At 52.1% G+C, this 57671-nt stretch carries 59 protein-coding genes, 1 pseudogene and 1 riboswitch (1 of these 61 only partly in view); of the genes and pseudogenes, 57 read left to right on the forward strand and 3 right to left on the reverse strand.

All coding sequences use genetic code 11. The features are described 5' to 3' along the window. The first annotated feature begins 40 nt into the window (after window positions 1-40). The 57 genes and pseudogenes from IDM48_RS03015 to IDM48_RS03295 all read left to right on the forward strand — a co-directional run bounded on the left by IDM48_RS03015 (window position 41) and on the right by IDM48_RS03295 (window position 56027). Window positions 41-868 carry an ABC transporter permease gene (locus IDM48_RS03015; RefSeq protein ID WP_190617983.1) on the forward strand — a complete coding sequence of 276 codons (828 nt, stop codon included), beginning with the start codon at window positions 41-43 and terminating at the stop codon, window positions 866-868. 53 nt (window positions 869-921) lie between these two features. Then, window positions 922-2193 carry a molybdopterin molybdotransferase MoeA gene (locus IDM48_RS03020; RefSeq protein ID WP_190617985.1) on the forward strand — a complete coding sequence of 424 codons (1272 nt, stop codon included), beginning with the start codon at window positions 922-924 and terminating at the stop codon, window positions 2191-2193. 60 nt (window positions 2194-2253) lie between these two features. Then, entirely contained in the window at window positions 2254-2697 is a 444-nt protein-coding gene (moaC, locus tag IDM48_RS03025) for a cyclic pyranopterin monophosphate synthase MoaC (protein ID WP_145175220.1), read from the forward strand. Between the two features lie 47 nt (window positions 2698-2744). Further along, on the forward strand, window positions 2745-3251 hold the full coding sequence (locus tag IDM48_RS03030; protein WP_190617987.1) for a MogA/MoaB family molybdenum cofactor biosynthesis protein: 507 nt from the start codon (window positions 2745-2747) through the stop codon (window positions 3249-3251). Beyond that, on the forward strand, window positions 3241-3738 hold the full coding sequence (locus IDM48_RS03035; protein WP_068169638.1) for a molybdenum cofactor biosynthesis protein MoaE: 498 nt from the start codon (window positions 3241-3243) through the stop codon (window positions 3736-3738). The genes IDM48_RS03030 and IDM48_RS03035 overlap by 11 nt, the downstream gene beginning before the upstream one ends. Window positions 3739-3744: 6 nt before the next feature. Further along, window positions 3745-4923 (forward strand): ThiF family adenylyltransferase, encoded by a 1179-nt coding sequence (locus IDM48_RS03040; RefSeq protein WP_190617989.1) that lies wholly within the window; start codon window positions 3745-3747, stop codon window positions 4921-4923. A 95-nt stretch (window positions 4924-5018) separates the two neighbouring features. Beyond that, window positions 5019-8774: a nitrate reductase subunit alpha gene (locus tag IDM48_RS03045; protein ID WP_190617991.1), complete on the forward strand. Its 3756-nt coding sequence runs from the start codon at window positions 5019-5021 to the stop codon at window positions 8772-8774. Further along, window positions 8774-10411: a nitrate reductase subunit beta gene (gene narH / locus IDM48_RS03050; protein WP_190617993.1), complete on the forward strand. Its 1638-nt coding sequence runs from the start codon at window positions 8774-8776 to the stop codon at window positions 10409-10411. The genes IDM48_RS03045 and narH overlap by 1 nt, the downstream gene beginning before the upstream one ends. Further along, on the forward strand, window positions 10411-11154 hold the full coding sequence (gene narJ / locus IDM48_RS03055; RefSeq protein WP_190617995.1) for a nitrate reductase molybdenum cofactor assembly chaperone: 744 nt from the start codon (window positions 10411-10413) through the stop codon (window positions 11152-11154). Before narH ends, narJ begins: the two co-directional genes overlap by 1 nt. Beyond that, a complete protein-coding gene (gene narI, locus IDM48_RS03060) occupies window positions 11151-11903 on the forward strand; it encodes a respiratory nitrate reductase subunit gamma (protein WP_190617997.1) in 753 nt (250 codons plus the stop codon). Before narJ ends, narI begins: the two co-directional genes overlap by 4 nt. A gap of 67 nt (window positions 11904-11970) precedes the next feature. Further along, complete coding sequence (locus IDM48_RS03065) at window positions 11971-13188, forward strand: MFS transporter (protein WP_190617998.1); 1218 nt, start codon at window positions 11971-11973, stop codon at window positions 13186-13188. A 108-nt stretch (window positions 13189-13296) separates the two neighbouring features. Next, window positions 13297-13405: riboswitch (glycine riboswitch) on the forward strand. A gap of 155 nt (window positions 13406-13560) precedes the next feature. Then, window positions 13561-16407, forward strand: a complete 2847-nt coding sequence (gene gcvP / locus IDM48_RS03070) for an aminomethyl-transferring glycine dehydrogenase (protein WP_190618000.1) — start codon at window positions 13561-13563, stop codon at window positions 16405-16407. Window positions 16408-16508: 101 nt separating this feature from the next. Beyond that, a complete protein-coding gene (gene gcvT, locus IDM48_RS03075) occupies window positions 16509-17624 on the forward strand; it encodes a glycine cleavage system aminomethyltransferase GcvT (protein WP_190618003.1) in 1116 nt (371 codons plus the stop codon). A gap of 148 nt (window positions 17625-17772) precedes the next feature. Next, window positions 17773-19254 carry an L-serine ammonia-lyase gene (locus tag IDM48_RS03080; protein ID WP_190618005.1) on the forward strand — a complete coding sequence of 494 codons (1482 nt, stop codon included), beginning with the start codon at window positions 17773-17775 and terminating at the stop codon, window positions 19252-19254. A 314-nt stretch (window positions 19255-19568) separates the two neighbouring features. Continuing rightward, window positions 19569-23081: a DNA-directed RNA polymerase subunit beta gene (gene rpoB / locus IDM48_RS03085; protein ID WP_068169606.1), complete on the forward strand. Its 3513-nt coding sequence runs from the start codon at window positions 19569-19571 to the stop codon at window positions 23079-23081. Between the two features lie 76 nt (window positions 23082-23157). Then, window positions 23158-27051, forward strand: a complete 3894-nt coding sequence (locus IDM48_RS03090; protein ID WP_190618006.1) for a DNA-directed RNA polymerase subunit beta' — start codon at window positions 23158-23160, stop codon at window positions 27049-27051. 585 nt (window positions 27052-27636) lie between these two features. Beyond that, window positions 27637-28011 (forward strand): 30S ribosomal protein S12, encoded by a 375-nt coding sequence (rpsL, locus tag IDM48_RS03095; protein WP_068169596.1) that lies wholly within the window; start codon window positions 27637-27639, stop codon window positions 28009-28011. After that, window positions 28011-28481 (forward strand): 30S ribosomal protein S7, encoded by a 471-nt coding sequence (gene rpsG, locus IDM48_RS03100; protein WP_068169594.1) that lies wholly within the window; start codon window positions 28011-28013, stop codon window positions 28479-28481. Before rpsL ends, rpsG begins: the two co-directional genes overlap by 1 nt. Before the next feature lie 76 nt (window positions 28482-28557). Continuing rightward, window positions 28558-30672 carry an elongation factor G gene (gene fusA / locus IDM48_RS03105; RefSeq protein WP_068169592.1) on the forward strand — a complete coding sequence of 705 codons (2115 nt, stop codon included), beginning with the start codon at window positions 28558-28560 and terminating at the stop codon, window positions 30670-30672. A gap of 186 nt (window positions 30673-30858) precedes the next feature. Further along, window positions 30859-32049: an elongation factor Tu gene (tuf, locus tag IDM48_RS03110; RefSeq protein ID WP_068169718.1), complete on the forward strand. Its 1191-nt coding sequence runs from the start codon at window positions 30859-30861 to the stop codon at window positions 32047-32049. 478 nt (window positions 32050-32527) lie between these two features. Beyond that, window positions 32528-32836 (forward strand): 30S ribosomal protein S10, encoded by a 309-nt coding sequence (gene rpsJ, locus IDM48_RS03115; protein ID WP_068169589.1) that lies wholly within the window; start codon window positions 32528-32530, stop codon window positions 32834-32836. A gap of 14 nt (window positions 32837-32850) precedes the next feature. After that, a complete protein-coding gene (gene rplC, locus IDM48_RS03120) occupies window positions 32851-33507 on the forward strand; it encodes a 50S ribosomal protein L3 (protein WP_068169586.1) in 657 nt (218 codons plus the stop codon). Between the two features lie 5 nt (window positions 33508-33512). Then, window positions 33513-34136 (forward strand): 50S ribosomal protein L4, encoded by a 624-nt coding sequence (gene rplD / locus IDM48_RS03125; protein WP_068169581.1) that lies wholly within the window; start codon window positions 33513-33515, stop codon window positions 34134-34136. Then, window positions 34136-34441, forward strand: coding sequence for a 50S ribosomal protein L23 (gene rplW / locus IDM48_RS03130; protein WP_190618008.1), 306 nt, complete (start codon window positions 34136-34138; stop codon window positions 34439-34441). Before rplD ends, rplW begins: the two co-directional genes overlap by 1 nt. Before the next feature lie 39 nt (window positions 34442-34480). Next, window positions 34481-35317, forward strand: coding sequence for a 50S ribosomal protein L2 (gene rplB / locus IDM48_RS03135; protein WP_068169575.1), 837 nt, complete (start codon window positions 34481-34483; stop codon window positions 35315-35317). A gap of 12 nt (window positions 35318-35329) precedes the next feature. Then, window positions 35330-35611, forward strand: a complete 282-nt coding sequence (gene rpsS, locus IDM48_RS03140) for a 30S ribosomal protein S19 (protein WP_068169571.1) — start codon at window positions 35330-35332, stop codon at window positions 35609-35611. Between the two features lie 60 nt (window positions 35612-35671). Beyond that, complete coding sequence (rplV, locus tag IDM48_RS03145) at window positions 35672-36037, forward strand: 50S ribosomal protein L22 (RefSeq protein ID WP_068169567.1); 366 nt, start codon at window positions 35672-35674, stop codon at window positions 36035-36037. Continuing rightward, on the forward strand, window positions 36038-36844 hold the full coding sequence (gene rpsC / locus IDM48_RS03150; RefSeq protein WP_145175129.1) for a 30S ribosomal protein S3: 807 nt from the start codon (window positions 36038-36040) through the stop codon (window positions 36842-36844). After that, entirely contained in the window at window positions 36845-37261 is a 417-nt protein-coding gene (gene rplP / locus IDM48_RS03155; protein WP_068169561.1) for a 50S ribosomal protein L16, read from the forward strand. 5 nt (window positions 37262-37266) lie between these two features. Then, window positions 37267-37509 carry a 50S ribosomal protein L29 gene (rpmC, locus tag IDM48_RS03160; RefSeq protein ID WP_068169559.1) on the forward strand — a complete coding sequence of 81 codons (243 nt, stop codon included), beginning with the start codon at window positions 37267-37269 and terminating at the stop codon, window positions 37507-37509. Then, window positions 37506-37778 carry a 30S ribosomal protein S17 gene (gene rpsQ / locus IDM48_RS03165; RefSeq protein WP_068169555.1) on the forward strand — a complete coding sequence of 91 codons (273 nt, stop codon included), beginning with the start codon at window positions 37506-37508 and terminating at the stop codon, window positions 37776-37778. The genes rpmC and rpsQ overlap by 4 nt, the downstream gene beginning before the upstream one ends. A 408-nt stretch (window positions 37779-38186) precedes the next feature. Beyond that, entirely contained in the window at window positions 38187-38558 is a 372-nt protein-coding gene (gene rplN, locus IDM48_RS03170) for a 50S ribosomal protein L14 (protein ID WP_068169553.1), read from the forward strand. Window positions 38559-38561: 3 nt separating this feature from the next. After that, window positions 38562-38897, forward strand: a complete 336-nt coding sequence (gene rplX, locus IDM48_RS03175) for a 50S ribosomal protein L24 (protein ID WP_068169550.1) — start codon at window positions 38562-38564, stop codon at window positions 38895-38897. Then, the gene (gene rplE, locus IDM48_RS03180; protein WP_068169548.1) at window positions 38897-39457 is read left to right on the forward strand and encodes a 50S ribosomal protein L5; all 561 of its coding nucleotides are present in this window, start codon (window positions 38897-38899) and stop codon (window positions 39455-39457) included. The genes rplX and rplE overlap by 1 nt, the downstream gene beginning before the upstream one ends. 78 nt (window positions 39458-39535) lie before the next feature. Further along, window positions 39536-39934, forward strand: a complete 399-nt coding sequence (gene rpsH, locus IDM48_RS03185; protein ID WP_068169547.1) for a 30S ribosomal protein S8 — start codon at window positions 39536-39538, stop codon at window positions 39932-39934. 25 nt (window positions 39935-39959) lie between these two features. Continuing rightward, window positions 39960-40496: a 50S ribosomal protein L6 gene (rplF, locus tag IDM48_RS03190; protein WP_068169544.1), complete on the forward strand. Its 537-nt coding sequence runs from the start codon at window positions 39960-39962 to the stop codon at window positions 40494-40496. A gap of 2 nt (window positions 40497-40498) precedes the next feature. Continuing rightward, window positions 40499-40858, forward strand: a complete 360-nt coding sequence (rplR, locus tag IDM48_RS03195; RefSeq protein ID WP_068169541.1) for a 50S ribosomal protein L18 — start codon at window positions 40499-40501, stop codon at window positions 40856-40858. After that, window positions 40858-41550, forward strand: a complete 693-nt coding sequence (gene rpsE, locus IDM48_RS03200; RefSeq protein WP_068169539.1) for a 30S ribosomal protein S5 — start codon at window positions 40858-40860, stop codon at window positions 41548-41550. The genes rplR and rpsE overlap by 1 nt, the downstream gene beginning before the upstream one ends. Beyond that, window positions 41550-41759 (forward strand): 50S ribosomal protein L30, encoded by a 210-nt coding sequence (gene rpmD / locus IDM48_RS03205; protein WP_068169536.1) that lies wholly within the window; start codon window positions 41550-41552, stop codon window positions 41757-41759. Before rpsE ends, rpmD begins: the two co-directional genes overlap by 1 nt. Before the next feature lie 2 nt (window positions 41760-41761). Further along, on the forward strand, window positions 41762-42220 hold the full coding sequence (gene rplO / locus IDM48_RS03210; protein WP_068169533.1) for a 50S ribosomal protein L15: 459 nt from the start codon (window positions 41762-41764) through the stop codon (window positions 42218-42220). A 247-nt stretch (window positions 42221-42467) separates the two neighbouring features. After that, the gene (gene secY, locus IDM48_RS03215) at window positions 42468-43778 is read left to right on the forward strand and encodes a preprotein translocase subunit SecY (RefSeq protein WP_068169531.1); all 1311 of its coding nucleotides are present in this window, start codon (window positions 42468-42470) and stop codon (window positions 43776-43778) included. Continuing rightward, a complete protein-coding gene (locus tag IDM48_RS03220) occupies window positions 43775-44338 on the forward strand; it encodes an adenylate kinase (RefSeq protein WP_068169528.1) in 564 nt (187 codons plus the stop codon). Before secY ends, IDM48_RS03220 begins: the two co-directional genes overlap by 4 nt. A gap of 101 nt (window positions 44339-44439) precedes the next feature. Continuing rightward, window positions 44440-45276 carry a type I methionyl aminopeptidase gene (gene map, locus IDM48_RS03225; RefSeq protein WP_190618010.1) on the forward strand — a complete coding sequence of 279 codons (837 nt, stop codon included), beginning with the start codon at window positions 44440-44442 and terminating at the stop codon, window positions 45274-45276. Window positions 45277-45341: 65 nt separating this feature from the next. Then, window positions 45342-46526, forward strand: a complete 1185-nt coding sequence (rlmN, locus tag IDM48_RS03230) for a 23S rRNA (adenine(2503)-C(2))-methyltransferase RlmN (RefSeq protein WP_190618012.1) — start codon at window positions 45342-45344, stop codon at window positions 46524-46526. Between the two features lie 177 nt (window positions 46527-46703). After that, window positions 46704-46925 (forward strand): translation initiation factor IF-1, encoded by a 222-nt coding sequence (gene infA / locus IDM48_RS03235; protein WP_005505018.1) that lies wholly within the window; start codon window positions 46704-46706, stop codon window positions 46923-46925. A gap of 125 nt (window positions 46926-47050) precedes the next feature. Continuing rightward, a complete protein-coding gene (gene rpmJ, locus IDM48_RS03240; RefSeq protein ID WP_068169517.1) occupies window positions 47051-47164 on the forward strand; it encodes a 50S ribosomal protein L36 in 114 nt (37 codons plus the stop codon). A 158-nt stretch (window positions 47165-47322) separates the two neighbouring features. Then, window positions 47323-47691, forward strand: a complete 369-nt coding sequence (gene rpsM / locus IDM48_RS03245; protein ID WP_068169514.1) for a 30S ribosomal protein S13 — start codon at window positions 47323-47325, stop codon at window positions 47689-47691. A gap of 73 nt (window positions 47692-47764) precedes the next feature. Beyond that, entirely contained in the window at window positions 47765-48172 is a 408-nt protein-coding gene (gene rpsK / locus IDM48_RS03250) for a 30S ribosomal protein S11 (protein ID WP_068169512.1), read from the forward strand. A 145-nt stretch (window positions 48173-48317) separates the two neighbouring features. Continuing rightward, complete coding sequence (locus IDM48_RS03255) at window positions 48318-49310, forward strand: DNA-directed RNA polymerase subunit alpha (RefSeq protein ID WP_068169508.1); 993 nt, start codon at window positions 48318-48320, stop codon at window positions 49308-49310. Window positions 49311-49417: 107 nt separating this feature from the next. Continuing rightward, window positions 49418-50101 carry a 50S ribosomal protein L17, sunset domain variant gene (gene rplQ, locus IDM48_RS03260; protein WP_190618013.1) on the forward strand — a complete coding sequence of 228 codons (684 nt, stop codon included), beginning with the start codon at window positions 49418-49420 and terminating at the stop codon, window positions 50099-50101. A 106-nt stretch (window positions 50102-50207) separates the two neighbouring features. After that, on the forward strand, window positions 50208-51149 hold the full coding sequence (gene truA / locus IDM48_RS03265; RefSeq protein WP_190618015.1) for a tRNA pseudouridine(38-40) synthase TruA: 942 nt from the start codon (window positions 50208-50210) through the stop codon (window positions 51147-51149). A gap of 323 nt (window positions 51150-51472) precedes the next feature. Beyond that, window positions 51473-51916, forward strand: a complete 444-nt coding sequence (rplM, locus tag IDM48_RS03270) for a 50S ribosomal protein L13 (RefSeq protein ID WP_145175114.1) — start codon at window positions 51473-51475, stop codon at window positions 51914-51916. Window positions 51917-51948: 32 nt separating this feature from the next. Further along, on the forward strand, window positions 51949-52446 hold the full coding sequence (rpsI, locus tag IDM48_RS03275; RefSeq protein WP_068169503.1) for a 30S ribosomal protein S9: 498 nt from the start codon (window positions 51949-51951) through the stop codon (window positions 52444-52446). 198 nt (window positions 52447-52644) lie between these two features. Beyond that, entirely contained in the window at window positions 52645-53691 is a 1047-nt protein-coding gene (ppk2, locus tag IDM48_RS03280) for a polyphosphate kinase 2 (RefSeq protein WP_083147165.1), read from the forward strand. Between the two features lie 25 nt (window positions 53692-53716). Then, entirely contained in the window at window positions 53717-55075 is a 1359-nt protein-coding gene (gene glmM, locus IDM48_RS03285) for a phosphoglucosamine mutase (RefSeq protein ID WP_190618017.1), read from the forward strand. Between the two features lie 204 nt (window positions 55076-55279). Continuing rightward, window positions 55280-55753: pseudogene (locus IDM48_RS03290) on the forward strand (PTS transporter subunit EIIC); the annotation flags it as partial. Then, entirely contained in the window at window positions 55752-56027 is a 276-nt protein-coding gene (locus IDM48_RS03295; protein ID WP_190618019.1) for a mannitol-1-phosphate 5-dehydrogenase, read from the forward strand. The pseudogene IDM48_RS03290 and the gene IDM48_RS03295, both read left to right, overlap by 2 nt. A gap of 154 nt (window positions 56028-56181) precedes the next feature. Here IDM48_RS03295 and mscL read toward each other — a convergent pair whose 3' ends face one another. From mscL to coaA, 3 genes are all read right to left on the reverse strand, one after another. Continuing rightward, window positions 56182-56580 (reverse strand): large conductance mechanosensitive channel protein MscL, encoded by a 399-nt coding sequence (gene mscL, locus IDM48_RS03300; RefSeq protein ID WP_068169493.1) that lies wholly within the window; start codon window positions 56578-56580, stop codon window positions 56182-56184. Window positions 56581-56726: 146 nt separating this feature from the next. After that, the gene (locus IDM48_RS11805; RefSeq protein ID WP_190618604.1) at window positions 56727-56972 is read right to left on the reverse strand and encodes a D-alanyl-D-alanine carboxypeptidase family protein; all 246 of its coding nucleotides are present in this window, start codon (window positions 56970-56972) and stop codon (window positions 56727-56729) included. Between the two features lie 123 nt (window positions 56973-57095). Beyond that, window positions 57096-57671, reverse strand: the 3' portion of a protein-coding gene (coaA, locus tag IDM48_RS03310) for a type I pantothenate kinase (RefSeq protein ID WP_190618020.1). Its footprint extends 381 nt past the window's final position; only the last 576 of its 957 coding nucleotides appear in the window; the start codon falls outside the window, past its right edge; its stop codon occupies window positions 57096-57098.

Consider the following 57671-nt stretch of genomic DNA (forward strand, 5'->3'; position numbering starts at 1 on the left):
TTCTAGACTTCTGAAGATACTACGCAACCCACGGAGACCGATGAAAAAGCACACTGCCTTTCGTTCGGCCCCGTGGGTTTTTGCTCTTCCTGCCTCCATTGGCGTCTTTGTAATTCTTGGTCCTTTAGCTGGTCTGGCATTCCATATCCCCTGGAAAGATACTGCGCAACTACTGTCTCACCCCGATGCACTTGCAGCTACTCGACTCTCTGTACTCACGGCACTGATCTCTACGGCGGTTTGCGGTGTGCTCGGTCTGCCCCTTTCGCTAATTTTTACCCAGGTGCTGGATCGTACGCGGTGGAAAAAACTAAGTATGGTTCTCTACGCTTTTCTCTATACGCCGGTCATACTCTCACCAGTTGTCTCTGGTTTGGCGCTGACCTTTTTCTGGGGCCGCCGGGGGCTGATAGGGCAGTGGCTCAACGAGGTTGGGGTTTCAATTCCTTTCACTCCGTTCGCCGTCGTGCTGACTCAGATATTTGTGGGTTTGCCCTTTTTCGTTGCGACGGCGGTTACCACTTTGCGTACCATTCCACGGGAATTTGAAGAACTGGCGTATGTAGAAGGCGCTACTCCGTGGGAGATTACCCGCAAAGTGCTACTACCCCTGTCCTATCCCGGTCTTGCCACTGCATTTCTGTTGGCATTTGCCCGAGCTCTGGGGGAGTACGGTGCGACCGTCACCTTCGCAGGAAATATCGCTGAAAAGACCCGTACGATTCCCCTCAACATCGAGCTGATGCTCAGCTCAAACTTGATGCCCGAGGCGCTGGGATCTTCACTGATGCTCATTAGCCTGTATCTCATCATTCTCGGACTAGCTCTTTTACTCATTGCCCTACAACGTTTACGAGGTGCGCGTTGACCACAACCTTCTCGAAAGAACATTCACTCACGCCAAAGAACTACCAAACATTGGTGCGCGAGCGCTTTCAGCAGCTCCCTGACCCCGAACCTGAACGCGTTGCCCTGGCACAAGCAAACGGGCGGGTTTTAACCGAAGATATTCTTGCTCCCGAGAACGTCCCGGCATTTCCTAATTCCCAGATGGACGGTTATGCCCTCACCGCCCATGCTGCCGTGAGTACCTCACGCATCTTCACCGTGGGGGCAGATATTGCAGCGGGAGCAAGCCTCAAAAACTTTGTGCCCGAAGACGGCATCGCCTACCCGATTATGACCGGCGCAGAAGTGCCCGCTGGGTTGAGCGCCGTCGTCCCCGAAGAAAAATGTGAACCGCAAGGGGAAAAGGACGGAAGCTTCGCAGCTTTTCAGAGCGAGGTCTATATACCGACGACACAACCGGGGCAGTTTGTGCGTCAGCCGGGAGAGGACATCAAAGTCGGGGAGATTCTCGCTCGCGCCGGGGAGAAAATTTCTGCTGTACTTGTGGGCGCTCTAGCTGCTCAAGGTATCAAGGAAGTCACGGTTCAGGGCGCACGGCGTGTGCTAGTGGTAACCGGCGGCGATGAAGTAGCGGCTAACGATACCCCCGCACCTTCCCACATCCGCGACGCCAATGGGCCCATGCTCATACAGCTTCTTGCAGAAGACTCTGCCATCAGCAAGCATCTGCATATCCAAGATGATCCTCAGAAGCTCATTCATCATCTGGACCAAGCTATCCATGAATTCTCCCCGCATCTGATCATCTCCTCCGGCGGCATTAGCCACGGAAAATTCGAAGTCATCAAGAACGCGATTCACCTGCTCATGGAGAATCCCACCGAACTTACTGTCCAAAAATTATGGTTCGGCCACGTCAGCCAGCAACCGGGCGGCCCTCAAGGAATCATGGAACTAGCGCATCGAGGTAGCTCAGAGAACATCCTCTGGCTGGCATTTCCCGGCAACCCCGTCAGCACCCTCATCTCCTACCGCATGTTCCTCAGACCCCACCTCAATACCTCCTGGTACTATACCGGCACCCATCTGGGCAAACTACAAACCGCGGAACCCCTCGAAGGTTTAGCCGGCAAAACCCAATACCGCCGCGCCACCATCACCCGCGCGTCATCAGAATCCAACGCCACCGCAGAATGGCTGATTGAACCAGACCCACAAACCGGATCGCATCTTCTGCACCGCGCCGCCCAAGCAAATGCGCTAGTAGAGATAGAACCGAACAAGCACTACACCAACGGTGATATTCTGCGGTGGTACCCCCTTTCAACAATCGAAACGATGTAGGAGCAAACTTTGGCAGAATCAGACCACCTCACCCACGTGAGAGAAGACGGTTCAGCGCACATGGTTGATGTCACCGAAAAATCAGTGACCACCCGGATCGCGCTCGCCGAAGCTACGGTGCTCACCCGCCCCGACGTCGTCGAACAAATCTTTGATGCCGACCTTCCCAAGGGCGATGCTTTGCCCGTAGCCCGGGTAGCCGGAATCCTCGGTGCCAAACACACCCCAGATATCATTCCCCTGTGCCATCCCCTCCCACTGGGCAAAATCACCGTTGATTTTGAGCGACTAGAAAATGGGGTGCGCATCGAAGCATCCGTTAAGACGCGCGGAGTGACCGGGGTTGAGATGGAAGCACTCACTGCAGTATCCACAGCGGCACTCACCGTGTTCGACATGATTAAAGCAGTAGATAAATTCGCCGTGATTACCGATATTCGAGTACTGGAAAAATCCGGAGGCAAATCAGGGGACTGGTCCATACAGAACAAACCCCAGTCATAGAACCCGACCCGGCGAAACACCATCGACCCCTGAGAGGGGAGCTTTCAATGAAAGACGAATCGTACGACATGCCAGAAAATCGTAGCGGACTGGTCATCGTCTGCTCCACCCGAGCGTCCAAAGGAATCTACGAAGATAAATCAGGACCAATCGCGGTGGACTGGTTGCGCTCGCAAGGTTTTGAAACACCCGATGCGACCGTGATTGCAGATAGCCAAATCGTTGAACACTTTGCTGACTTGGTGGAACAGGGAAATCTGCCGACCCTCCTTCTGCTCTCAGGCGGAACGGGATTGAACACCGATGATCAAACGGTAGAAGCTGTCCGGCCGCACCTGGACAAAGAAATCCCGGGAATTATGCATGCCTTCTGGCAAAAGGGTATGGAAAGCACACCCGCCGCTGTACTGAGCAGGGGGGTTGCCGGCGTCATTGGCCGAACCTTTGTGATGACTCTGCCGGGTTCACAAGGGGGAGTGAAAGACGGCTGCGCGGTCTTGGACCCCATCATTGAACACATCTGCCGACAGCTTAAGGATTACCATGACCACTAACCTTCACTCCACCGATGCGCTGGAACCTTCTGAATCGCTGGTTCTGCACACCGATATCACCGAATCGCCCTTGGAACCCCTCCTCGCCTCTGCGAAAATGCACGTAATGACTGACCAAATGGGTGCGCTGGTCATTTTCGACGGCATAGTGCGCAATCACGACCACGGCGCAGCTGTTGCCGGGCTTTCCTACTCTGCCCACCCCCAAGCTCGCGAATTCATAGCACGCACAGTGCAAAGCGTCGCTGAGGAAATCGATGGCGTTCGGCTCTGGGCGGTACACCGCGTGGGGCCTATAAAGATTGGCGAATCTGCACTGACCGTCTTAGCAGCGGCGGCTCATCGCGGGCAAGCTTTTGCCGCGTGCCAGAACGCAGCAGATCGGATCAAAGCAGAAGTACCCATCTGGAAAGAACAAGAACTGGTGGACGGCTCCGTCGAATGGGTCGGTATCGACACCAACACGGCGTCTTCAACCCAAAACTAGGCAAATATGCACGAGAATTTTTCACCGAGCGAATATAAGCTCTACGGCCGTCAAATGATTCTGCCCGAACTCGGACTGGAAGGGCAGAAAAAGCTGAAAAATTCTCATGCAGTGGTAATTGGCGCGGGAGGATTGGGCGCGCCGGTCTTGCTCTATCTGGCAGGAGCCGGGGTAGGCACTATCACCATTATTGACGACGATGCAGTGGAAGTTTCCAACCTGCACCGGCAAGTGATACATACGTTCTCGCGGGTCGAAAACTCCAAAGCTCAGTCCGCAGCGGACTCTTTGCGCTCGCTGAACCCGTTTATCACGGTGCGAACAGTAGAGAAACGCCTGACGGAAGAGAACGTTGATGTACTGTTTGCTGGCGCATCGGTTGTGCTTGACGGCAGCGATAATTTTGAAACCCGCTATATCGCATCTCGCGCTTGCGCACGGGCAGGAATAGCGCACATCTGGGCGGCGATTTTAGGTTTTGACGCACAGATGAGCGTGTTTTGGCAGGGTCATGGGCCGGTCTATGAAGATCTCTATCCTGTTCAACCTGCTCCTGGAACTGTCCCCACGTGCTCGACGGCGGGCGTCATCGGTGCGCTGGCGGGTGTAGTGGGCACATCTATGGCGATGGAAGCCCTGAAGATTCTTGCCGAAATCGGAAACCCTCTGATAGGGCAGGTGGGCTACTATTCTGGGCTCGAAGGACGCTGGGAATATATACCTCTTCTAGCACAGAATGAGGAAGCGCAGGAGCCACATTCGGATAAGTCAGAACAGGGTAAGGGTAAAAAAGAGCCAAACTTAATAAACCGTCATAATTCGGTTTCTTCTCCCCAGAAGGCCGGTAACTTGCCCTTAGATGAGCTTTCATGGGAAGAATTTGAGCGCGAAAAAAATACTGAAAAGGCTTTCCTCATTGATGTTCGAGAACGTGCGGAGTATCTGGCATTGACAGTGCCGGGCTCTACTAATTTGCCTTTTGCACAGCTCCAGAAAATGGAGCAAGAGGGTACTCTCACGGCTTATATTTCTGCGCATTTTGGCGGAGAAACTGCGCTTTTTGGTTTTTTCTGTTCAGGTGGACCACGATCCTCTGCGGCGGCGGAAATCTTTCGAAATCACGGTGCAAAACGGGCATTTAATATTGCTGGTGGTCTTGCTCAATGGTTGAATCAGAAAATATAAATATCTAAAGCAAAGATTCTTTCCTAATGAAAGCCATAATTAGCGCAAATTTTTATTTGGTATTTTTCATACCTAAATCTTCGTACGATTGAGGTATGACTGAGACAACTAACACCAGGGGGCGCAGTACCCCCTCCGGGGCGAAAGTCGACGGCCCCTTTTCGGACCAACTCCTCAAATTCGGCAAATTCTTCTCCAAATGGGACGAATCTGACGACGGACGCGCAGTTTTTCGTGAAGGCGGGCGCCGCGGCGACGTTTTCTATCGTGACCGTTGGAGCTACGACAAAGTTGTGCGCTCCACCCACGGTGTGAACTGCACCGGTTCCTGCTCCTGGCAAGTCTTCGTCAAGGACGGTGTTATTACCTGGGAAGCTCAGGCAACCGATTACCCCACCGTCGGGCCTGATCGCCCAGAGTATGAACCCCGTGGTTGCCCCCGTGGTGCTTCTTTCTCCTGGTACACCTATTCACCTTCTCGTGTGAAGTACCCCTACATTCGCGGGCCTCTCTTGGAGATGTACCGCGAAGCTAAAGCCATCCATAACGGCGATCCTGTGTTGGCATGGAAATCTATCGTCACTGACCCCGCCAAACGCGAGCGCTACGTAAAAGCTCGCGGTAAGGGTGGTCTGGTGCGCGGAACTTGGACCGAAGCCCTCGAAATGGTGGCATCGGCACAGATTCATACCATTCAGGAATATGGTCCCGACCGCAACATCGGTTTCTCACCTATTCCTGCTAAATCTATGGCATCGCATGCCTCGGGCGCTCGTTATATCGAGTTGCTCGGCGGCGTCATGACTTCTTTCTATGACTGGTATGCTGACCTTCCGGTGGCATCCCCTCAGGTCTTTGGCGACCAGACTGACGTTCGTGAATCGGGTGACTGGTGGGATGCCACCTACCTGATGATGTGGGGTTCCAACATCCCCGTCACTCGTACTCCTGACGCTCACTGGGTTGCTGAAGTTCGTTATCGCGGAACCAAGGTTGTCTCTGTTTCCCCTGACTACGCTGATAACACTAAATTTGCCGATGAATGGCTACCTGCTCAGCCCGGTACTGATGCTGCTTTGGCGATGGCGATGGGTCATGTCATTCTCAAAGAGAACTTTGTAGACCAGCGGGTGGAATTCTTTGAGGATTACACCACTACCTTTACTGATTTCCCCTTCCTTATTCGACTGGAAACCCGTGAAGACGGCATCAAGGTGCCTCATAAGTTTGTGAAAGCTGCCGATTTGGCACAGGGTGCTTCGATGGCAGATTCTGATTTCAAGACGGCTCTTCTTGACCGCGCGACGGGCGAAGTAATCGTTCCTAACGGCACTTTGGGTCACCGCTATAACGCTGAAGACATGGGCAAATGGAATCTTGATCTTGACGGGATTAAGCCTGCTCTGTCAGTAGCTGATATTCCCGGGGGTGCAACGGGCGTAGCTGAAATCAAGATGCCTGCCTTTGATACCCCCAATGGTGCCGGACATGTGATTTCTCGTGGTGTTCCCACCATTTTGGTGGAGGGGATGGAAGTTTGCACCGTATTTGACCTGATTTTGGCTCAGTACGGTGTGGCTCGCCCGCAACTCCATTTGCCGGGGCAGTTTGCCCGTGATTTCGAGGATCTCGAAACTCAGTACACTCCTGCCTGGCAGGAGGAAATTACTTCTGTTCCTGCAGAAGCTGTCATTCGTGTGGCGCGTGAATTCGCTCAGAACTCGATTGATTCAGGCGGTCGCACCATGATTATCATGGGTGCAGGTATCTGCCAGTGGTACCACGGCGACGCTACCTACCGTGCGATTTTGGCACTGTTGCAGATGTGCGGTTGTGAAGGTCGCAATGGTGGCGGTTGGGCTCACTACGTGGGGCAGGAAAAAGCTCGCCCCATTACCGGCTGGGCACATATGGCAAATGCTTTGGACTGGGTCCGCCCTCCTCGCACTCAGGCAGGTACTTCGTTCTGGTACATGCATACTGACCAGTGGCGTCAAGACGGTTACTCTTCCGATTCAATTCAGTCTCCGCTAGCTAAGGGTGAGCTGAAGGGCGTTCATACGGCAGATATCGTGGCGCGTACTACCCGTATGGGGTGGATGCCTATGTATCCGCAGTTCAATGAAAATCCCACCCAGTTGGCACAGGAAGCAGCTGCTGCCGTTGAATCCGGTGCCGCAGACACTCCTGCTGCATATGTAGCAGATCGTCTCAACGAGGGTAGCTTGCAGTTCTCGGTAGAAGATATCGACAATCCTGTGAACTGGCCCCGTACCCTCATGCTCTGGCGTAATAACTTGCTGGGCTCCTCCGCGAAGGGCGAAGAGTACTTCCTCAAGCACCTGCTGGGTACCCACAACTCGGTGATGGGTAAAGACACCGTAGAAAGCAAACCGCGCGAGGTTAAATGGTACGACGAGGCGCCTCAGGGCAAGCTGGACTTGTTGGTCACCGCGGATTTTCGCATGACCTCCTCTACGCTGTCCTCGGATATCGTGTTCCCTGCCGCTACCTGGTATGAGAAATTCGATATTTCCTCCACCGATATGCACCCCTACATCCACGCTTTCACTCCGGCTATTGATCCGCCGTGGGAGACCAAGACTGACCACCAGATTTTCAAGGAATTGGCATGGGTCTTCTCGCAGCTGTCCAAGAAGCATCTGCCGGCGCAAAAGGATTTGGTCTCTGTTCCGTTGCAACATGACACCCCAGGGCAGATTGCTCAGCCCGGTGGTCACTCCTGTGATTGGAAGAACGAGGGTAAGAAGGGTGTGCCAGGTAAGAACATGCCCATCTTTGCGATGGTCGAACGCGATTACCCTGCTCTCTACGAGATGTACACCTCGGTCGGCCCCTTGCTCTCTTCCTTAGGTACGACGACTAAGGCGATCACCGTTGACGTCAACGACGAGCTGGCAAAGCTCGCCGAGGAGAACGGTGTGATGGATTCGGGTAAGGGGGCAGGTCGCCCAGCGATCGACACCGATTCCAAGCTCTGCGATACCATCCTTGCGCTATCAGGCACCTCAAACGGTCCCGTAGCTATCAAGGCCTTCAAAGAGTTAGAGAAGCGCGTGGGCAAGAAGTTCGTGCACCTGGCTGAAGGCAATGAGGAAAAACGCATTACCTTCAAGGACACCCAGGATCGCCCCTGCCCCGTGTTCACTTCGCCCGAGTGGTCTGGTTCGGAAACTGGCGGACGTCGCTATGCGCCGTTCACGCTCAATACCGAGCAGTTGAAACCCTTCCACACCCTCACCGGTCGTATGCACTTTTTCTTGGACCACGACTGGATGAGCGAAATGGGTGAGCAGATGCCTACCTACCGCCCGCCGTTGGACATGAACCAGCTCTTCAACCAACCCAAGCTGGGGGAGCAGCAGGATGAGGTCACTATCGCGGTGCGCTACATGACGCCTCACAACAAGTGGTCTATTCACTCGTCCTACCACGATAACCTCTACATGCTGGCGCTCTCACGCGGTGGTTCTCATGCCTGGCTGAACCCCGACGATGCCGCCAAGATTGGTGTCAAGGATAACGACTGGATCGAGTGCGTGAACGATAACGGCGTTTTCGTGGGACGCGCGATTGTTTCGCACCGTCTGCCCACCGGCGTCGTCTATGTTCACCACGCCCAAGAACGTCTGGTGGATATTCCTAAGTCAGAAGCAACCGGCAAGCGTGGCGGTATCCACAACTCCGTCACCCGTATCTTGGTTAAGCCCACCCACCTCATTGGTGGTTACGCTCACCAGGCATACGCTTTCAACTACCTCGGTCCCACTGGTAACCAGAGAGACATCGTCTCTGTTATCCGTCGCCGCAACCAGGAGGTCACCTACTAATGCGAGTAATGGCTCAAGTATCAATGATTATGGCACTGGATAAGTGCCTGGGTTGCCACACCTGTTCCGTGACCTGTAAGCAGGCATGGACAAACCGCGCCGGTACTGAATACGTCTGGTTCAATAACGTGGAAACCCGCCCGGGTTTGGGTTACCCCAAGCGTTATGAAGACCAAGAAAAGTGGAAGGGCGGGTGGACTCTTAATAAGAAGGGGCGCCTGGAGCTGAAGGCGGGTAACCGTTTCAAGAAGCTTTTCACCATTTTTGCTTCACCCATTCAGCCTCAGATGACCGACTATTATGAGCCCTGGACCTATGACTACCAGAATCTGATTTCGGCACCTTTGGGTGATGATTTTCCGGTCGCTAAGCCTAAGTCTCTGATTACCGGTGAGGACACCGCTATTGACTGGTCTGCTAACTGGGACGATGACCTTGGCGGTACTTACGTCACCGGTAACGAAGACCCCATCGTGCAGAAGATTCGCCAGGAATCTGAAGAAAAAATCAAATTTGAATTTGAACAGACCTTCATGTTCTACCTGCCGCGTATCTGTGAGCACTGCTTGAACCCTTCCTGCATGGCGTCGTGCCCCTCGGGTGCGATTTATAAGCGCACCGAAGACGGCATTGTGCTGGTTGATCAGGATCGTTGCCGCGGCTGGCGTCAGTGCATTACAGGCTGCCCCTACAAGAAGATTTACTTCAACCACAAGAGCGGTAAAGCAGAAAAATGTACTTTCTGCTACCCCCGCTTAGAGCACGGTATCCCCACCGTTTGTGCAGAAACCTGCGTGGGGCGTATGCGCTACATCGGTATTTTCCTGTACGACGCCGATCGCGTGACAGAGGCTGCTTCGGTCGAGAACGATCAAGATCTTTACGAAGCGCAGTTAGATATTATGCTCGACCCGTTTGACCCTGAAGTGATTCGCGAAGCGAAGAAGCAGGGCATCCAGCAGTCGTGGATTGAAGCGGCGCAGAAGTCACCGGTCTACAAGCTGGCGAAGGAATGGAAGATTGCCCTTCCCCTTCATCCCGAATACCGCACCATGCCCATGGTCTGGTACGTTCCGCCGCTTTCACCGATCATTGACCTTCTCAAAGAGCAGGGTCACGATGCTGAGTCCCAGGAAAACCTCTTCGGCGCTATCGACTCTCTCCGCATTCCGGTGGAGTACCTCGCAGAGCTCTTTACTGCTGGTGATACCAAGATCGTGGTGGATGTCCTCAAAAAGCTCGCAGCAATGCGTGCTTACATGCGAGATATCACCCTCGGCGGCGTCGGCAAAGAAGAAATTGCTGAGGCAGTGGGCATGACCGGCGAGCAAATCTATGAGATGTACAGGCTTATGGCTATTTCTAAGTACAACGAGCGCTACGTGATTCCTCGTGCACATATGGAAGATGCTCATAACCTCGAAGAAATTGGTTGCTCTCTGGAGGGCGACGGCGGTCCAGGAATGCTCTATGATGACGCATTTAGCGGCACCGGCGCTCGCCCCAACCCTGTATCAGCTGGCTCCTACGCCAACACTGCACGTGCAGACGGCAAGGTCAATATCTTCATGTGGGACGGAAACGGCCGCCCCGATGCGATGTTCCCTAACACCGCCGGCTCAACGAGGGCGAAATAGTGGCTGGTTTCTTTTCAAAACTGCTGGGAAAGTCGGGGGATGAAGCGGAGCCTGTCCGCCCCTCCAGCGGGGATCCTTTTGACATGGATTGGGGGAGCGGCGCTGAAGAAGATGCGGTAATTTACCAGGTATCTTCAGTGCTCTTCCGCTACCCGTCTGAGGAGATTCGGCAGACCATTCCAGAGCTATTGGAACTGGCTCACCGTATCGATAACCCCGCTTTCGTAGAGGCAGTAGAGCAGATTCGTGATTGGTATGCGTCGGCACCATTAGAAAAAATTGCTGCCGAATACGTGCAGGAATATGATCTATCCCGCCGCCACGCGCTACACCTTTCCTACTGGACCGAGGGCGATACCCGTCGTCGGGGTGAGGCTTTGGGCCGGTTCAAAAAGATGTACCGCGATTCGGGAATGGTCACCGATTTACACGGTGAGCTGCCCGACTATCTGCCGTTAGTCCTAGAGTTTGCAGCACTGATTGACCGTAAGTCAGGACGCGCGGCGCTTCAGGCATACCGGCCGTCTCTGGAGTTACTTCGTTTGGCTTTACGCGATGACAAGTTGGCGTTTCACGGATTGGTGGAATGTATCTGCGCGACATTGCCGGGGGAATCTCCTGAAGACGTACAACACATTCAAAAATTGGCAGGATTTGGACCTCCCACCGAGCAGGTGGGTTTGGGCGCCTCAGATCCTCGTCTTCTTCCCCTTCTTCAACCTCAGTCAGGAGCTCACCGATGAATATCCTTGATACTTTCCTCTGGGGTGTCTTGCCCTACATGGTGATTGTCATTCTTATTGGCGGCACCATCTGGCGTTACAAATACGACCAGTTTGGGTGGACCACCAGGTCTTCGCAGTTCTATGAGTCAAAGATTCTTAAAATTGCGTCTCCACTTTTTCACTATGGTTTGGTCGGTGTTTTAGGCGGTCACATTGTAGGTCTGATGATTCCTGCGAGCTGGACTGCGGCTCTGGGGATTACCGATGAGATGTACCACGCGGGTGCACTCATCATGGGCATCCCGTTTGGTTTGGCGGTTCTGTTCGGGCTGATAGTGATGATCTTCCGCCGTCGTACTAATAAGTCTGTTTTTGCGGCGACTACTATCAGCGACAAGATTATGTACGTGTCTTTGATGGCTGTGATTGTGTTCGGTATCGGAGTCACAATTTTCAGTGCGATGCAGGGCCATCACGGGCATAACTATCGAGCAGATATCTCTCCTTGGTTCCGCTCGCTATTCTTGTTCCAGCCCGAAGTGGGTTTGATGCGGGACATTCCATTCACCTTCAAAATGCATATCTTATTGGCTTTTGCTCTCTTTGCGCTGTGGCCATTCACTCGCCTGGTTCACGCTTTTACCGCGCCGATTCACTACCTTTTCCGCCCCTATATTGTGTACCGCTCACGCGGGGGAGAAAAGGTCGGACGACGCCGCGGCTGGGATCCGGTGGGAACATCTGATAACAGTAGCAATCTGAAATAGATATTTCTAAGGAGCTAGCGAAGATGTAAGGCAGGCTCCTTCACACACATCAACAAATGAGGAAAAGATGAGTACTACGACTGTGGAACGCGATCCACAACTGAAGGGTCAGCTTAAGAATGTCATCATGGCTACCCTAGCTTCGTTGATTGGTTTCTGGGGCTGGACCATGATTGGTCCACTGGCAAAGTCTTACTACAAGGAAGCCTTTCATCTCACTCCTGGGCAGTTGAGTTTGCTCATTGCTATGCCGGTTATTGTGGGCGCGGTTGCTCGTATTCCGGTGGGCGCGATGACTGACCGCTTTGGTGGCAGGGTTATGTTTACCGCTCTATTGACTCTCACCGCTGCTATGGTGCTCGTCGTGGGCTTGGTGGGCGCTTTCACTACCAGCTTCCCCTTGCTGCTGGTTGTAGCCTTCTTCCTGGGTATTGGTGGTTCTATCTTTGCTGTGGGTATTCCCTTCGCGGCGTCCTGGTATGAGCCGCACCGTAAGGGACTAGCCACCGGTATTTTCGGCATGGGTATGATTGGCACCGCTGTAGCGGCGTTCTTCAATCCTCGTATGTTGAAGGCTTTTGGATATTTCCCCACCCACGTCATCATTGCGTGCATCGCTCTGTCTTATGCAGTCATCGTGTGGTTCGTAATGAAGGACTCTCCGAAGACTGCAGGGCGCGTGCCCGAACCGATGATGCCTAAAATTATGGCTGCTACAAAGAAGATAACCACCTGGCAGCTGTGCTTTATCTACGCTGTAGTCTTCGGCGCTTTTGTTGCTTTCTCCAATTACTTGCCCACATACATGGGTAACGTCTACAACTTTGAGGCGGTTCAGGCAGGAACCTTTGCGGCTCTGTTTGCTACGTGCGCTGTGATTGCTCGCCCCTTTGGTGGCATGGCAGCTGATAAGGTCGGACCCCGCCCGGTAACTATCGTCATGTTCTTGGCGATTGCGGCACTCTCGGTGCTGATTGCTCTTCAGTTTGAATCGCCTGCGATGTATTACACCCTCTTCATTTTGATGGCTATCTTCATCGGATTTGGAACCGGCACCGTTTTCGGCTGGGTAGGGCGAGCTACTACTCCGGCAGAAACTGGAACTGTTGGCGGTCTCGTCTCCGCTGCGGGTGGTCTGGGCGGTTACTTCCCTCCACTGGTGATGGGCGCAGTATATGGAGCAAACGGTCACTACTTCTGGGCACAGATTGCTCTGATGGTGGCGGCATTAGTTTCGCTCGGCATCTCCTTCGCCATTAGAAATGGCGGAAAACCAAAGAAATAACAAGCAACTTCTAAATTAGCTTCTAGCAAATACGCCATACGATTCAGAACATCGTATGGCGTATTTTGCGTGTGATATGGCAAACTTTATAGTGTTCATAAACTACCGCTATACCATTCGGAAGAGTCCGTCGAGCTAGCAAAGAAGCACAGCTTGCGGCGCCGAAGGAGCAAAACCTCCCCGGGAAACTCTCAGGCACCCGTACCGCTTGGTTAGGTAACTCTGAAAAGGAGAACCCATTCTCCACCGTAGGAGCAAACTTTGGTGTATAGCGTGCATGCGCAGACGCTGAAGGTAAAACTCGCAGGTAAAAAACAGAGTGGGGAGGTCTCTAGTTCATCCGTGAGCTGGAACTGACAAGGAGTATTTCGTATGTCATTTATCGACCGTCATCTTGGTCCCCGCGATACCGACCTTGAATCGATGCTGAGCACCGTTGGCTATGATTCTTTGGGCGATTTGGTAGACGCTGTAGTGCCCTCTTCTATCCGCATAGATAGTGCGCTGAACCTACCTGAAGCTCTTTCAGAGCGAGATGCTCAGGAAAAGCTAGCTGGATACGCTAGCCAAAATATCGTCAAAGCACAGATGATTGGTGCTGGTTATTATGACGCTATTACCCCGCCCGTTCTACGCCGCAACATTCTAGAGGCACCGGGTTGGTACACCTCTTACACTCCCTATCAGGCTGAAATTTCCCAGGGTCGTCTGGAAGCTTTGTTGAACTTCCAGAACACCGTGATGGAATTGACCGGCCTTGAGGTTGCAAACGCTTCTTTGCTGGATGAATCCACCGCTGTAGCTGAAGCTGCAACCATGATGAAGCGTTCTAACCGCAAGGTGAAGAACGGTAAATTCGCTATTGATTCCCGTTGCCTGCCTCAGACTCTGTCTGTTGTGCGAGGTCGCGCAGAAGCTTTGGGCATTGATTTTGTGGTCACCGATTTTGCAGATGGTCTGCCAGAGGGCGACCTCTTCGGCATTATCCTGGCTTACCCAGGTCACGACGGCGAAGTACGCGATATTAAGCCGTTGGTTGACGAAGCTAAAGAACGCAATGCCTTGGTCACGGTGAACGCTGATTTGCTCGCTTTGACCTTGCTGAAGTCTCCGGGCGAGATGGGTGCAGACATCGTCGTCGGCAATACCCAGCGCTTCGGTCTGCCCCTGTGGTACGGCGGTCCTCACGCTGCATACATGGCTGTTCATAGCGGTCAGCAGCGCAATATGCCCGGTCGCCTGGTGGGTGTTTCTCAGGATGCCACCGGTCGCCCCGGTTACCGCCTGGCACTGCAGACTCGCGAGCAGCACATCCGCCGCGAAAAGGCTACTTCTAACATTTGTACTGCTCAGGCACTATTGGCAATTACCGCAGGTGCTTACGCTGTCTACCACGGCCCTGAAGGTCTGAAGAAGATCGCTGAGACTTTGCACGAGAACGCATCTCGCGTAGCTGTTGCTCTGTCTGGTGCCGGCTTGAAACTTGTTCACGAATCCTTCTTCGACACCGTAGCTTTCGACGTCGACGGTAAAGCAGATGAGTATGTAAAGAAGGCTTCAGACGCTGGTATCAACATCCGTAAGATCAACGACGATCGCATTTCAATCTCTGTTGGTGAATCCCATGATGACACCGTATTGACCGCTTTGGTAGAAGCATTCGGCGGCAAGCTACCAGAATCTGGCAAGTATGAGATTGCTTCAGACCTGTTACGTACTGATGAGTACATGCAGCACCCTGTCTTCCACCTGTACCGTTCAGAAACTTCCATGATGCGCTACCTGCGCCAGCTTTCTGATAAGGACCTGGCGCTGGATCGCACCATGATTCCTTTGGGCTCCTGCACCATGAAGCTGAACGCTGCTGCTGAGATGGAACCCATCTCCTGGCCCGAGTTCGCCACCATTCACCCGCTGGCACCTGCCGATCAGACCAAGGGCTGGAAGTCACTCATTGATGAGCTTTCGGACTGGCTCGTAGCCATCACCGGTTACGATGCAATTTCATTGCAGCCTAACTCGGGTGCATCCGGCGAATACGCTGGTCTGCGCGCTATCCGTGCCTACCATGAGGACAACGGCGATACCCAGCGCAGCATCGTGCTCATCCCCATGTCTGCTCACGGCACCAACGCAGCATCGGCTGCTTTGGCTGGACTGGACGTCGCTGGTGTTGCTACCGCTGAAGATGGCTCCATTGACGTCGAGGATCTCAAAGCAAAGATTGAAAAGTACGGCGATAAGATTGCCGGCATCATGATTACCTACCCCTCAACCCACGGTGTATTTGAGGACAAGGTGGTTGAGGTCTGCAAGCTGGTTCATGAAGCAGGCGGACAGGTCTACGTTGATGGTGCTAACCTCAACGCGCAGATGGGTCTTGCACAGCCCGGTCAGTTCGGCGGCGACGTCTCCCACCTGAACCTGCACAAGACTTTCTCTATCCCTCACGGTGGCGGTGGTCCCGGTGTGGGTCCTGTTGCTGTCGGCGCACACTTGGAGAAGTACCTGCCTGGCGATGGCTACCTTGCAAATGAAGAGGGCAAGCTTGAAGGTGCTCCGTTGCCTATTTCTCAGGCAATGTTTGGTTCTGCAGGCGTTCTGCCCATTACCTGGATGTACATTGCGATGTCCGGTGCCGAAGGTCTCAAGAGCGCTTCTGAATACGCTATCTTGAATGCTAACTACATTGCCCGCGAGCTGGGCGAGAAGTTCCCCGTGCTCTACACCGGTCCTGGCGGTTTGGTAGCTCACGAATGCATTCTGGATTTGCGCGAGCTGACCGCCCAGTCTGGAGTCACTGCAGAAGACGTCTGCAAGCGTCTGATGGACTACGGCTTTCACGCACCCACCTTGGCATTCCCCGTACCGGGAACCTTGATGGTTGAGCCTACTGAGTCCGAAAGCAAGGCTGAACTGGATCGCTTCATCACCGCAATGAGCACTATCTTTGACGAAATCAAGTATGTAGCTGATGGCAACATCTCCGTAGAAGATTCGGTGCTCCGCAATGCTCCTCACACCGTTGAGGTTGTCTCTGCTGACGAGTGGGATCGTAAGTACCCCCGTAGCGAAGCTGCATTCCCCGTACCTTCGTTGCACCGCAACAAGTACTTCACTCCCATCGGTCGTATCGACGGTGCTAACGGTGACCGTAACTTCGTATGCGAATGCCCTCCGATGGAAGCATTTGATATTGAGGTAACCGAAGCTAGCTAAAGGTTCATAGCTGTTTAGCTGAGAACTTATCGAATCAGGTGGAATTTTTCACCGCAGAGGGATTCCAACTGATTTGATACATCTTTGAAAGGAGAGTCATCATGGCTCTGCAGAAAACTTCCCTTTATGAAAAGCACGAAGCTCTTGGTGCTTCATTCACTGATTTCGGCGGCTGGGATATGCCCTTGAAATATGAGAACGACGTTGAAGAACACAAAGCTGTTCGTTCAGCTGCCGGTCTATTCGATTTGTCCCATATGGGCGAATTCCGCATTACTGGTCCTGATGCCGCTGCATATTTGGACTACACCCTGGTGTCCAACATGGGCATCCTCAAGGTGGGTAAAGCTAAGTATTCGATTCTTGTTGATGAGAACGGCAAAATCCTTGACGATTTGATTACTTACCGCCTGGGTGAAGAAGAATTCTTGGTAGTGCCTAACGCTTCTAACGTTGCAACTGACTTTGAAGCTTTCCAGGCACGCACTGAAGGGTTCGACGTCGAGCTTAAGAATGAGTCTGCTGAAACTTCTTTGGTGGCAGTTCAGGGACCGAAGTCAGAAGAGATACTTTTGGCAATGGATCCTTCAGATGCAGAAGCTATTAAGGAACTGAAGTACTACGCTTCTCTTCCGGTGAAGTTTGGGGGAGTAGAAGTACTGTTGGCTCGCACCGGCTACACCGGTGAAGACGGATTTGAAATCTACGTTCCTAACGCAGAAGCTGCAAAGATTTGGGACGCTGCAGCTGAGGCTGGTAAAGAATTCGGCATTAAGCCCGCAGGTCTTGCAGCGCGTGACTCGTTACGTCTTGAAGCAGGTATGCCGCTTTACGGTAACGAGTTGGGCAAGGATATTTCGGTTTTCGAGTCCGGTCTTGGTCGCCTGGTCGAAATCGCTTTGGAGAAGAAAAAAGCTGATTTTGTGGGTCGTGAGGCTCTGGCAAAATTGGCGGAAACCGAATCAGAGCGTATCCTCGTAGGCTTGAAGGCTCAGGCAAAGCGTCCTGCTCGTGGCGGTGCCCAGCTGGTAGATGGGGAAACTGTTATCGGTGAGGTGACCTCCGGTATTCCTTCACCGACGTTGGGTTACCCCGTTGCAATGGCTCTGGTTAACCGGGATCATTCAGAATTGGGTACTACCGTGGACGTTGATATTCGCGGCAAGAAGGCTCCTTTCGACGTTGTCGCTTTGCCCTTCTACAAGCGCGAATCTTAGTTCGTGCTGTATTTCCTCTCGTGAGAGGTAAATAAATATTTCAGTTCAGCCCGGGTACTTTCATATGTGCTCGGGCTGAACTGCCAAAGTGCTCTAATCCTAGTATGGATAGAGCTTACTTATAACTTTTAGGGTGGAAGGAAAGTGTATGGATATTAGTTCTGCACAGATTAAAGCCGAGGCGTTAGAGCATGACATCTCGGTGTTCGAACTCTTCTCAATCGGTGTTGGCCCGTCGTCGTCTCACACCGTTGGACCCATGCGCGCCACCAACCGGTTTATCTCGGAGCTTATTGATAGCGGTAATTTTAATCGCGTGGATCGGGTTCATATTGACCTCTATGGCTCGTTGGCTGCTACCGGTGCTGGCCACGGCACCATGAGCGCAGCTATCAAGGGTCTTGCGGGGTTTGTTCCTGAGACAATTAACATTGGCGAAGCTGAACAGCTGATGGCCAATAACTCGGTAGATGGTGTTTTACCCCTGGCAGGCTATGCCTCAGCGAATTTTGCTGGCGGTGCTCCAGCTTCGACTGAGAAGTTGATTTATGGCCCAGTCGTTACCTATAAAGAATCCGATATCACGCTTCGTCCACTGACGATTTTGCCCCGTCATACCAACGGCATTAAGGTTGCCGCATGGTCAGGGGAGAAGCTCTTGCTTGAGCGCACATACTTCTCTATCGGTGGCGGATTCATTATTGAAGAAAATGAAGAAGCTACCGGCGGTTCTAGCTTGGAAAACCCGCCTTACCCCTTCGGATCAGGTGCAGAATTGCTGGATATGGCTAATTCATCGGGGCTCTCTATCGCTGCTTTGAAGATGCAGAATGAGCTTTCGGTACGTAGTGAAGAAGAAATCCGCGAAGGCATCTTGCATATTTACCAAGTAATGCGTGAATGCGTTGGTTCTTCCCTCTCTCGTATTGGTTACCTTCCGGGTGCTCTGAAGGTGCGTTGTCGTGCAGCTCAGTGGCACCGAGATTTGGTGAGTGAAGATCCGCAGAAGTCACCTGAGTACGCTCTTGACTGGGTCAACCTCATTGCTTTGGCTGTCAATGAAGAGAACGCTTTTGGCGGTCGAATCGTGACTGCTCCTACTAACGGTGCTTCGGGCATCATTCCTGCTGTGTTGCATTATGCGATGAATTACACTGACGGAATTCGTGGTTGTGGTCAAGCAAAGCGGGAACAGGTTGTCGTTGATTTCTTCCTTGCTGCTGCTTCTGTGGGAGCGCTCTATAAGAAGCGTGCTTCTATCTCTGGTGCGGAAGTGGGTTGTCAGGGTGAAGTGGGTACCGCTTCATCGATGGCGGCTGCTGGACTCGCTCAGGTGATGGGCGCTTCAAATGAGCAGATTGAAAACGCCGCAGAGATTGCGATGGAACACAATCTGGGCTTGACTTGCGACCCCGTAGGTGGATTGGTGCAGATTCCTTGCATCGAGCGTAACGCAATGGCTGCAGCGAAAGCTATCAATGCTGTGAAGATGGCTTTGCGTGGCGACGGCGAACACCGCGTCTCACTGGACCAAGTCATTGAGACGATGCGCCAAACGGGCGAAGATATGTCTACCCGTTACAAAGAAACGTCTATGGGCGGCTTGGCGGTAAACGTCGTCGAGTGCTAAAAGACTTCCGATAGATCCCCTGTCTTCAATCTTGAAGAGAGGGGATCTACGTTTACGGTTGCAAAACGCCGATGAAAAGGGTATAGACATCAAATTTTGTTTGGTGTATTGTGAATATTTGCGCTATCCCTAACCTTAGTGCCTTCATATAGCGGTGGGCATGGGTGATACAGAGCAATAACGACCAGTTCACGCAAAGATCCCAGCAACCGACTTATCATAATTCGCCGCGCGCCGAGATTTTTCACGACTGTTTTCGTTCCCTTGTTCCGGGGTAGTGAGTACGAACAGACAGGTCTGTGGAAGGATCCAACTTGGTCGCCTCGAGCACCTCAAATCACGAAGCCGCTAACGGCGCAGTGAATTCAGACGGTACGAACCGTCGAATTTCATTCGCAAAAATTTCAGAGCCATTGCAGGTTCCTAACCTGCTCGCTCTTCAAACTGATAGTTTTGACCGTCTCGTAGGTAACGAGAGATGGGCAGAACGTCTGAAGCAAGCTGAAGAAACCGGAGATACCTCGGTTCAGAGTGTTTCAGGTTTGTCAGAAATCTTTGAAGAGATCTCTCCGATTGAAGACTTCCAGGGCACAATGTCCCTGTCATTCTCCGAACCCGAATTCGCTGACCCTAAGTACACCATGGATGAATGCAAGGATCGCGATGCGACCTATGCAGCTCCGCTGTACGTCAAGGCCGAATTCATGAATAACAACACCGGCGAAATCAAGCAACAGACTGTGTTCATGGGCGATTTCCCGCTGATGACCGAGTCCGGCACCTTTGTTATCAATGGTACTGAGCGCGTTGTTGTTTCTCAGCTGGTTCGTTCACCCGGTGCCTACTTCGAAAAGGTTGCCGATCGTACTTCTGATAAAGACATCTACACCGCGAAGATTATCCCTTCACGCGGTGCTTGGTTCGAGCTAGAAATTGACAAGCGAGACCAGGTCGGCGTCCGTCTTGACCGCAAGCGTAAGCAGTCCGTAACTGTACTGCTGAAGGCTTTGGGCTGGACCGAGGCTAAGATTCTTGAAGAGTTCGGTGAATTCGATTCGATCCGCGCTACCTTGGAAAAGGACAGCGTTGAGACTCGCGAAGAAGCATTGCTTGATATCTACCGCAAGCTTCGTCCTGGTGAACCCCCAACAGTCGATGCAGCTCAGAATCTGCTCGATAACATGTACTTCACCCCTAAGCGTTACGATCTGGCAAAGGTAGGCCGTTACAAGGTCAACCGTAAGCTCGGTATCGATATGCCTATGGATGATCCTTCGGCAATGGTTTTGAGCCAGGATGACATCGCAGCGATGATTCGTTACCTGGTCACTTTGCATGCTGGTGGAACAACCATCAAGGGTATCCGTGACGGTGAAGAAACTACTTTGCGCGTTGATACTGATGACATCGATCACTTCGGTAACCGCCGTATCCGTGCAGTAGGCGAGCTCATTGAGAACCAGATTCGTACCGGTTTGTCCCGTATGGAGCGCGTGGTTCGTGAGCGTATGACTACTCAGGACGTTGAGGCTATTACTCCTCAGACACTGATTAACATTCGCCCCGTTGTAGCTTCTATCAAGGAGTTCTTCGGTACTTCTCAGCTTTCCCAGTTCATGGATCAGAACAACCCGCTTGCAGGTTTGACCCACAAGCGTCGTCTGTCCGCGTTGGGTCCTGGCGGTCTTTCACGTGACCGCGCAGGCATGGAAGTTCGAGACGTTCACCCCTCCCACTACGGTCGTATGTGCCCCATTGAAACCCCTGAAGGCCCCAACATTGGTCTGATTGGTTCGTTGGCAACTTACGCTCGTATTAACCCCTTCGGTTTCATTGAAACTCCCTACCGCAAGGTAGAAAACGGTCAGGTGACCGATAAGGTTATCTACCTGACTGCTGACGATGAGAAGGGCGCAATTATTGCGCAGGCAAACGCTCCTCTGAATGATGAGATGCGTTTTGCTGAGGACGAAGTTCTCTGTCGTGCAGCAGATGGTTCAGGCGAAGCTGTGCTGGTTGAAGTTGAAAACGTTGAGTTTATGGACGTTTCTCCTCGCCAGATGGTGTCTGTTGCGACTGCTTTGATTCCTTACCTGGAACACGACGACGCTAACCGCGCGCTGATGGGCGCCAACATGCAGCGTCAGGCTGTGCCGTTGCTGATGTCAGAAGCACCTGTTGTTGGTACCGGTATGGAGAAGTACGCAGCGATTGACTCCGGTGACTCCGTTCTTGCTAAGAAGGCAGGCGTAGTTTCTGAGGTCTCCGCTGATTTGGTGATTGTCCGTAATGACGATGGAACCACTTCTTCTTACCCCATTGCTAAGTTCCAGCGTTCCAACCCCGGTAACTGCTACAACCACCGCGTAGTGGTCAAGGCAGGGGACCGCGTTGAAGCTGCTGGTCTGATTGCAGATGGTCCTTCGACCGATAAGGGCGAGCTGGCTCTGGGTAAGAACCTCCTTGTGGCTTACATGTCTTGGGAAGGTTTCAACTTCGAGGACGGCATCATCCTGTCCCAGCGTATGATTTCCGACGACGTTCTCACTTCAATTCACATTGAAGAGCACGAGATTGACGCTCGCGATACCAAGCTGGGTGCTGAGGAAATCACTCGTGATATCCCCAACGTTTCTGAAGAAGTTCTTTCTGCTTTGGACGAACGCGGCATCATTCACATCGGTGCTGAGGTCGAGTCCGGCGATATCCTCGTGGGTAAGGTTACTCCTAAGGGCGAGACCGAACTGACTCCTGAAGAGCGCCTTCTTCGCGCTATCTTTGGTGAAAAGTCACGCGAAGTTCGCGATACCTCTTTGAAGGTTCCTCACGGTGAATCCGGTACCGTTATCGGCGTCCGTATTTTCGATCGTGAAACCGATGAAGAAGATTTGCCGTCAGGTGTTAACCAGCTGGTCCGCGTTTACGTGGCTCAGAAGCGCAAGATTACTGTGGGCGATAAGCTCGCAGGTCGTCACGGCAACAAGGGTGTTATTACCAAGATTCTTCCGATTGAAGATATGCCCTTCATGGAAGACGGTACTCCCGTTGACATCATTCTGAACCCGCTGGGCGTTCCCGGTCGTATGAACATTGGCCAGGTGCTCGAAGTTCATACCGGTTGGTTGGCTAAGCAGGGTTGGAAGATTGAGGGCAATCCTGCTTGGATGGACAAGCTTCCTAACTTCCCCAAGGAAACCGGCCCCACTAACGTGGCAACTCCGGTATTCGACGGCGCTGGTGAAGATGAATTGTTCGACCTGCTCGATCACGCTAACCCTAACCGCGACGGCGATCGTTTGATTAACCGTACCGGTAAGGCACGTTTGCTCGATGGTCGTTCCGGTGAGCCTTTCCCTGAGCCCGTTTCGGTGGGCTACCAGTACATCTTGAAGCTACACCACTTGGTGGACGATAAGATTCACGCTCGCTCCACCGGTCCGTACTCCATGATTACTCAGCAGCCCCTGGGTGGTAAGGCTCAGTTCGGCGGTCAGCGTTTTGGCGAGATGGAAGTTTGGGCACTGGAAGCATACGGTGCTGCTTACACCCTTCAGGAAATTCTGACTATCAAGTCTGACGACGTTCACGGTCGTGTGAAGGTCTATGAGGCAATTGTTAAGGGTGAGAACATCCCTGAACCGGGTGTTCCTGAGTCTTTCAAGGTTCTCATCAAGGAAATGCAGTCACTGTGCCTCAACGTTGAAGTTCTTTCAACTGATGGTAAGACCATCCACATGCGCGATGCTGAAGACGAAGGCTTCCGTGCTGCAGATGATCTGGGTATTGACCTGTCCCATGCAGAGCCCAGCTCTGTTGAAGAGGTCTAATCCGTTTTTCGGATGTACTCCATTCATCATTTCTACGAAATAGTCTTCACCACTACTGAAAAGAGATAAGGACCAAATGTCCAACGAATCTTCACTCGGTTTGATGCGTATTGGCCTAGCCACTGCTGAGGATATCCGCAGCTGGTCATATGGCGAGGTCAAGAAGCCTGAAACCATTAACTACCGAACCCTGAAGCCAGAAAAAGAGGGCTTGTTCGACGAGCGTATCTTCGGACCTACTCGCGACTGGGAATGCTACTGCGGTAAGTACAAGCGCGTACGTTTCAAGGGTATTATCTGTGAGCGCTGTGGCGTTGAGGTAACCCGTGCAAAGGTACGTCGTGAGCGTATGGGCCACATTGAGCTTGCTGCTCCTGTGACTCACATCTGGTACTTCAAGGGTGTTCCTTCACGCTTGGGTTATCTGCTCGATTTGGCACCGAAGGATCTTGAAAAGATTATTTACTTCGCTGCTTACATGATTACTTCTGTGGATGAAGAGGCTCGTCACGAGGATCTTCCGAATCTGCAGGCTGCTTTTGATCGCGATAAGAAGGTTCTTGCTGATCAGCGCGATGCTGATATCAACCTGATTGCTCGCGAAACTGAAGAAGAACTGGCTCGTATTGAAGCTGAAGGCGGTAAGGCTGCAGAGAAGCGTAAGCTTCGCGATGCCGCTGAGCGCCAGATGGCTTCAGTGCGGAAGAACGCTGATCGTGAGATTGAATTCGAAGAGCGTGTTTGGGATCGCTTTAAGAACCTGAAGGTAGCTGACCTTGAAGGTGATGAGGCTCTTTACCGTGCCATGGTCGATAAGTACGGCATGTACTTTGAAGGTTCAATGGGTGCTGAATCTATTAAGAAGCGCCTTGAGAACTTTGACATGGAAGCTGAAGCTGAGTCGCTTCGCGAGATTATTCAGACAGGTAAGGGACAGCGTAAGACTCGTGCCTTGAAGCGTTTGAAGGTTGTCAACTCATTCTTGACTACCACCAACTCGCCTTTGGGTATGGTTCTTGAAGCTGTGCCTGTGATTCCTCCGGAATTGCGCCCCATGGTGCAGCTCGACGGCGGTCGTTTCGCGACTTCAGACCTTAACGATCTGTACCGTCGTGTCATCAACCGTAACAACCGTTTGAAGCGTCTGCTTGATCTCGGTGCTCCTGAGATTATCGTGAATAACGAAAAGCGCATGCTTCAGGAAGCTGTTGACTCCTTGTTCGATAACGGTCGTCGTGGCCGTCCTGTTACCGGCCCGGGTAACCGTCCTTTGAAGTCTCTCTCTGACATGCTCAAGGGCAAGCAGGGTCGTTTCCGCCAGAACCTTCTGGGTAAGCGCGTTGACTACTCAGGTCGTTCGGTTATCGTCGGCGGTCCTCAGCTTCAGATGCATCAGTGCGGTCTGCCTAAGCAGATGGCGCTTGAGCTCTTCAAGCCTTTTGTGATGAAGCGTCTGGTTGACCTCAACCACGCTCAGAACATTAAGTCCGCTAAGCGCATGGTGGAGCGTTCACGCTCACAGGTGTGGGACGTTCTGGAAGAAATCATTACGGAGCACCCCGTATTACTCAACCGTGCACCTACTCTGCACCGTCTTGGTATTCAGGCGTTCGAACCTCAGCTTGTTGAGGGTAAGGCTATCCAGCTGCATCCTCTCGTTTGCTCTGCGTTCAACGCTGATTTCGACGGCGATCAGATGGCTGTTCACCTACCCCTCTCACCTGAGGCTCAGGCTGAAGCACGCATTTTGATGCTTTCTTCAAATAATATTTTGAAGCCTTCAGATGGCCGCCCCGTTGCGGTTCCTGACCAGGATATGATCATTGGTTTGTTCCATTTGACCACTCCTCGTGAGGACGCAGCCGGTGAAGGCCGTACCTTCTCCTCACTTGCTGAGGCGCTTATGGCTCTTGATCTGCACGAGATTGAGCTGTATTCCAAGGTAAAGATCCTCACAGATAACTTTGTTGCTCCTGAGGGTTACGAGTTCCCCGAGGGTTACAAGGAGGGCGAGCCTCTTCTCGTAGAGTGCACCGTGGGTCAGGTTATTTTCAACCAGGCTTTGCCTGCTGATTACCCCTGGTTCGATAAGGTTGCGGATAAGAAGACCCTTGGTTCTTTGATTAATGATCTTGCTGAGAAGTACCCCATGATTGAGGTTGCTCGCTCACTAGATAATCTGAAGAATACTGGTTTCTACTACGCTTCGCGTTCAGGTGTTACCGTTGCTGTTTCAGATATTGCTGCTCCTCCTTCGAAGCCCGCCATTATGGAGAGCTACGAGAGCCAGGCTGCTGATATTCAGAGCCAGTTTGATATGGGTCTGATTGACGACAACGAGCGTCGTACCGAGCTCATCGATATCTGGACCAAGGCAACTGATGAAGTTGCTGAGGCTATGCGCGATAACTTGGCTAACCTGAACACCACTATTAACCGTATGGTGACTTCTGGTGCTCGTGGTAACTGGATGCAGGTTCGTCAGATTGCAGGTATCCGTGGTCTGGTGGCAAACCCCAAGGGTGAGATTATGCCTCGCCCCATTAAGTCTTCCTACCGTGAAGGCTTGACCGTGCTCGAGTACTTCATCGCTACTCACGGTGCTCGTAAGGGCCTTGCGGATACCGCGCTTCGTACCGCTAACTCGGGTTACTTGACCCGTCGTCTGGTGGACGTCTCTCAGGACGTCATCGTTCGTGAGCACGATTGTGGTACTCACCGCGGTTTGACCTTGCCATTGGTTCAGATTGACGATGAAAACGGCACCATTTCGCTTCATGAAAACGTTGAAAGCTCGATTCACGGTCGTGCCTTTGCGGTTGATGTGAAGGCTGAAGACGGCACCGTTTTGGCTGAGGCCGGTACTGACGTTTCTGATCCTATGATTGAGAAGCTGTACAAGGCTGGAATCCAAGACATCAAGGTTCGTTCGGTGCTGACCTGCGAGTCCGCAGTGGGCGTTTGTGCGCTTTGCTACGGTCGTTCGATGGCATCGGGTAACCTGGTTGATATTGGTGAGGCAGTGGGCATTATTGCTGCACAGTCCATCGGTGAGCCCGGTACCCAGCTGACTATGCGTACCTTCCACACCGGTGGTGTTGCATCAGCGGACGATATTACTCAGGGTCTTCCCCGCATTCAAGAGCTTTTCGAGGCACGTACACCTAAGGGTGTTGCACCGATTTCAGAGGTTTCAGGTCGTATCTCTATTGAAGATACTGAGAAATCGCTGAAGGTTGTTGTAACTCCTGATAATGGTGATGAAGCGATTGCTTACCCCGTTCTTCGCCGTGCGCGTCTGAACGTTGCAGAGGGCGATCATGTCACCGTTGGTGATCAGCTTGTTGCCGGTGCAGTTGACCCGAAGGAAGTTCTGCGTATTCGTGGACCTCGTGAGGCTCAGAAGCACCTGGTAGACGAGGTTCAGGGCGTTTACCGTTCACAGGGTGTAGGTATTCACGATAAGCACGTTGAAGTTATCGTTCGTCAGATGCTTCGTCGTGTGACCGTGATTGACTCTGGTGATACCGATCTTCTTCCCGGTGAGTTGGTGGAAAACATTGCTTTCCAGAATGCCAACCGAAAGGCGATGTCCGAGGGCGTTCGTCCTGCGGCAGGTCGTCCGGAAATGATGGGTATTACTAAGGCATCGTTAGCTACCGAATCATGGCTCTCCGCTGCGTCCTTCCAGGAGACCACCCGAGTTTTGACTCAGGCGGCTATGGAACGTAAGTCTGATCCTTTGGTGGGTCTGAAGGAGAACGTCATTATCGGTAAGTTAATCCCTGCCGGTACCGGTTTGTCTCGTTACAACAACATCGAGGTTGAACCTACTGATGAGGCTCGCGAGCAGATGTTCCAAGCTTCTGCAGGTGGCTTCAACGACTTCAGCTACGCTGCTGAGAATGAAGGCGCAATTTCAGCCGAGTTCCAGGCTATCCCGCTGGATGACTACGATTTCGGCAAGTAAATCGTAAACTAACGCGCCAGCGTGTAAAATATGGGCTCCTTTCCTTCTCAGGAAAGGAGCCCATATTTTTGTGAAGACGACACGGTGCCAGCAGGTGGGGGGCGCCTGTAGACCGGTCTCGTACCCATGTGCCGTGTTTTCGGCGGGCTCAGACGAGATTAAGTGACTGAAATCTTAAGGGATGTCCGCCGTTAATGGGGCATAACGGTAGGCATGGGGTGGATTAAGAAACAAAAGACCGATATAGTTTTCTACGAAGTACTTAGTCTCAGTTCTAAATGCAGGGTAACTCAGTGCATTTGCTATCAACGTCTCAGTTGTAAGAAGACTAAGGTGGGCTTCGAATCAATGGCAGTATGGATACAGTCCTTTGGTGTTGGTCATTTTGACCTGACTCCTAAATGCCAATTTTTTGCGTGCCCATAAGTTTTCAGCTTGTGCGAAGGCTTCGATTTCAAAGATTCATCTCAAGTTTGAGACGTTTTTTCGAAACAGACTTCACAATATTAGTTGCCTGAGCAAAAGATAAAACTGAGGTAAAAATACGTAGGGCTGTGAAAATCAGTCCGATTATCAGGAGATAATGTGCCTACAATTCAGCAGCTGGTCCGTAAGGGCCGGACTCCCAAGGTCGTAAAGACCAAGGCGCCCGCATTGAAGGGCAGCCCCATGAAGCGCGGCGTATGCGTTCGCGTATACACCACAACCCCTAAGAAGCCTAACTCGGCACTCCGCAAGGTCGCTCGTGTGAAGCTCAACGGCGGCGTTGAAGTAACCGCTTACATTCCCGGTGAAGGTCACAACCTTCAGGAACACTCCATCGTGCTTGTGCGCGGTGGCCGTGTGAAGGACCTCCCCGGTGTTCGTTACAAGATCGTTCGTGGTGCTCTGGATACCCAGGGTGTAAAGGGACGCGGCCAGGCTCGCTCCCGCTACGGCGCTAAGAAGGAGAAGAAGTAATGCCTCGTAAAGGTCCCGCTCCCAAGCGTCCTCTCGTCAACGACCCGGTTTACGGTTCGCCGCTGGTAACCCAGCTTATTAACAAGGTGCTTCAGGACGGTAAGCGTTCCGTTGCAGAGCGTATCGTATACGGTGCACTCGAAGGCGTGGAAAAGAAAACCGGTTCTGAGCCCGTAGCAACTCTCAAGAAGGCAATGGATAACATCCGTCCTTCACTCGAAGTTCGCTCACGCCGCGTCGGTGGCGCAACCTACCAGGTACCTGTTGAGGTTCGCTCCGGCCGCGCAACTGCTTTGGCTCTTCGTTGGTTGGTTGGCTTCTCCAAGCTTCGCCGCGAAAAGACAATGACCGAGCGTCTCATGAACGAGATTTTGGATGCATCCAATGGTCTCGGTGCCGCTGTGAAGCGTCGCGAAGACACTCACAAGATGGCAGAGTCCAACAAGGCTTTTGCACATTACCGCTGGTAATTTCTCTGAATAGCCTGTCGAAAATGGTTTTCCATCTTCGACAGGCTTTCGGAGTATCTCACAAAGGGAGATTCAAGTGGCACAAGACGTGCTTACAGACCTCAAGAAGGTCCGCAATATTGGTATTATGGCGCACATTGACGCCGGTAAGACCACCACTACTGAACGCATTCTGTTCTACACCGGTATTAACCACAAAATCGGTGAGACTCACGATGGCGCTTCAACTATGGACTGGATGGCTCAGGAACAGGAACGCGGCATTACTATTACGTCTGCTGCAACTACCTGCTTCTGGAAAGGCAACCAGATTAACATCATCGATACCCCCGGTCACGTTGACTTCACCGTTGAAGTTGAGCGTTCACTGCGTGTTCTCGACGGTGCGGTAGCAGTATTCGATGGTAAAGAAGGCGTTGAGCCTCAGTCTGAGACCGTTTGGCGTCAGGCTGATAAGTATGAAGTTCCTCGTATCTGCTTCGTTAACAAGATGGACAAGCTTGGTGCAGATTTCTACTTCACTGTAGATACCATCGTTAAGCGTCTGGGCGCAACCCCTCTCGTTATGCAGCTCCCCATCGGTGCTGAAAACGACTTCGTGGGTGTTGTTGACTTGCTTACTATGCAGGCATTTGTATGGCCTGGCGACGCCAAGGGCGACGTTACTATGGGTGCTTCCTACGAAACTCGCGAGATTCCCGAGGATCTCAAGGAACGCGCTGAAGAGTACCGCAACCAGCTCGTAGAGACTGTTGCTGAGTCTTCGGAAGAACTCATGGAAAAGTACCTCGAAGGTGAAGAACTCACCATTGAGGAACTCAAGGCTGGCATTCGCAAGCTCACCGTGAACAACGAAGCATACCCCGTATTCTGTGGTTCTGCATTCAAGAACCGCGGCGTGCAGCCGATGCTCGATGCTGTTATCGATTATCTGCCTTCACCAATTGAGGTCGAAGCAATGGTCGGTCACGATCCCAAGGACGAAGAAAAGGAGCTTACTCGTAAGCCTAACTCTGACGAGCCTTTCTCAGCTTTGGCGTTCAAGGTTGCAGCTCACCCGTTCTACGGTCAGCTCACCTACATCCGCGTTTACTCGGGTAAGGCGTCATCAGGTCAGCAGGTTCTTAACTCCACTAAGGGTAAGAAAGAGCGCATCGGTAAGCTTTTCCAGATGCACTCCAACAAGGAGAACCCTGTTGAAGAGATTCAGGCAGGTCACATCTACGCAGCGATTGGTCTGAAGGACACCACCACCGGTGATACCTTGTGCGATATCGCAAATCCCATCGTTCTTGAGTCCATGAGCTTCCCCGCTCCCGTGATCTTCGTGGCAATTGAGCCTAAGACCAAGGGTGACCAGGAAAAGATGTCAACCGCTATTCAGAAACTTTCAGCTGAAGACCCCACCTTCACCGTTTCTTTGAACGATGAAACCGGTCAGACTGAAATCGGCGGTATGGGTGAGCTTCACCTTGACATCATCGTGGATCGCATGAAGCGTGAGTTCAAGGTTGAGGCTAACGTTGGTAAGCCTCAGGTTGCTTACCGCGAGACCATCAAGAAGGCTGTTGAAAAGGTCGACTACACTCACAAGAAGCAGACCGGTGGTTCAGGTCAGTTTGCGAAGGTTCAGGTTTCATTCGAACCTATTCCTCTCGATTCTGAAGAACTGTACGAGTTTGACAACGTTGTGACCGGTGGTCGTGTTCCTCGTGAATACATTCCTTCCGTTGACCACGGTATCCAGGACGCTATGCAGCTCGGTATCCTCGCAGGTTACCCTGTTGTTGGTGTGAAGGCTACCCTTATCGACGGCGCTTACCACGACGTTGACTCCTCTGAAATGGCCTTCAAGATTGCTGGCTCCATGGTATTCAAGGAAGGCGCACGTCGCGCTAACCCCGTACTGTTGGAACCTTTGATGGCTGTTGAAGTTCGTACTCCTGAGGAGTACATGGGCGATGTTATCGGCGACCTTAACTCTCGCCGCGGCCACATTCAGTCCATGGAAGACGCCGCTGGTGTGAAGATTGTTCACGCTAACGTACCGCTTTCTGAAATGTTCGGTTACATTGGCGACCTGCGTTCAAAGACTCAGGGTCGTGCAGTTTACTCGATGACTTTCGATAGCTACTCTGAGGTTCCCAAGGCAGTTGCTGACGAAATCATCCAGAAGAACCGCGGCGAATAATCGCCTCGCGCGGTTCCACTATGTGAGCTGCATCTAATTTACTAAAAATAAACTATTGAAATCTCACAAAGGTTTCTCCTCACCGGCGTAATCCGCTAATGTAGACGCTAGACCGTTTTATAAACGGACTGCGCCGGTGAGAAACCCGAGTGCATGTTTTTCAATTTCGTTCTAGGAGGAACACCCTTGGCTAAGGCTAAGTTCGAGCGCTCCAAGCCTCACGTAAACGTTGGTACCATTGGTCACGTTGACCACGGTAAGACCACCCTTACCGCTGCTATCTCCAAGGTTCTTGCTGAAAAGTACCCTGATCTGAACGAGCAGCGCGACTTCGGTATGATCGACTCCGCTCCTGAAGAGCGCCAGCGCGGTATTACCATTAACATTGCTCACATTGAGTACCAGACCGAGAAGCGTCACTACGCACACGTTGACGCTCCCGGTCACGCTGACTATGTCAAGAACATGATCACCGGTGCTGCTCAGATGGACGGCGCAATCCTCGTTGTTGCTGCAACTGACGGCCCCATGGCACAGACCCGCGAGCACGTTCTTCTTGCTCGCCAGGTTGGCGTTCCCACCCTGCTTGTTGCACTCAACAAGTCAGACATGGTTGATGACGAAGAGCTTCTCGACCTCGTCGAGATGGAAGTTCGCGATCTGCTTTCCTCACAGGAATTCGATGGCGATGACGCTCCCGTTATCCGCGTTTCTGCTCTCAAGGCTCTTGAAGGCGACCCTGAGTGGGTTGCAAAGATCGAAGAGCTCATGGAAGCTGTCGACGACTACATTCCGGACCCCGTTCGTGAAACCGACAAGCCCTTCCTCATGCCTATCGAGGACGTCTTCACCATCACCGGTCGCGGTACCGTTGTAACCGGCCGTGCAGAGCGTGGTACCCTCGCAATCAACTCTGAAGTTGAAATCGTAGGTATTCGCCCCATCCAGAAGACCACCGTTACCGGTATCGAGATGTTCCACAAGCAGCTCGACGAAGCATGGGCAGGCGAGAACTGTGGTCTGCTTCTTCGTGGTCTAAAGCGCGACGACGTTGAGCGTGGCCAGGTTGTTGTAGCTCCCGGCTCCATCACCCCCCACACCGACTTCGAAGCTAACGTCTACATCCTTTCCAAGGATGAAGGCGGACGCCACAACCCCTTCTACTCAAACTACCGTCCTCAGTTCTACTTCCGTACAACTGACGTAACCGGCGTTATCACTCTTCCTGAGGGTACCGAAATGGTTATGCCTGGCGATAACACTGAGATGACCGTTGAGCTCATCCAGCCCATCGCTATGGAAGAGGGCCTCGGTTTCGCTATCCGTGAGGGTGGCCGCACCGTTGGTTCAGGTCGCGTAACCAAGATCATCAAGTAATTGATGTAAGACGCGAACTGGCTCAGGCTAGTTGAAAAGATGCTCCGAGCACTAGCTCGGGGCATCTTTTGTTTAATATTGCATATTAGGTGTGAAGCTAGGCACTAATCCCAGAAAGGGGTTGCAAGCGGGCGGTAGCTCTGTAAGAATGGAACACGTTGTTCAAGCGCTTACTACGTTTGATTAGCTTATTCTTCTTGAATCTATGCGAAAACTTGCAGTACAGAGGTTGTGCTGAATGAAGTAGTAAGACCAAATATGACCCGGTTCTGACTGATCGAGGGATTAGTGCGCATAATATATGCGACACGCCCGAGTTCGGGGGTCGGTGCTTGAGTGAGTTGAGGAACCCGGAATTATTCGGATTCAGCTTGCATCAGGCGGCGCGAAAGAGTGTACAGATGCTCTTTACCTTAAGCGCCTAAAAAGGGGCATTGCCCCGTTACAGGGAAGTACTTCAAGAAAGAGAGTCCGACAGATGGCGGGACAGAAAATCCGCATCCGTCTGAAGTCTTACGACCACGAGGTCATTGATTCTTCAGCACGGAAAATCGTTGAGACAGTTACGCGTGCAGGCGCGACGGTAGTGGGCCCCGTACCCCTTCCGACCGAAAAGAACGTTTACTGCGTTATTCGTTCGCCTCACAAGTACAAGGACAGCCGCGAGCATTTCGAAATGCGCACGCACAAGCGTCTGATCGACGTCGTTGATCCGACCCCTAAGGCTGTTGATGCCCTCATGCGTCTTGACCTTCCGGCAGACGTGAACATCGAAATCAAGCTGTAGAGGATCGCATCTAAATGACTAACAAATTTGAGCGCCAGGTGAAAGGCCTGTTGGGCACAAAGCTCGGCATGACTCAGGTCTGGGACGAGAACGGCAAGTTCATTCCCGTTACCGTCGTTAAGGCTGATTCTAACGTCGTCACTCAGCTGCGCAACAAAGACACCGATGGCTATGAAGCTGTTCAGATCGGTTTCGGTGCAATCGATTCTCGCAAGGTCACCAAGCCTTTGGCTGGTCACTTCGAGAAAGCAGGCGTAACCCCTCGCCGTCACCTCGTTGAACTCCGCACTTCTGATGCTGCAGAGTACTCCCTCGGACAGGAACTGTCCGTAGAGCTCTTCGCAGAAGGCCAGAAGGTAGACGTTGTAGGCAAGACCAAGGGTAAAGGTTTCGCCGGCGTTATGAAGCGTCACGGCTTCGCAGGTGTTGGCGCATCACACGGTGCCCACAAGAACCACCGTAAGCCTGGCTCAATCGGTGGCGCATCCTACCCCGCACGCGTATTCAAGGGTATGCGTATGGCTGGTCGTATGGGTGCAAACCGTCACACCACTATGAACCTGACTATCCAGGGTGTAGATACCGAAAACAATGTTCTTTTGATCAAGGGTGCTATCCCCGGTCCTAAGGGCGGCGTTGTTTTGGTCCGCACCGCTGTGAAGGGAGCCTAAATACAATGGCTGTCAATACTGTCAAGGTAGACCTGCCTGCTGACCTGTTTGACGCTCAGGCATCTGTGCCTTTGCTTCACCAGGTAGTTGTAGCTCAGCTCGCTGCAGCACGCCAGGGTACCCATAAAACCAAAAACCGCGGCGAAGTTTCGGGCGCAGGTCGCAAGCCTTTCAAGCAGAAGGGCACCGGCCGCGCACGTCAGGGCTCAATCCGTGCACCCCACATGACTGGTGGTGGCGTTGTACACGGCCCGACCCCTCGTAACTACGCACAGCGTACTCCCAAAAAGATGATTGCAGCTGCACTTCGCGGCGCGCTTTCAGATCGTGCACGTAACGGTCGCATCAGTGTTGTTGAGAACTTGGTAGAAGGTAACACTCCTTCCACCAAGGCAATCAAGGCATCAATTGCTTCGATCACTTCACGTAAGAACGTTCTGTTGGTTATCGACCGCAAGGAAGATGCAGTAGCGCTGTCAGCACGCAACCTGGAGAAGGTACACGTTCTTTACGCAGATCAGCTCAACACTTACGATGTGCTGGTTTCTGACGACGTCATCTTCACCAAGGACGCATACGACGTATTCGTCGCAGTTGCATCCAAGGCTAAGAAGGGGGCTGCTAAGTAATGAGCGTCTCTATCAACAAGAATCCCCGCGACGTGATCATTGCTCCCGTCGTGTCAGAAAAGAGCTATGGTCAGTCCGATGAAGGTAAGTACACCTTCCTCGTTGACCCCAGCTCAAACAAGCTGGAAATCAAGCAGGCTATCGAAGAAATTTTCGACGTCAAGGTTGCTTCCGTCAACACCGCAAACCGCCAGGGCAAGCGCAAGCGCACTCGCTTTGGCTGGGGTACTCGTAAGAGTACCAAGCGCGCGATTGTGACTCTTTCAGAAGGCACCATCGACCTCTTCGGCGGTCCGCAGGCATAGTCCCGCGGAGACCACTTTAGCGAAGGAAAGAAATACTAAATGGGTATTCGTAAACACAAGCCGACGACCCCGGGTCGCCGCGGTTCGAGCGTTGCTGATTTCGCAGAAATCACCCGTTCAACCCCGGAGAAGTCCCTGCTTCGTCCGCTTTCAAAGACCGGCGGTCGTAACAACACCGGCCGTATCACCACCCGTCACAAGGGCGGTGGACACAAACGCCAGTACCGTCTCATCGACTTCCGTCGTCATGACAAGGACGGCGTAAACGCACGCGTTGCACACATCGAGTACGATCCAAACCGTACCGCTCGTATCGCACTGCTGCATTACGTCGATGGCACCAAGCGTTACATCATCGCTCCCAACCGTTTGAGCCAGGGCGACATCGTTGAATCAGGTCCGTCAGCTGACATCAAGCCTGGTAACAACCTGCCTTTGCGCAACATCCCCGTGGGTACTGTTATTCACGCTGTAGAACTTCGCCCCGGTGGCGGAGCCAAGATGGGCCGCTCCGCTGGCGCATCTATCCAGCTTGTTGCTCGTGAAGGTCGCTACGCTCAGCTGCGTTTGCCTTCAGGCGAAATCCGCAACGTAGATGTTCGTTGCCGCGCAACCGTTGGTGCAGTTGGTAACGCCGAGCAGGCAAACATCAACTGGGGTAAAGCAGGACGCAACCGCTGGAAGGGCATCCGCCCGACCGTTCGTGGTGTTGTCATGAACCCTGTTGATCACCCGCACGGTGGTGGTGAAGGTAAGACTTCTGGCGGTCGTCATCCGGTTAATCAGAATGGTAAGCCCGAGGGTCGTACTCGTCGCCCCAACAAGGAAAGCGACAAGCTCATTGTTCGTCGCCGTCGTACTGGCAAGAAGCGCTAAGGAGCCTAGAACATGCCTCGTAGTTTGAAAAAGGGTCCTTTCGTCGATCAGCACCTTTTCCTAAAGGTTGCAGCTCAGAACGAGAAGGGCACCAAGAATGTAATCAAGACTTGGTCACGTCGCTCAATGATTATTCCCGACATGCTCGGACATACCATTGCAGTTCATGACGGACGCAAGCACGTACCCGTGTTCATCACTGAGTCGATGGTCGGACACAAACTCGGTGAGTTTGCTCAGACCCGCACTTTCCGTGGCCACGTGAAGGACGATCGTAAGGGTAAGCGTCGCTAATATCGGTTTTCCGATATAAGAACGTTTTCCTTTCGAACCAAGACGAAAGAAAGATAGGCAATGGAAGCTAAGGCATCAGCGCGCTATGTACGCGTAACGCCTATGAAGGCACGCCGAGTCGTCAACCTGATCCGTGGTAAGCAAGCGGAAGAGGCTCTGGCAATTCTGAAGTTCGCTCCTCAGGGCGCTTCGGAACCGGTATTCAAGATCGTTGCATCAGCTGTTGCAAACGCTCGCTCCAAGGCATCCGCTTCAGGCGAATCCTTCAAGGAAGAAGAGCTTTTCATCAGTGAAGCATTTGTGGATGAAGGACCCACCATGAAGCGTTTTCAGCCTCGTGCACAGGGTCGCGCATTCCGCATCAACAAGCGCACCAGCCACATCACTGTGGTAGTCGCTACCCCCGAGAAGGAGGAGGGCCGCTAAATGGGACAGAAGATTAACCCTAACGGTTTCCGACTTGGCATCACCACTAACCACGTTTCCAAGTGGTTCGCTGATTCCGCCAAGGAAGGCGAGCGTTACTCGGACTTCGTTCGTGAAGACGTCAAGATCCGCGAGCTCCTCTCCGAGGGTATGGAGCGCGCAGGTATCGCCAAGGTTGAAATCGAGCGTACTCGTGACCGCGTTCGTGTGGATATCCACACTGCACGCCCCGGTATCGTTATCGGTCGCCGTGGCGCAGAAGCTGACCGCATCCGCGGTGAGCTTGAGAAGCTAACCAACAAGCAGATTCAGCTGAACATTCTCGAAGTTGCTCAGCCTGATCTGTCCGCTCAGCTCGTAGCTCAGGGCGTTGCAGAACAGCTCGCATCACGCGTTGCTTTCCGCCGCGCTATGAAGAAGGCTATCCAGTCAGCACAGCGTGCCGGCGCTAAGGGTATTCGTATCCAGTGTGCAGGTCGTTTGGGCGGCGCTGAAATGTCACGTTCAGAGTTCTATCGCGAAGGTCGTGTGCCTCTGCATACCCTGCGTGCGAACATTGATTACGGTTTCTTCGAAGCTAAGACCACTTTCGGCCGCATCGGCGTGAAGGTATGGATCTACAAGGGCGATTTGACCGACAAGGAACTTGCTGCACAGCAGGCTGCCGCCGGTAATCGTCGTGGTGGAGACCGCCGTGGCAACGACCGTCGTCGTCCTGGCGGCAACCGTGGCCCTCGTCGTGAGCGTCGTAATGACAACGCTTCAGCTAACACTGAAGCCAAGACTGCAGAAAACGGTGAGGCATAAATGCTTATTCCCCGTCGAGTAAAATATCGTAAGCAGCACCACCCCAAGCGTTCGGGTATGGCAAAAGGCGGAACCGAGGTAACTTTCGGTGAGTGGGGCATTCAGGCTCTTACTCCCGCATACGTCACCAACCGTCAGATTGAAGCTGCACGTATCGCAATGACCCGCCACATCAAGCGCGGCGGTAAGGTATGGATTAACATCTTCCCTGACCGTCCCTTGACCAAGAAGCCTGCTGAAACCCGTATGGGTTCCGGTAAGGGTTCACCCGAATGGTGGGTTGCAAACGTCAAGCCCGGTCGAGTCATGTTTGAACTCTCCGGTGTGTCCGAAGAAGTGGCTCGCGAAGCAATGCGCCTTGCGATTCACAAGCTCCCGATGAAGGCACGCGTTGTGCGTCGCGAAGGTGGTGAGTAAGCGAAATGGCAGTTGGATCAAAGGATCTGAGCATCGATAAGCTCGTTGAGCTTTCTGATGAGGCTCTATCAGAAGAGCTGCGTAAGTCAAAGGAGGAACTTTTCAACCTCCGTTTCCAGGCAGCCACCGGTCAGCTTGAAAATCCCGGTCGAATTCGTTCCGTAAAGCGCGATATCGCACGTGTTTACACTGTGCTGCGTGAGCGCGAACTCGGTATTCGACCCTCAACCGAAGGTGAAGCCAAGTGAGTGAAGTAACTAACGAAGAGCGTAATTACCGCAAGACTCGCCGCGGCTACGTGACGTCCGACAAAATGGACAAGACCGTAGTTGTTGAAGTTGAGGATCGCGTAAAGCACGGTCTGTATGGCAAGATCTTGACTCAGACTTCCAAGATCAAGGCACATGACGAGCAGAATACTGCTGGCGTTGGCGACCTTGTTCGTTTGGCTGAGACTCGTCCGCTCTCCGCTACCAAGCGTTGGCGCGTCGTCGAGATTATCGAAAAGGCTAAGTAAGTCTTTTTGAGCTTGTCTTACACAATATAGATAGCCCTTCCCCGCGAAAGCAGGGGAGGGCTATTTTTGACCCAATACGGTGGATATCACAGTGAGTTCCTGCCTGTGTGTGGGGCAAAACTCTTTTGAAGATGAATAAACCCTGATAGAGTTTTAGGTCTGTGTGGATAATTCCACGCAACCACGGATTTTTTCGTGCCAAAGCATAATGCCGCCAAATGCGGGTACTCCCGCTTTATTGCGGGTCAGATGTTCCTGGCATGGCTAAATCCTAGGCGTATCCGCCAACCCGCTTCCTCTGAATCAGGATCGTCGGGACCGGTGCGTCAACACATCCCGTAAAAATGTTCCGCAAGGCTGGCCCACAACATACCGTGCGGTCGGAACCGGCGAGACGACAGGAGAAATATGATTCAGCAAGAGTCACGACTCAAGGTTGCTGATAACACCGGTGCGAAGGAAATCCTGACCATCCGTGTTCTCGGTGGATCTGCGCGTCGTTACGCAGGTATTGGCGACATCATCGTCGCAACCGTTAAGGATGCAATTCCTGGCGGTACCGTAAAGAAGGGCGACGTCGTCAAGGCGGTTGTCGTCCGCACCAAGAAGGAAACTCGTCGTGCAGACGGTTCCTACATTAAGTTCGATGAGAACTCCGCAGTCATCATCAAAAATACTGATGGCGATCCTCGCGGCACCCGTATCTTCGGCCCAGTCGGTCGCGAGCTGCGCGATAAGAAGTTCATGAAGATTATCTCGCTCGCTCCGGAGGTGCTGTAACTCATGGCTAAAATCAAGTCAGGTGACCTGGTTCAGGTTATTTCCGGCGCTGATAAGGGCAAGCAGGGTAAAGTTCTGCGCGTTATCCCTAAAGAAAATCGCGTCATTGTCGAAGGTGTCAAGATTGTCACCAAGCACAACAAGGCAAACCCAATGACCGGTGTTGCCGGTGGCATTGAAAAGGTTGAAGCTCCGATTCACGTTTCTAACGTTGCAATCGTTGATCCAGAGACCAAGAAGCCCACTCGCGTTGGCTTCCGCCTCGAGACTGAAGAGATCAACGGCAAGACTCGCACCAAGCGTGTACGTGTTGCTAAGAGCTCAGGTAAGGACATCTAATGACCGAAACCAAGATCACCCCTCGTTTTAAGACCAAGTTCAACGAAGAGGTTACCCCTGCACTTCAGGAGGAGTTCAACTACTCCAACGTTATGCAGGCACCTAAGTTCGTAAAGGTTGTAGTTAACATGGGCGTTGGCGAAGCAGCACGCGACGCAAAGCTCATGGACGGCGCAATCCGCGACTTGACCGCGATTACCGGTCAGAAGCCTCTTGTAACTCGTGCAAAGAAGTCAATTGCGCAGTTCAAGTTGCGTGAAGGTCAGCCCATCGGCGCGCACGTCACTCTTCGTGGCGATCGCATGTGGGAATTCCTTGATCGTCTGATCACTCTCGCTCTGCCCCGTATCCGCGACTTCCGCGGTCTCTCGGATCAGCAGTTCGACGGCAATGGTAACTACACCTTCGGTTTGACCGAACAGTCAATGTTCCACGAAATCGATCAGGATTCCATCGATCGCGTTCGCGGTATGGACATCACCATTGTTACCTCCGCAAAGACCGATGACGAAGGCCGCGCACTACTTAAGGCGCTTGGCTTCCCGTTCAAAACCAAGTAACGACTACGTTGTAGGTCCCTCCCGCTGATTAACCAGCAACGGATGAGGAAACCGCAATGAGGAAGGGCAAGAGCCCACATGACTATGACAGATCCTGTCGCAGATATGCTGACCCGTTTGCGTAACGCAAACTCAGCACATCACGACACCGTATCTATGCCTTTTTCCAAACTGAAGGGTCACATCGCTGAGATCCTGAAGTCTGAAGGCTACATTGCTAATTTCGAAGTTGAAGACGCAAAGGTAGGCAAGACTCTTACCTTGGCTCTGAAGTTCGGTCCCCAGCGCGAACGCTCCATCGTAGGCGTACGCCGTATTTCCAAGCCGGGTCTGCGTGTATACGCAAAATCCACCAACCTACCTCAGGTACACGGTGGCCTCGGCATCGCAATCCTATCCACCTCTTCAGGTCTGCTTACTGACAAGCAGGCTGCGAAGAAGGGTGTTGGCGGCGAAGTCGTCGCTTACATCTGGTAGTCGGTAGAAGAGAAAGGAAGAGTAAATGTCACGTATTGGACGTCTCCCCATCTCGGTTCCTGCCGGCGTTGAGGTAAAAATTGACGGCAACAACGTTTCTGTGAAGGGTCCCAAGGGCGAACTATCCCGCGAGATTTCTGCACCGATCACTGTTGCTCAGGAAGACGGCACCATCACCGTTTCCCGCCCCAATGACGAGCGCGAATCACGTGCCCTGCACGGTCTTTCACGCACCTTGATCAACAACATGATCATCGGTGTTACTGAGGGATACACGAAGAAGCTTGAAATCATTGGTACCGGTTACCGTGTGGCAGCCAAAGGCCAGGATCTTGAGTTCGCTCTCGGTTATTCACACCCCATCTCCATTAAGGCTCCTGAGGGAATCACCTTTACTGTAGAGGGCCAGAATAAGCTGACCGTTTCCGGCATCAATAAGCAGCAGGTCGGACAGGTCGCTGCTAACATTCATGGTCTACGTAAGCCTGACCCCTATAAGGGTAAGGGCGTTCGCTACGAAGGCGAGCAGATCCGCCGCAAGGTCGGAAAGGCTGGTAAGTAATAATGGCTATCAAAACAAAGTCAGCTGCACGCGCACGTCGTCACGCACGCGTTCGCAAGTACGTATCTGGCACCGCTGCACGTCCCCGTTTGAGCGTTACTCGCTCAACCCGTCACATGTTCGTTCAGGTTATCGACGATGTTCAGGGCAAGACCTTGGCATACGCCTCCACCATGGAAGCTGATCTTCGTAACGCTGATTTGGACAAGACCGCTAAGGCTAAGCGCGTTGGTGAGCTCGCTGCAGAGCGCGCCAAGGCAGCAGGCGTTGAAGCTGTTGTCTTCGATCGCGGTGGTAACAAGTACCACGGTCGTGTAGCTGCAGTTGCTGAAGGCGCACGCGAAGGAGGTCTGGCACTCTAATGAGCGAGCAGGCAGTAAACGAAAAGGAAACTCAGGTGACTGAAACAACCGCAGAAGCAGTTGAAACCACCGAGAAGTCTTCCTCTGAAGATCGCCGCAACAACCGTGGCGGTGAACGTCGCGGAAACCGTGGCGGTGAGCGTCGCAACAACCGCGGTCGCGATGAAGAGAAAGACAAGTTCATTGAGCGCGTTGTAACCATCAACCGCGTTTCCAAGGTCGTCAAGGGTGGTCGTCGCTTCAGCTTCACCGCACTTGTCGTTGTTGGAGACGGCCAGGGTATGGTTGGCGTTGGATACGGCAAGGCTAAAGAAGTTCCTGCAGCTATTGCCAAGGGTGTTGAGGAAGCGAAAAAGAATTTCTTCCGCATTCCCCGCATCGAAGATCGCACCATTCCTCACCGTGTGCAGGGTGAAGCAGCCGCTGGCGTGGTAATGCTTCGTCCCGCAACCGCAGGTACCGGTGTTATCGCTGGTGGTCCCGTTCGCGCGGTACTCGAAGCAGCAGGTATCCACGATGTGCTCTCCAAGTCACTTGGTTCTTCGAACCAGATCAACATTGTGAAGGCAACTATCGCAGCTCTCAAGATGCTTGAAGAGCCCGTAGCTGTTGCGGCACGTCGCGGTCTGCCTAACGATGAGGTCATCCCGAGCTTCTTGCTCAAGTCCAAGTCTGAAAAGGCAGGTGCGTAATGACCGGTAAGCGAATTCAGCCCAGCGACGCTCAGCTTGAGATTACTCAGCTCAAGTCTTACGTCGGCCAGAAGCAGAACATGCGTGACACCCTTCGTTCCTTGGGCCTTAAGCGCCCCGGTAACAAGGTTGTTCGTACTGCAGACCCCGTCACCTGCGGCATGGTTAACACCGTTGCTCACCTGGTGAAGGTTGAGGAGGTCAAATAAAGATGGCAGAGATCAATAACGAAGCTATCAAGATTCACGACTTGCGCCCCGCTCCGGGTGCCCACAAAGCAAAGACCCGCGTAGGCCGCGGTGAAGGCTCGAAGGGTAAAACTGCAGGTCGCGGCACCAAGGGTACCAAGGCACGCTACCAGGTTCGTCCTGGCTTCGAAGGCGGTCAGCTTCCGCTGCACATGCGTCTTCCCAAGCTGCGTGGCTTCAAGAACCCCTTCCGCACCGAATACCAGGTTGTAAACCTGGATCGTATTTCGGAACTTTTCCCCGAGGGTGGCGACGTAACTGTTGACACGCTTATTGAAAAGGGCGCAGTTCGTAAGAACGAACTGGTTAAGGTTCTTGGTAACGGCGACATCTCCGTCAAGGTTAACGTCACCGTTGATAAGGCATCCAAGTCCGCAATCGAAAAGATTGAGGCAGCTGGCGGTTCTGTAACCGTCAAGTAGTTTGTGAGTAACGTGAGTTACTGAAAACTATGAAAGATCCTCCGTTCCCTTTGGGGAGCGGAGGATTTTTATTTCTCGTGGGGAGGGGATAAGAGTGAGCATTGACATTATGGGCATACCTCCTCCGGTGTCCCCAATTGCTGTTTTAACCAGCTAAACTAAAAATGATGTGTTAATTGTTTGATTTTGTGCGCCCTTTTTGATGCGCTATCAAATATATTGACTTCCCAATTTTTCAGGAGGACATGTGCTTGGCGCGTTCGGACGGGCATTCAAAACCCCCGATTTGCGGCGTAAGCTGCTGTTCACCGTTGGCATTATCGTAATTTATCGGATAGGCGTTTTCATTCCTGCTCCCGGTATCTCTTACGGCAACGTTCAACAATGTCTGGCTCTAGGTAACACTACCGGCGGAGTTTACGACATGGTGAATCTATTCAGCGGCGGCGCCCTATTGCAACTATCTATTTTTGCTCTAGGCGTGATGCCGTACATCACCGCATCGATTATCGTTCAGCTGTTGCGCGTGGTGATTCCACGTTTCCAAGAGTTGCATGAAGAAGGTGCACAAGGTCAGACAAAGCTTACTCAGTACACTCGTTATTTGACGATTCTGCTGGCTTTGTTGAACTCCACCACCATTATTTCGTTGGCACGATCTGGCACACTACTGGGTAACTGTCCCCTGCCGATTATCCCCGACGATAGCTTTATCAATATTTTACTGATAGTTATCACGTTGACTGCCGGTACAGGCGTCATCATGTGGTTGGGTGAACAGATTACTGAAAAGGGCGTGGGCAACGGTATGTCCCTGCTCATTTTCACTTCAATCGCTGCATCGTTCCCCACCGCAATGGGTAATATTGCAACTGCCAATGGCTGGGGGATTTTCGCCGCTGTTTGTGCAGTGGGGCTGCTCGTAATCATCGCCGTCGTGTTCGTGGAGCAGTCTCAGCGTCGCATTCCTGTTCAGTATGCAAAGCGAATGATTGGACGCCGCACCATTGGCGGTACTTCAACTTATATTCCGTTGAAGGTCAATATGGCTGGTGTTATTCCATTGATTTTCGCTTCATCGTTGTTGATGATTCCTGGTCTTCTGGCTCAGTTCAATACTCCATCTGACGGTACTCCGCCGCCGGCTTGGGTTTCTTGGATTAATGACTATTTGGTCAAGGGCGATCATCCGCTCTATATTGCTCTGTACTTCTTGCTCATTCTCGGCTTCGCATACTTCTACGTTTCCATCACGTTCAATACAGAAGAAGTTGCAGGCAACATGAAGAAGTATGGTGGGTTTATTCCTGGTGTGCGTGCAGGTAAGCCCACGGAACGTTACCTCACGTATGTGTTGAACCGTATTACCCTTCCTGGCGCTCTCTACCTTGCTGTTATTGCAATGATTCCGCTGGTAGCTCTCATTCTGTTCAACGCTAATCAGAACTTCCCGTTTGGCGGTGCATCGCTGCTAATCGTGGTCGGCGTTGGTCTAGATACTGTGAAACAGATTGACGCTCAGCTCCAACAAAGAAACTATGAAGGATTGCTCCGATGAACCGTTTGTTGATTATTGGTCCTCCCGGTGCCGGTAAAGGCACCCAGGCTGTGAAGATTTCTGAACAGCTTTCGATTCCTGCTATTTCTACTGGCGATATCTTCCGTAAGAACATCAAGGAAGAGACCGATCTCGGAAAAGAAGCTAAGAGCTACATCGATTCGGGAAATCTGGTTCCAGATTCAGTAACGAATAAGATGGTTCGTGCTCGTTTAGCAGAAGACGACACCAAGGATGGTTTCCTGCTAGATGGCTATCCTCGTAACCCGGAGCAGGTTCACGAACTTGATACCATCCTCGCTGAGAATAATGAGGAAATTGATCAGGTTCTGCTTCTTGTTGCGGATAATGAGGAGCTCGTACAGCGTCTTTTGGGTCGTGCCGCTGAGCAAGGACGTACAGATGACAATGAAGAAGTCATTCGCCACCGTCTGAACGTTTATGAAAAAGAGACCGCTCCGTTGTTGTCAATTTATCGTGAACGCGGTCTGATTAAAGAAGTAAACGGTCTCGGCGAAATTGATGAAGTTACAGAGCGTTTGTTAGACGCTTTGAAATAAATTTATGAGCACTGTGCCCCCGGTCATTGCGGGGGCACAGCCGTTTAAATGAAGATGGACAGGTTTGCTAGACAGGAAATCTAGCATAAGAAGGAGTAAGAGTGCGCCGTATTGAATACAAAACTGATGCTCAGCTAGCTTGGATGGCTAAGGCTGGAGTCGTCACTTCTCGTGCATTGGATGCGGCGGTTGCAGCTGTTGCTCCTGGGAAGACCACTGCAGATTTGGATTCTGCCTTCCGAGAGATAATCACTGCCAATGGTGCTACTTCAAATTTCTTGGGATATTACGATTATCCGGCGATGATTTGTGCTTCTGTCAATGACGAAGTAGTTCATGGGATTCCTGGCCCCCGAGAGCTGCTCGCGGGGGATATGGTTTCCATCGATGGGGGAGCGGTACTCACCGACCCTGCAACGGGTAAAACTTGGAATGGCGATTCTGCCCGCACCGTAATGGTAGGGAATGCATCTGCAGAGCGACGTGAGCTTTCTGAAATTACCCAAGCGGCTCTGTGGCATGGAATCGCTGCTGTTGCCAGTGCTCGAAAAGTCGGTGAAATCGGCGTAGCTATCGAACAGTTCGTCCGTGAAGAAACTGGCGATAAGTACGGAATTATTGAAGACTTTGTCGGGCACGGCATCGGTACTTCCATGCACATGGCTCCCGACGTCCTGAACTATGCCGCTAGAGATCTTGGCCCCCGCTTGAAAAAGGGGATGGCCCTCGCTATAGAGCCCATGCTAGTGACCGGCTCGATTGAGACACACGTGCTAGCAGACGACTGGACAATCAAAACCAATGACGGCGGCGACGCCTGCCAGTGGGAACATTCCGTTGCTATCCACTCTGATGGTATTTGGGTTCTCACAGCAGAAGATGGCGGAGCATCGGAATTGTCTAAACTTGGCGTTACCGTCAAACCCATTCCCGCCTAATACTTTTTACCTCGCTATCGGTCTAATTGCTCAGTTCAAGAAACTGAATAGACAGCGGAAGGAACATGAACATGACTGAAACCACTAAAGTACCGGTTGAAATTTCAACCATACGCCCTGAACCAGGTCAAATCGCCCTTAAAGCTCCTCGACGAGAACAACCCCCGGCTCATATTGCGGACTTCGATATGGCAGGACGCAAGAAGTTCCTGGAAGAGCTAGGCTATAAGCCATTCCGCGCGTCTCAGCTTTCAAAGCATTATTTTGAAAGGCTCATTGATGATCCCGCTCAAATGACTGACCTTCCTGCCGCCGATCGCGAGGAGATGGTAGCTAAAGCTATGCCCAAGCTGCTAACCAACGTTCGTACGTTAGAGGCAGACGACGGCGATACCCTCAAGATTGTTCACCGTCTGTTCGACGGTGCCTTGGTGGAGTCCGTGATTATGCGCTACGAAAATCGCGTGACCATGTGTATCTCCTCGCAAGCAGGTTGTGGAATGAACTGCCCTTTCTGCGCCACTGGGCAGCAGGGCCTCACCCGAAACCTTTCTACCGCAGAAATTGTAGAACAGGTTGTGGCAGGTGCGCGCTATCTGCAGCAGATGAAGGGCATCGAACAGGCTGAGGATGGGCACGAGGATACGCGTCCTTTGCGAGTCTCCAACATCGTCTTTATGGGCATGGGCGAAGCTCTAGCGAATTATAAACGCACCATGGGAGCAGTCCACCGTCTGATTGACCCTGCTCCTGAAGGACTAGGTATTTCTGCGCGTGGACTCACAATGTCCACCGTTGGACTGGTACCCGGTATGCGTAAATTTGAAATGGAAAAGCTTCCCATCACTCTGGCGCTCTCTCTTCATGCACCTGATGATGAACTACGCGACGAGCTTATCCCCATCAACACTCACTGGAAAGTAGATGAAGCGCTGGATGCCGCCTACAGCTACTACCGCACCACGGGCCGCCGCATCTCTATCGAGTACGCCCTCATCAAAGACATCAACGATCAAGGATGGCGTGCTGACCTCCTCGGCAAAAAACTTGCATCCCGTGGGCGCGGTTGGGTTCATGTTAACCCCATCCCACTCAACCCCACTCCAGGGTCAAAATGGACAGCATCCCGTAAGGGTGTAGAACAAAACTTCGTAGAACGACTGCGTGCTCACGGGATACCGACGACCATCCGGGATACGAGAGGTTCCGATATCGACGGCGCTTGTGGTCAGTTAGCCGCTCAGGAATAAAACGAAAACTGCTACCAGCCGTGAATGTGACGAGAAACCAGTTAACTTTTAAGAATAGTTCCCGTACACTTGATAGTTGGTTGTCACTACCGTGTACTTTGTGCGCGCTGAAAGACAATTCAACTATCAAACTGTTGTTCGTGGCGGACGTTACGAACACCGACGTTAGCGGAGGATATGGCCAAAAAAGACGGCGTCATTGAGATTGAAGGTTCTGTAGTAGAAGCTCTACCCAACGCAATGTTCCGCGTTGAGCTAGATAACGGACACAAGGTTCTTGCGCACATCTCAGGAAAAATGCGTCAGCACTACATTCGAATTCTCCCCGAGGATCGGGTTGTAGTGGAACTGTCTCCTTACGACCTCTCACGTGGTCGTATCGTCTACCGCTACAAATAAGCCCATGAAGTTTGCGTCGGTTCGCCGGCGTGCATTTCATGTTAAGGGGTAACGTGTTCCAACGGAAACCTCTTATCCCGTAAATCAATCAATGCAAAGAATTGCAATCAACGCAAAGGAATGCGATGAAGGTCAAGCCGAGCGTTAAGCCGATCTGCGATAAGTGCAAAGTGATTCGCCGTAAAGGCAATGTCATGGTGATCTGCGAAAACCCGCGTCACAAGCAGCGCCAGGGCTAATTTAGCTGTTGACTGCTTGAGTCCTTAGGGACAAATAATGATATAGGCACCGCTCCTCTCTTTTGATGGGATACCTCCGGATCCAGAGGCCGGGGACCGAGAATACTCTCGGGCAGTGATGCCATAGACCTCTGAAACAAATAAGGAGAACAGCCAATATGGCACGTCTCGCTGGAGTCGATCTTCCCCGCGAAAAGCGCGTGGAAGTAGCTCTTACTTACATTTACGGCGTGGGTAAGACCCGTGCTCACGAAGCACTCGAGGCAACTGGCGTTAGCCCCGATGTACGGGTAAAGGATCTTGATGATTCGCAGCTCGTTGCACTTCGTGACTTCATCGAAGGTAACTACAAGGTTGAAGGTGACCTTCGCCGTGAGGTTGCTGCTGACATTCGTCGTAAGGTCGAAATTGGTAGCTACCAGGGTCTGCGTCACCGTCGCGGTCTTCCGGTTCACGGTCAGCGCACCAAGACCAACGCACGTACCCGTAAGGGTCCCAAGCGTACTGTCGCTGGTAAGAAGAAGTAATAACGCGTTGTTTCAGTTCAACAATTTCTTCGTTGAACCAACGTATAACCAACCTTTGTAGGAGAATCAATACATGCCTCCCAAGACTCGCGCAGCGGCACGTAAAACTGCTGGCCGCCGCAAGGTAAGCAAGAATATTGTTGCCGGTCAGGCACACATTAAGTCAACTTTTAACAACACCATCGTATCGATTACCGATCCTACCGGTGCTGTTATTTCATGGTCCTCAGCTGGCGAAATGGGCTTCAAGGGCTCACGCAAGTCAACTCCTTATGCTGCACAGATGGCTGCTGAAACCGCTGCAAAGCGCGCTCAGGAACATGGTGTTCGTAAGGTAGACGTATTCGTTAAGGGCCCGGGCTCAGGTCGCGAAACCGCAATCCGCTCACTTCAGGCTACCGGCCTGGAAGTTGGTTCGATTCAGGACGTTACCCCCGTTGCACACAACGGTTGCCGTCCTCCGAAGCGTCGCCGCGTCTAATTGATGCCGTCTCCCGGATCCGTCCGGGCGGTTACCCGGCCCAAGGCTAGGTGATCATTGGACAGACTGCTTCGTCTGCTTCCTTATCCCTTGTTTTCCCAACCCTGTGAGCTCATATAGCGGATGCTCACCGAAAGGAAACATCGTGCTTATTGCACAGCGCCCCACTTTGAGTGAAGAAGTAGTAGCGGAAAACCGCTCTCGCTTCACCATCGAGCCCCTCGAACCGGGCTTCGGCTACACCCTGGGTAACTCGCTTCGTCGAACCCTGCTCTCATCAATCCCCGGTGCCGCTGTAACCAGCATTCGCATCGATGGCGTGCTGCATGAATTTAGCACCGTTGAGGGCGTTACCGAAGATGTCACTGAAATCATCTTGAATCTCAAGCAGCTTTCAATTTCATCTGAGAACGATGAACCTGTTGTTGCATACCTGCGCAAGCAGGGTGAAGGTGAACTCACCGCAGCAGACATCGAGGTTCCCGCAGGTGTGGAGATCCACAACCAGGATTTGCACATTGCGCACCTGAACTCACGAGCAAACTTCGACGCTGAGCTGACTATTGAGCGTGGTCGCGGCTACGTTTCAGCAGCTCAGAACAAGAGCGGAGATAGCGAAGTTGGCCGTATCCCGGTTGACTCCATTTACTCACCCGTTCTGAAGGTTACATTCCGTGTGAATGCAACTCGTGTGGAGCAGCGCACTGACTTCGACTCCCTTACTTTGGACGTCGAAACCAAGGAAGCTATTGCTCCTCGCGATGCAGTCGCATCGGCAGGTAGCACCCTGGTTGAGCTGTTCGGCTTGGCACGCGAACTCAATACCGCAGCTGAAGGTATTGAGGTTGGTCCGTCACCTGCTGACGAATCAATGGCTGCTGATCTTGCTCTTCCGATTGAAGATCTCGAAATGTCAGTACGTTCCTACAACTGCCTTAAGCGTGAGGGCATCCACACCGTGGGTGAGCTCGTTGCACGCAGTGAAGCGGATCTTATGGATATTCGTAACTTCGGTGCAAAGTCTATCGATGAGGTCAAGGCGAAGCTTACCGAGCTTGGTCTAGCACTCAAGGATTCACCTCCCGGTTTTGAACTTGCTCGTATGCACGATGACGAAGACGGCTACGGAGATATCTAAATCCTGCTTCGGTCCAGCCTAAAAAGGCGAACCTAAACGTCAAAAGCTTGGTTCCAAAAGACTCCATGATGGAGACCACGGAACTGTAATTCCATGGAGAAATAATTATGCCTACTCCCACTAAGGGTCCCCGCCTCGGCGGTAGCCCAACACACGAGCGTCTGATGCTCAACAACCTGTCCCAGCAGTTGTTTGAGCACAAGCGCATCACCACTACCGTTACCAAGGCTAAGCGGATGCGCCCTGTGGCTGAACGCTTGATTACCTTCGCTAAGAAGGGCGATCTTGCTGCACGCCGTCGCGTTCTGCGCTCCTTGACCGACAAATCTGTAGTTCACGAGCTCTTCACCGTTATTGCGCCTGCAATGGCAGAACGCCCCGGTGGCTACACTCGTATCACCAAGATTGGTAACCGCAAGGGCGATAACGCTCCTATGGCTGTTATTGAACTTGTGATGGAGCCTGTTGCATCTGCTGCAGTTGTTGAAGAAGCAACTCAGGTAGCTACTAAGTCAGTCCCCGCTGAAGAAGCAAAGACTGAAGCTCCTGGAGCAGCTACTGCAACCGAGTCTTCAGACCTGCCTGCTGGCTCACATGCACCTCTTGAGTCCGGCGAGGCTCCCGAGGGCTTTGAAGTCAAGGGTAACTCTGACTCCATGAAGTACCACGTGCCTGGTTCACGCTGGTACTCATCCACCAGGGCTGAAATCTGGTTCGATAATGCTGAATCAGCTAAGGCTGCAGGTTACGCACCTGCTGGTGGCGAAGCTGCTCAGAAAATTTCCGAATAATCGGATTTTGAGCTTTTAACTCTAAATTGCCGCTCACAGGTAAACTGTGGGCGGCAGTTTTGTTTTAAAGAATGTGAGGTATCGGGTGATACGAAGGGGAGAGACCGTGGCAGACAAAGAACTTGGTGAGGTAAGTACCCAACGCGTTCGGGTGGACTTAGCTTACGATGGTTTCCCCTTTGCAGGGTGGGCAAAGCAACCTCAGCTGGTGACGGTACAAGGAGTGGTTGAAGAGGCCTTCGCCATGATTTTTCGCCAGCCCATCTACGTCACTGTAGCTGGTCGTACTGACGCGGGAGTGCATGCTCTACATCAAGTCATTCATTGCGATATCCCCGAAGATAAGTGGGAGAGTGCTGCCGGAAGGAGCGGGCTCTCGCCAGCGCAAGCTCTGCCACGTAAACTCCGGGGAGCAATGAGTAAATGCCTCAACGACGCCGAACAGGAGCTGGGAGTACCAACTCGATTGCACGGTATTCTCCAAAAAGCTATTACCGTGTTCTCTGCCCAGGAAGTACCTCATACTTTTGATGCGAGGTTTTCCGCATTAGAAAGAAAATATCGCTACTTAATTGAAGACGGTTTCATGTCCAAGGGATCTGACCCGCTCGTCCGGCATATGGCATGGCAGATTGATGATGAGCTCAATCTGGACTTAATGAACTCAGCGGCTCAGAATTTACTGGGGTTACATAATTTTCTTTCGTTCTGTAAGCCGAGAGAGGGTTCGACTACCATTCGCGAATTGCGAGAGATTTTTTTCACTCGTAGAGATGATGGTCTAGTGGAGGCATCTATCCGTGCGGATGCTTTCTGCCACAATATGGTGCGGACTTTGGTTGCATCGCTGGTGCTCGTAGGGCAAGGCAAAAAAGACCTCGCGTGGTTGGGAAGTCGTATTGAAAATCCACGGCGCGATTCTGATGTGCGACTTGCTAGCCCTCGTGGTCTTGCTTTAGCACATATCGAGTATCCGGCGGCGGACCTCTATCAAGTACAAGCAGATCAGGCACGGGCGATGAGAGAGCTCCCTTTAAATCCACGTTAGAACTGTGGAAAACATAATGGCTGGCTCTTAAGAGAGTTGAATTACAAACATGGTATTTCAAAGATTAAACCAGTGATTTACAGCTAGTTCATGTGGATTAAGCAAAATACCTGATGTATAGTTTCATACGTTGTGCGTGTTCCGCCCTGATTCACGTGCGCCTTTCTACAGCTTGGTTGCAGAGCAGAAAAGAAAGATGCGCCCAGGGAGTTTGTGAACGAGTAGATGCGTTTGGTCCTCACCCAAACCCTGCTAATCGCACGTTGAAAGAGGCGCGATACCCAACTAAGCGCCATATGTACATACGAGACAAAGGCGAAATTTTGCGCACTTACACTCCCAAGCCCGGTGAAGTAGAGCGCCAGTGGCACGTCATTGACGCTACTGACGTTGTCCTGGGTCGTCTTGCCAGCCAGACCGCAACACTGCTGCGCGGAAAGCACAAGCCGACCTTTGCTGCTCATGTTGATACCGGCGATTCTGTCATCATCATCAACGCTGAAAAGGTTGCACTAACCGGTGCAAAGCTTGAACAGAAGCGTGCATACCGTCACTCAGGCTACCCAGGTGGTCTGAAGTCGGTATCTTATGCTGAACTCTTGGAAACCAACCCCGTTCGCGCCGTAGAAAAGGCTGTTAAGGGTATGCTTCCTAAGAACAAGCTTGCGGCTCAGCAGCTGAAGAACCTCAAGGTTTACGCAGGTGCAGAGCACCCGCACGCTGCTCAGCAGCCCAAGACCTTCGAATTCACCCAGGTCGCCCAGTAATTCGGGCCAACGAAAGAACATTAGGAGAAATCGTGGCTCAGAACGAAGAGCAGATTGTAAACGAAGAAGAGGTCACTAGCTACACCTCTGAATCTTCCGCTCCCGTAGCAGAAGAAGCAAAAGCAGCTCGCCCCGCGCTTACCGTTTCCGGTTCAGCAGTGGGGCGTCGCAAGGAAGCTGTTGCACGCGTTCGCGTTGTGCCCGGCACCGGAAAGTGGATTATTAACGGTCAGGAACTTGCTACCTACTTCCCCAATAAGCTTCACCAGCAGGAAGTAAACGATCCTTTCAAGCTTCTTGAGCTTGAAGGCGCTTACGATGTCATCGCACGTATCAATGGCGGCGGCGTATCAGGTCAGGCAGGCGCTCTGCGCCTGGGTATCTCACGCGCACTCAATGAGATTGACGTAGAGAACAACCGTCCTGCCCTTAAGAAGGCTGGCTTCTTGACTCGTGACGCACGCGTTATCGAACGTAAGAAGGCAGGCCTCAAGAAGGCACGTAAGGCTTCACAGTTCTCCAAGCGTTAATCAACGCTTCGAACGTCAAGTTCTTACTCAAAAGGCAGAGCCGATTTCGGCTCTGCCTTTTGCTTTATGTTCAGATATACCCAAGATACAGGCTGAATGAGATTTTCATAAAGTCTAAATAGATGTAACAAATACTTGTAGGGGCTCTCTCACATAGAATATGACTGGAACCACATGTCACTCTATGAAAGGTAAGCTATGGTAGCCCCTCGTAAAACCTCGGCGGACAAAGAAGTTTCGACCCAGGATCAGGCAAAAACCGGTGAGACTACTCCCGGTGGCGAGCACAACAATGCTATTAAATCGGCATTGAAGAAAGAGACTCGACGCGTATCTGTCGTGGAGGACTACTCTGCTGAACTGGACGAAATTTCGTCGCTACAGAAGAAACTAAAAGGCGATAGCAAAAAATCGGATGCTTGGAAAAAGGGGTACCCCTACGACGAGAAGCTAGGCCGAAAAGAATACGAGCGGGAGAAGCGCGCCCTCCAGATTGAACTGCTGAAGCTTCAGCTCTGGTTCAAAGATACCGGGCAGAAGCTACTTATTATTTTTGAAGGTCGCGATGCAGCTGGTAAGGGTGGAGCTATTAAGCGCTTCACTGAGCATCTGAATCCCCGCGGGTCACGCGTGGTTGCGCTGGAAAAACCGACCGAAATTGAACAGACCCAGTGGTATTTCCAACGCTACATTAAGCATCTGCCTGCTGGCGGCGAAATCGTGCTGATGGACCGCTCCTGGTACAATCGCGCCGGCGTCGAGCGCGTCATGGGTTATTGCAACTCGCAGGAATACTACGAATTTATGCGCGAAGCTCCCGAGTTGGAACGCATGCTAGTAAACTCGGGCATTAAGCTCATTAAGTTCTGGTTCTCTGTAACCCGCGCAGAGCAACTGGCTCGCTTTGACTCCCGCCGGACCGATCCCGTGCGCCAGTGGAAGCTGTCCCCCACAGACCTTGCATCCTTAGATAAGTGGGATGACTACACCGAAGCTAAAGAAGCTATGTTCTTCTACACTGATACCGGTGATGCTCCTTGGACGGTAGTCAAATCTAACGATAAGAAGCGCGCACGCTTGGAAGCTATGCGTTACGTTTTGACGCAGTTTGACTACCCCAACAAAGATCACAAAGTAGTAGGAACGGTGGACCCGCTCATTGTTGGTTCTGGTTCTGATGTGTTCGAAGACGACGAACCTGAAAATCCTGAGGGCTTCCCAGTACTGAAAGAAGATACAAAGTAGCCTTCAGGGCGTAGAATAACCAGTGATGTCTAAGAGATTATTTGGAACTGACGGTGTACGCGGACTTGCAAACGAGCTAATCACTCCGAGTATGGCACTCGAGCTTGCTCAAGCCGCCTCCATCGTTTTGGGGTTCAATACGGTAAAAAAGGGTGCGCGACCCAAAGCTGTTATTGCCCATGACTCTCGCATTAGCGGTGAGTTCATTGGGTCAGCAATGATGGCGGGCTTTGCCGCTTCCGGTGTAGACGTGTGGGACGCTGGCATGGTCCCCACACCGGCAGCAGCATATTTGGTCAGCGCAACCGATGCGGACTTCGGTGTCATGATCTCGGCTTCACACAATCCTGCAGAAGACAACGGAATTAAATTCCTTGCTCGCGGCGGTAAGAAGCTGGATGATTCGCTTGAAGATTCTATTGAAAAGTTATTCAAGGAGAAAGATTTTCGTGCTCCAATCGGCGGCGAAGTAGGGCGAATTCGCCCGCTTGCTGACGGCGAGGATCGCTACATCACTCACTTGCTTTCCACCATGCCAGAGCATCGTCGTCTTAACGGTCTGACTGTTGTTCTTGACTGTGCTAACGGTGCAGCATCCGGTGTTTCTCCCGACGCGTTTCGCACGCTGGGGGCGCAGGTTATTGTTTTGGCGGCCGAGCCAGATGGCACGAATATCAACGACGGCGTGGGCTCTACTCACCCCGAAAAGCTCCAGGCTGCCGTGGTAAAACACGGTGCTGATATGGGTATTGCCCATGACGGCGATGCCGATCGCTGCTTGGCAGTGGATGAGCAGGGCAACATGGTGGACGGCGACAAAATTATGTCCATTCTCGCTGTTGCGATGAAGGATGCAGGTCGCCTCAAAGACAATACCCTGGTTGCTACAGTGATGAGCTCTTTGGGTCTTGAGCTGTACCTGAAAGAGCAAGGCATTAAGCTGGAACGCACTTCTGTGGGTGACCGCTACGTTCTTGAATCGATGAACGCTAACGGGTTTAACCTCGGTGGCGAGCAGTCTGGTCACGTGATTATGAGTGATTATGCGACAACTGGCGACGGCGTTTTGACCGGTCTTCATCTTGCCGCTGAGGTCGCTCATACGGGCCTCCCTTTGAGTGAGTTGGCAGCACGGATGCAACCTACGCCGCAGAAACTCATCAACGTCAAAGGCGTTGACCGCGACGGCGTGAAAGATTCGGTTGCTCTGCAAGATGCTGTAACTGAAGCAGAGAAGGAGCTGGGTGAGAGCGGTAGAGTTCTGCTACGTCCCTCAGGCACCGAACCTTTGGTGCGCGTCATGGTTGAAGCCGCTGACCAGGAAACAGCGGATAGCGTGGCTCAACGTCTAGCTGATGTAGTGACTGCAGAGCTTTCACTGTAAGAATTTCCATCAATAGAGGGAAGACGCCGAACGGCGTCTTCCCTCTTCTCATATCTGGGATAAACCTGTACAGATATGTGACTTAAGAGTGTAGAATCTAGACATCTGAATTGTCTTTTCAGCCTAGAAATGATATGTGAGCTTAGTTTTTCAGAGATATCTGTTAGCAGAAAGGTTCACACATAAAGTAAGTTAGGGGTTTCAATGACTGAAACCAACGTGGAGCGCACCTCTATTCGCGTTCGCGTACAAAAGCTGGGTACGTTCCTCTCCAGCATGATTATGCCCAACATCGGTGCATTTATTGCCTGGGGCCTAATTACCGCACTCTTTATCCCTAAGGGCTTTTTCCCCAACGAGAAAATTTCGTCCATGGTCGACCCCATGGTCTTCTTTTTGCTCCCCATCCTGATTGCCTACACCGGCGGCAAGCTCATTTACGAACACCGCGGCGGTGTGGTTGGTGCAGCTGCAACTATGGGCGTCATCATGGGTGCCTCTGCAGAGGTATTTGTCGGCGAAGATGGTGCAAAGTCGCCCATGTTCCTCGGCGCTATGATTATGGGCCCTCTGGCTGCATGGTGCATGAAGAAGCTTGACGGTCTGTGGGACGGCAAAATCCGCTCCGGTTTCGAGATGCTCGTTAATAACTTCTCAGCCGGTATCTTTGCCGCCGTTGCGCAAGGCTAGCCGCAACGAACGATTCATCGGTCCTGCAGCAGAACTTGCCGAGATGGGGCGCCCGGTAAGCGGACTCCTGGCCGCTGTTGAGGCTTTGCTGAAGTTCGATGTTCAGGAAGATCCTGAAGCTGTGGAACTCCAGAGTAAGCTCGCTGCTGTCAAGGGTGGTTCAGTGGAACTGCCAGCAGTGGTTACTGAACTAACCGGCATCGAGAGTTCCCACCCCCTCTTTGAAGATTTGCAGGCTACTTTCAAGCGAGCACTCGCCTAAGTACCTTCATCTTTGCAGAGTAATAAGGCGCTCGCTTTCTGTCAGGAGAAACACTGACCGGAGGCGGGCGCTTTCTTGTATCTCGGGCTGATAGAGAAACAAAAATGCCCCGCATCATACGATGCGGGGCATTTTTATTTTGACTCAAAAGAAATTAGACGCGGGGGTCACCCTTAGGCGCTGAGATAGCGTCGCGAATTTCTTTGAGGAGAACCAACTGGGGATCTTCAGCTTCGTCAGCAAGATCCTCAGTGCCAAGCTTTGCAGCGCGGTGTTCGTTCATCTTGTTGATGGGCATGACGATGCAGAAATACAGAGCTGCTGCAACGATAAGGAAGTTGACGACTGCGGTCAAGAAGACGCCGACCTTGACGTCGCCAAAAGCCAACCAGCTATCGAAGTTGGGAGCCTGGAAAATCATTGCAATTGCAGGCATAAGTACACTCTCAACAAGTGCGTTAACAACGGTAGTGAAAGCGCCGCCAATGATAAGACCTACTGCAAGGTCAATGACGTTTCCACGGGTAATAAAATCTTTATATCCACTAAGCATGAGTTCAAGAATAATCTTGCCTAGACAGATTGGGAATAATTTATCGAAAATATTTACCAGGAAAGCAAGTGTGACTTCTCACGGCGAACATAAGGGGGAGTTCTTCACCCAAAATTAGAGGTGATGGGAATTAATTGTTCGTACATCTAACTGAGATACTGTGGTGCAGGTTCGAATCCCCACCATTCTTCCAAGCTTGCGGCGTCGGCGTTCTGATAGCGCTGTGCTTCACTTTCCCCGATATGACGGTAATGCCAGGACTCAATCCAATACCTCGTTATCTCATGTTTCCCATAGGGGAAGCGGAGGATGAAACCAAAGCGATGTGCGTTCTTCGCTAACCACTGCGCTTCAGGTGAATCGGCAAAACATACCGTACTGTGCCTACAAATGTTAAGTCCTCAGGCATCCAATTTTGAGGCTTTAGAGGGTGGGCTTTATTGACCAACACAGAGATTGACGCGGGGGAGCCCAGCTACAGCACATGGCGACGGGGAAGATTCATCGCTAACCTCTTAGTTCTTACGGAGCAGGACGCGTGAAATAGTATGATCTGCGCTTTTGGAGAGAATAAGGGTAGCTCGACCTCGAGTGGGGCGCACATTTTCAATCAGATTTGGCTCATTAATCGATTTCCAAATGGAATGAGCCAAATCTTTCGCAGTATCGTCGTCCAAATCCGCATACTTATTGAAGTGTGAGTGGGGATTTTGGAATGCCGAGTCCCGCAATGAAAGAAAACGTTCGATGTACCAGCGTTCGATATCGGAAGTCCGCGCGTCCACATAGATAGAGAAATCAAAAAAATCGCTGAGGGAAAGCGCCGCCTTATCGTTTGCACCCGTCTTCGCCGGTGCCAAAACGTTTAGCCCTTCAACAATCAGGACGTCCGGGGCAGTAACCTCGATACACTCATCGGGCAAAATATCGTAGTAGAGATGCGAATACTTCGGTGCAGTAACCACAGGTGCTCCAGATTTAATCTCCGAAACAAACCGTAAGAGCGCGCGTCGATTATATGACTCAGGAAACCCCTTACGATCCATGATTCCCCGTCGCTCTAGCTCAGCATTGGGATAAAGAAAACCGTC

Origin of the sequence: Rothia amarae, assembly GCF_014705945.2 — a bacterium.
GTDB lineage: Bacteria > Actinomycetota > Actinomycetes > Actinomycetales > Micrococcaceae > Rothia > Rothia amarae.

Coding starts and splice junctions, on each gene's coding strand:
- rpsM (WP_068169514.1), top strand. CDS start 47,323: ATGGCACGTCTCGCTGGAGTCGATCTTCCCCGCGAAAAGCGCGTGGAA.
- narI (WP_190617997.1), top strand. CDS start 11,151: ATGAATATCCTTGATACTTTCCTCTGGGGTGTCTTGCCCTACATGGTG.
- rpmC (WP_068169559.1), top strand. CDS start 37,267: ATGGCAGTTGGATCAAAGGATCTGAGCATCGATAAGCTCGTTGAGCTT.
- rplD (WP_068169581.1), top strand. CDS start 33,513: ATGGCTGTCAATACTGTCAAGGTAGACCTGCCTGCTGACCTGTTTGAC.
- rlmN (WP_190618012.1), top strand. CDS start 45,342: ATGAACATGACTGAAACCACTAAAGTACCGGTTGAAATTTCAACCATA.
- IDM48_RS03045 (WP_190617991.1), top strand. CDS start 5,019: ATGACTGAGACAACTAACACCAGGGGGCGCAGTACCCCCTCCGGGGCG.
- rplC (WP_068169586.1), top strand. CDS start 32,851: ATGACTAACAAATTTGAGCGCCAGGTGAAAGGCCTGTTGGGCACAAAG.
- rpsC (WP_145175129.1), top strand. CDS start 36,038: ATGGGACAGAAGATTAACCCTAACGGTTTCCGACTTGGCATCACCACT.
- IDM48_RS03015 (WP_190617983.1), top strand. CDS start 41: ATGAAAAAGCACACTGCCTTTCGTTCGGCCCCGTGGGTTTTTGCTCTT.
- IDM48_RS03090 (WP_190618006.1), top strand. CDS start 23,158: ATGTCCAACGAATCTTCACTCGGTTTGATGCGTATTGGCCTAGCCACT.
- IDM48_RS03080 (WP_190618005.1), top strand. CDS start 17,773: ATGGATATTAGTTCTGCACAGATTAAAGCCGAGGCGTTAGAGCATGAC.
- IDM48_RS03220 (WP_068169528.1), top strand. CDS start 43,775: ATGAACCGTTTGTTGATTATTGGTCCTCCCGGTGCCGGTAAAGGCACC.
- rpsJ (WP_068169589.1), top strand. CDS start 32,528: ATGGCGGGACAGAAAATCCGCATCCGTCTGAAGTCTTACGACCACGAG.
- rplV (WP_068169567.1), top strand. CDS start 35,672: ATGGAAGCTAAGGCATCAGCGCGCTATGTACGCGTAACGCCTATGAAG.
- rplQ (WP_190618013.1), top strand. CDS start 49,418: ATGCCTACTCCCACTAAGGGTCCCCGCCTCGGCGGTAGCCCAACACAC.
- glmM (WP_190618017.1), top strand. CDS start 53,717: ATGTCTAAGAGATTATTTGGAACTGACGGTGTACGCGGACTTGCAAAC.
- narH (WP_190617993.1), top strand. CDS start 8,774: ATGCGAGTAATGGCTCAAGTATCAATGATTATGGCACTGGATAAGTGC.
- rplN (WP_068169553.1), top strand. CDS start 38,187: ATGATTCAGCAAGAGTCACGACTCAAGGTTGCTGATAACACCGGTGCG.
- rpsE (WP_068169539.1), top strand. CDS start 40,858: ATGAGCGAGCAGGCAGTAAACGAAAAGGAAACTCAGGTGACTGAAACA.
- rpsH (WP_068169547.1), top strand. CDS start 39,536: ATGACTATGACAGATCCTGTCGCAGATATGCTGACCCGTTTGCGTAAC.
- IDM48_RS03040 (WP_190617989.1), top strand. CDS start 3,745: ATGCACGAGAATTTTTCACCGAGCGAATATAAGCTCTACGGCCGTCAA.
- rplP (WP_068169561.1), top strand. CDS start 36,845: ATGCTTATTCCCCGTCGAGTAAAATATCGTAAGCAGCACCACCCCAAG.
- moaC (WP_145175220.1), top strand. CDS start 2,254: ATGGTTGATGTCACCGAAAAATCAGTGACCACCCGGATCGCGCTCGCC.
- IDM48_RS03065 (WP_190617998.1), top strand. CDS start 11,971: ATGAGTACTACGACTGTGGAACGCGATCCACAACTGAAGGGTCAGCTT.
- rplX (WP_068169550.1), top strand. CDS start 38,562: ATGGCTAAAATCAAGTCAGGTGACCTGGTTCAGGTTATTTCCGGCGCT.
- rpsG (WP_068169594.1), top strand. CDS start 28,011: ATGCCTCGTAAAGGTCCCGCTCCCAAGCGTCCTCTCGTCAACGACCCG.
- IDM48_RS03030 (WP_190617987.1), top strand. CDS start 2,745: ATGAAAGACGAATCGTACGACATGCCAGAAAATCGTAGCGGACTGGTC.
- rpsS (WP_068169571.1), top strand. CDS start 35,330: ATGCCTCGTAGTTTGAAAAAGGGTCCTTTCGTCGATCAGCACCTTTTC.
- rplF (WP_068169544.1), top strand. CDS start 39,960: ATGTCACGTATTGGACGTCTCCCCATCTCGGTTCCTGCCGGCGTTGAG.
- rpsK (WP_068169512.1), top strand. CDS start 47,765: ATGCCTCCCAAGACTCGCGCAGCGGCACGTAAAACTGCTGGCCGCCGC.
- ppk2 (WP_083147165.1), top strand. CDS start 52,645: ATGGTAGCCCCTCGTAAAACCTCGGCGGACAAAGAAGTTTCGACCCAG.
- rpmD (WP_068169536.1), top strand. CDS start 41,550: ATGACCGGTAAGCGAATTCAGCCCAGCGACGCTCAGCTTGAGATTACT.
- infA (WP_005505018.1), top strand. CDS start 46,704: ATGGCCAAAAAAGACGGCGTCATTGAGATTGAAGGTTCTGTAGTAGAA.
- rplE (WP_068169548.1), top strand. CDS start 38,897: ATGACCGAAACCAAGATCACCCCTCGTTTTAAGACCAAGTTCAACGAA.
- mscL (WP_068169493.1), bottom strand. CDS start 56,580: ATGCTTAGTGGATATAAAGATTTTATTACCCGTGGAAACGTCATTGAC.
- rplO (WP_068169533.1), top strand. CDS start 41,762: ATGGCAGAGATCAATAACGAAGCTATCAAGATTCACGACTTGCGCCCC.
- rplW (WP_190618008.1), top strand. CDS start 34,136: ATGAGCGTCTCTATCAACAAGAATCCCCGCGACGTGATCATTGCTCCC.
- gcvP (WP_190618000.1), top strand. CDS start 13,561: ATGTCATTTATCGACCGTCATCTTGGTCCCCGCGATACCGACCTTGAA.
- gcvT (WP_190618003.1), top strand. CDS start 16,509: ATGGCTCTGCAGAAAACTTCCCTTTATGAAAAGCACGAAGCTCTTGGT.
- rplR (WP_068169541.1), top strand. CDS start 40,499: ATGGCTATCAAAACAAAGTCAGCTGCACGCGCACGTCGTCACGCACGC.
- IDM48_RS03035 (WP_068169638.1), top strand. CDS start 3,241: ATGACCACTAACCTTCACTCCACCGATGCGCTGGAACCTTCTGAATCG.
- rplB (WP_068169575.1), top strand. CDS start 34,481: ATGGGTATTCGTAAACACAAGCCGACGACCCCGGGTCGCCGCGGTTCG.
- rpmJ (WP_068169517.1), top strand. CDS start 47,051: ATGAAGGTCAAGCCGAGCGTTAAGCCGATCTGCGATAAGTGCAAAGTG.